This window comes from Streptomyces sp. NPDC090025, assembly GCF_044748125.1.
In the GTDB taxonomy this organism is placed as follows: domain Bacteria; phylum Actinomycetota; class Actinomycetes; order Streptomycetales; family Streptomycetaceae; genus Streptomyces.
Genome location: NZ_JBIVFL010000027.1, coordinates 1 through 40,689, shown reverse-complemented (window position 1 = coordinate 40,689; position 40,689 = coordinate 1). Strand labels below are relative to the sequence as shown.

General features: G+C 72.7%; 37 protein-coding genes, 1 rRNA gene and 1 riboswitch. Of the genes, 26 read left to right on the top strand and 12 right to left on the bottom strand.

Annotated elements, in window-relative coordinates; genetic code table 11:
* The 11 genes from rrf to ACIPXM_RS35310 form a co-directional block, all read left to right on the top strand.
* Positions 1-93 (top strand): 5S ribosomal RNA (gene rrf, locus ACIPXM_RS35360); the annotation flags it as partial.
* Between the two features lie 141 nt (positions 94-234).
* Complete coding sequence (gene pgsA, locus ACIPXM_RS35355; RefSeq protein WP_401664229.1) at positions 235-855, top strand: CDP-diacylglycerol--glycerol-3-phosphate 3-phosphatidyltransferase; 621 nt, start codon at positions 235-237, stop codon at positions 853-855.
* 103 nt (positions 856-958) lie between these two features.
* Entirely contained in the window at positions 959-3,454 is a 2,496-nt protein-coding gene (locus tag ACIPXM_RS35350) for a sugar phosphate nucleotidyltransferase (protein WP_401664226.1), read from the top strand.
* A gap of 122 nt (positions 3,455-3,576) precedes the next feature.
* A complete protein-coding gene (locus ACIPXM_RS35345) occupies positions 3,577-4,515 on the top strand; it encodes a DUF881 domain-containing protein (protein ID WP_401664223.1) in 939 nt (312 codons plus the stop codon).
* On the top strand, positions 4,512-4,844 hold the full coding sequence (locus ACIPXM_RS35340) for a small basic family protein (RefSeq protein WP_015032176.1): 333 nt from the start codon (positions 4,512-4,514) through the stop codon (positions 4,842-4,844). The genes ACIPXM_RS35345 and ACIPXM_RS35340 overlap by 4 nt, the downstream gene beginning before the upstream one ends.
* Before the next feature lie 5 nt (positions 4,845-4,849).
* Positions 4,850-5,824: a DUF881 domain-containing protein gene (locus tag ACIPXM_RS35335; protein WP_401664240.1), complete on the top strand. Its 975-nt coding sequence runs from the start codon at positions 4,850-4,852 to the stop codon at positions 5,822-5,824.
* Positions 5,825-5,884: 60 nt separating this feature from the next.
* Positions 5,885-6,850 (top strand): FHA domain-containing protein, encoded by a 966-nt coding sequence (locus ACIPXM_RS35330; RefSeq protein WP_401664238.1) that lies wholly within the window; start codon positions 5,885-5,887, stop codon positions 6,848-6,850.
* A 28-nt stretch (positions 6,851-6,878) separates the two neighbouring features.
* Entirely contained in the window at positions 6,879-7,637 is a 759-nt protein-coding gene (locus tag ACIPXM_RS35325) for a MerR family transcriptional regulator (protein WP_401664220.1), read from the top strand.
* 64 nt (positions 7,638-7,701) lie between these two features.
* Positions 7,702-8,175 (top strand): bifunctional nuclease family protein, encoded by a 474-nt coding sequence (locus ACIPXM_RS35320; protein WP_128976543.1) that lies wholly within the window; start codon positions 7,702-7,704, stop codon positions 8,173-8,175.
* A 287-nt stretch (positions 8,176-8,462) separates the two neighbouring features.
* Positions 8,463-9,095: a MerR family transcriptional regulator gene (locus tag ACIPXM_RS35315; protein ID WP_401664216.1), complete on the top strand. Its 633-nt coding sequence runs from the start codon at positions 8,463-8,465 to the stop codon at positions 9,093-9,095.
* Positions 9,096-9,185: 90 nt separating this feature from the next.
* Positions 9,186-10,628: a DNA polymerase IV gene (locus ACIPXM_RS35310; protein ID WP_401664213.1), complete on the top strand. Its 1,443-nt coding sequence runs from the start codon at positions 9,186-9,188 to the stop codon at positions 10,626-10,628.
* A gap of 59 nt (positions 10,629-10,687) precedes the next feature.
* Here the strand turns inward: ACIPXM_RS35310 and ACIPXM_RS35305 are convergent, their stop codons facing one another.
* Positions 10,688-11,068 carry a PRC-barrel domain-containing protein gene (locus ACIPXM_RS35305; RefSeq protein WP_401664210.1) on the bottom strand — a complete coding sequence of 127 codons (381 nt, stop codon included), beginning with the start codon at positions 11,066-11,068 and terminating at the stop codon, positions 10,688-10,690.
* Between the two features lie 114 nt (positions 11,069-11,182).
* A riboswitch (glycine riboswitch) is annotated at positions 11,183-11,282 on the top strand.
* Positions 11,283-11,460: 178 nt separating this feature from the next.
* On the opposite strand from ACIPXM_RS35305, the gene gcvP reads away from it, so the two are divergent.
* Positions 11,461-14,346, top strand: coding sequence for an aminomethyl-transferring glycine dehydrogenase (gcvP, locus tag ACIPXM_RS35300; protein ID WP_401664207.1), 2,886 nt, complete (start codon positions 11,461-11,463; stop codon positions 14,344-14,346).
* 94 nt (positions 14,347-14,440) lie between these two features.
* On the opposite strand, the gene ACIPXM_RS35295 is transcribed toward gcvP, so the two are convergent.
* Both ACIPXM_RS35295 and ACIPXM_RS35290 read right to left on the bottom strand, forming a co-directional pair.
* A complete protein-coding gene (locus tag ACIPXM_RS35295) occupies positions 14,441-14,647 on the bottom strand; it encodes a DUF5999 family protein (protein WP_401664203.1) in 207 nt (68 codons plus the stop codon).
* A 309-nt stretch (positions 14,648-14,956) separates the two neighbouring features.
* On the bottom strand, positions 14,957-15,592 hold the full coding sequence (locus ACIPXM_RS35290) for a hypothetical protein (protein WP_401664200.1): 636 nt from the start codon (positions 15,590-15,592) through the stop codon (positions 14,957-14,959).
* A 506-nt stretch (positions 15,593-16,098) separates the two neighbouring features.
* Between ACIPXM_RS35290 and ACIPXM_RS35285 the strand changes: the two genes are divergently transcribed.
* The gene (locus ACIPXM_RS35285) at positions 16,099-17,637 is read left to right on the top strand and encodes a glutamate--cysteine ligase (protein ID WP_401664197.1); all 1,539 of its coding nucleotides are present in this window, start codon (positions 16,099-16,101) and stop codon (positions 17,635-17,637) included.
* Positions 17,638-17,699: 62 nt separating this feature from the next.
* Entirely contained in the window at positions 17,700-18,491 is a 792-nt protein-coding gene (locus ACIPXM_RS35280) for a CPBP family intramembrane glutamic endopeptidase (RefSeq protein WP_401664235.1), read from the top strand.
* A 13-nt stretch (positions 18,492-18,504) separates the two neighbouring features.
* Here ACIPXM_RS35280 and ACIPXM_RS35275 read toward each other — a convergent pair whose 3' ends face one another.
* The 3 genes from ACIPXM_RS35275 to ACIPXM_RS35265 all read right to left on the bottom strand — a co-directional run bounded on the left by ACIPXM_RS35275 (position 18,505) and on the right by ACIPXM_RS35265 (position 22,032).
* Entirely contained in the window at positions 18,505-19,899 is a 1,395-nt protein-coding gene (locus ACIPXM_RS35275; RefSeq protein WP_401664195.1) for a DEAD/DEAH box helicase, read from the bottom strand.
* Between the two features lie 110 nt (positions 19,900-20,009).
* The gene (locus ACIPXM_RS35270; RefSeq protein WP_401664192.1) at positions 20,010-20,819 is read right to left on the bottom strand and encodes a PhzF family phenazine biosynthesis protein; all 810 of its coding nucleotides are present in this window, start codon (positions 20,817-20,819) and stop codon (positions 20,010-20,012) included.
* Between the two features lie 82 nt (positions 20,820-20,901).
* Positions 20,902-22,032: a hypothetical protein gene (locus ACIPXM_RS35265; protein WP_401664189.1), complete on the bottom strand. Its 1,131-nt coding sequence runs from the start codon at positions 22,030-22,032 to the stop codon at positions 20,902-20,904.
* 172 nt (positions 22,033-22,204) lie between these two features.
* On the opposite strand from ACIPXM_RS35265, the gene ACIPXM_RS35260 reads away from it, so the two are divergent.
* Entirely contained in the window at positions 22,205-22,840 is a 636-nt protein-coding gene (locus ACIPXM_RS35260; protein WP_401664187.1) for a PadR family transcriptional regulator, read from the top strand.
* 74 nt (positions 22,841-22,914) lie between these two features.
* Here the strand turns inward: ACIPXM_RS35260 and ACIPXM_RS35255 are convergent, their stop codons facing one another.
* Together ACIPXM_RS35255 and ACIPXM_RS35250 are read right to left on the bottom strand one after the other, a co-directional pair.
* A complete protein-coding gene (locus tag ACIPXM_RS35255; RefSeq protein WP_401664184.1) occupies positions 22,915-23,343 on the bottom strand; it encodes an SRPBCC family protein in 429 nt (142 codons plus the stop codon).
* Positions 23,344-23,427: 84 nt separating this feature from the next.
* Positions 23,428-23,640: a hypothetical protein gene (locus ACIPXM_RS35250; protein WP_401664182.1), complete on the bottom strand. Its 213-nt coding sequence runs from the start codon at positions 23,638-23,640 to the stop codon at positions 23,428-23,430.
* A gap of 196 nt (positions 23,641-23,836) precedes the next feature.
* On the opposite strand from ACIPXM_RS35250, the gene ACIPXM_RS35245 reads away from it, so the two are divergent.
* The 3 genes from ACIPXM_RS35245 (at position 23,837) to ACIPXM_RS35235 (ending at position 26,695) form a co-directional block, all read left to right on the top strand.
* The gene (locus ACIPXM_RS35245; protein ID WP_401664179.1) at positions 23,837-24,427 is read left to right on the top strand and encodes a Clp protease N-terminal domain-containing protein; all 591 of its coding nucleotides are present in this window, start codon (positions 23,837-23,839) and stop codon (positions 24,425-24,427) included.
* 41 nt (positions 24,428-24,468) lie between these two features.
* On the top strand, positions 24,469-25,506 hold the full coding sequence (locus tag ACIPXM_RS35240; protein WP_401664176.1) for an EamA family transporter: 1,038 nt from the start codon (positions 24,469-24,471) through the stop codon (positions 25,504-25,506).
* A 220-nt stretch (positions 25,507-25,726) separates the two neighbouring features.
* Entirely contained in the window at positions 25,727-26,695 is a 969-nt protein-coding gene (locus tag ACIPXM_RS35235; RefSeq protein ID WP_401664232.1) for a DMT family transporter, read from the top strand.
* Positions 26,696-26,721: 26 nt separating this feature from the next.
* Here ACIPXM_RS35235 and ACIPXM_RS35230 read toward each other — a convergent pair whose 3' ends face one another.
* Positions 26,722-27,432 (bottom strand): pyridoxamine 5'-phosphate oxidase family protein, encoded by a 711-nt coding sequence (locus ACIPXM_RS35230; protein ID WP_401664173.1) that lies wholly within the window; start codon positions 27,430-27,432, stop codon positions 26,722-26,724.
* 35 nt (positions 27,433-27,467) lie between these two features.
* Here ACIPXM_RS35230 and ACIPXM_RS35225 point away from each other — a divergent pair, with 35 nt between their 5' ends.
* Positions 27,468-28,799, top strand: coding sequence for an aminotransferase class I/II-fold pyridoxal phosphate-dependent enzyme (locus ACIPXM_RS35225; RefSeq protein ID WP_401664170.1), 1,332 nt, complete (start codon positions 27,468-27,470; stop codon positions 28,797-28,799).
* A gap of 23 nt (positions 28,800-28,822) precedes the next feature.
* Here the strand turns inward: ACIPXM_RS35225 and ACIPXM_RS35220 are convergent, their stop codons facing one another.
* Positions 28,823-29,293: a pyridoxamine 5'-phosphate oxidase family protein gene (locus ACIPXM_RS35220; protein WP_401664167.1), complete on the bottom strand. Its 471-nt coding sequence runs from the start codon at positions 29,291-29,293 to the stop codon at positions 28,823-28,825.
* A gap of 107 nt (positions 29,294-29,400) precedes the next feature.
* Between ACIPXM_RS35220 and ACIPXM_RS35215 the strand changes: the two genes are divergently transcribed.
* Positions 29,401-30,093 carry a cysteine hydrolase gene (locus tag ACIPXM_RS35215; RefSeq protein WP_401664164.1) on the top strand — a complete coding sequence of 231 codons (693 nt, stop codon included), beginning with the start codon at positions 29,401-29,403 and terminating at the stop codon, positions 30,091-30,093.
* Positions 30,094-30,114: 21 nt separating this feature from the next.
* Here the strand turns inward: ACIPXM_RS35215 and ACIPXM_RS35210 are convergent, their stop codons facing one another.
* Entirely contained in the window at positions 30,115-30,552 is a 438-nt protein-coding gene (locus tag ACIPXM_RS35210; RefSeq protein WP_401664162.1) for a Rieske (2Fe-2S) protein, read from the bottom strand.
* A 98-nt stretch (positions 30,553-30,650) separates the two neighbouring features.
* Between ACIPXM_RS35210 and ACIPXM_RS35205 the strand changes: the two genes are divergently transcribed.
* Positions 30,651-32,069 (top strand): cryptochrome/photolyase family protein, encoded by a 1,419-nt coding sequence (locus ACIPXM_RS35205; RefSeq protein ID WP_401664159.1) that lies wholly within the window; start codon positions 30,651-30,653, stop codon positions 32,067-32,069.
* 72 nt (positions 32,070-32,141) lie between these two features.
* On the opposite strand, the gene ACIPXM_RS35200 is transcribed toward ACIPXM_RS35205, so the two are convergent.
* Complete coding sequence (locus ACIPXM_RS35200; RefSeq protein WP_401664157.1) at positions 32,142-33,515, bottom strand: ROK family protein; 1,374 nt, start codon at positions 33,513-33,515, stop codon at positions 32,142-32,144.
* 126 nt (positions 33,516-33,641) lie between these two features.
* Between ACIPXM_RS35200 and ACIPXM_RS35195 the strand changes: the two genes are divergently transcribed.
* From ACIPXM_RS35195 to ACIPXM_RS35175, 5 genes are read left to right on the top strand one after another with little or no spacing between them, the layout of a single operon-like run.
* Entirely contained in the window at positions 33,642-34,961 is a 1,320-nt protein-coding gene (locus ACIPXM_RS35195; RefSeq protein WP_401664154.1) for an extracellular solute-binding protein, read from the top strand.
* A 14-nt stretch (positions 34,962-34,975) separates the two neighbouring features.
* Complete coding sequence (locus ACIPXM_RS35190; RefSeq protein WP_401664151.1) at positions 34,976-36,007, top strand: carbohydrate ABC transporter permease; 1,032 nt, start codon at positions 34,976-34,978, stop codon at positions 36,005-36,007.
* A complete protein-coding gene (locus ACIPXM_RS35185) occupies positions 36,000-36,860 on the top strand; it encodes a carbohydrate ABC transporter permease (RefSeq protein ID WP_401664149.1) in 861 nt (286 codons plus the stop codon). Before ACIPXM_RS35190 ends, ACIPXM_RS35185 begins: the two co-directional genes overlap by 8 nt.
* A gap of 44 nt (positions 36,861-36,904) precedes the next feature.
* Complete coding sequence (locus tag ACIPXM_RS35180; protein ID WP_401664147.1) at positions 36,905-38,332, top strand: GH1 family beta-glucosidase; 1,428 nt, start codon at positions 36,905-36,907, stop codon at positions 38,330-38,332.
* A gap of 35 nt (positions 38,333-38,367) precedes the next feature.
* Positions 38,368-40,557: a discoidin domain-containing protein gene (locus ACIPXM_RS35175; RefSeq protein WP_401664144.1), complete on the top strand. Its 2,190-nt coding sequence runs from the start codon at positions 38,368-38,370 to the stop codon at positions 40,555-40,557.
* Positions 40,558-40,689 lie beyond the last annotated feature (132 nt).

The following is a 40,689-nucleotide window of genomic DNA, read 5'->3' as shown; positions in this document are numbered from 1 at the left end:
ACGCCCGGTTACATTCCGAACCCGGAAGCTAAGCCTTTCAGCGCCGATGGTACTGCAGGGGGGACCCTGTGGGAGAGTAGGACGCCGCCGAACAAATTTTGAGCCTCAACCCCTGGACCACGTCCAGGGGTTGAGGCTTTTTTGCGTTCCGGACACCCCTGTGCGGCCTCCCGGCGGTGCTGAGGGTAAGGTCAGGGGGCACATCGTCAGCTCGTTCCCACAGGAGGCCCCCGGGTGGAGGTCCAGGAGACCCGCGTTCAGACGGACCGGGTACTCACCATCCCCAACATCCTCAGCATGGCTCGCCTCGTCGGCGTCCCCGTGTTCCTGTGGTTGATCCTCCGCCCCGAGTTCGGCGGACCCAAGAGCGACGGCTGGGCACTGCTCGTGCTCCTGTTCAGCGGTGTCAGCGACTACCTCGACGGGAAGCTCGCACGGCGCTGGAATCAGATCAGCAACCTCGGCCGGCTGCTCGATCCGGCCGCCGACCGGCTGTACATCCTTTCCACGCTCGTCGGCCTCACCTGGCGGGAGATCCTGCCGCTGTGGCTGACTCTCGTCCTTCTGGCCCGGGAGCTGATGCTCCTGGTGATGGTGGGTATCCTCCGGCGCCACGGCTATCCGCCGCCGCAGGTGAACTTCCTCGGGAAAGCCGCGACATTCAACTTGATGTACGCCTTCCCGCTGCTGCTCCTCAGTGACGGAAACGGATGGCTGGCGTCACTCGCTGAAGTTTTCGGGTGGGCCTTCGCCGGATGGGGTACAACTCTGTATTGGTGGGCAGGGATCCTCTACGTGGTCCAGGTCCGTCGACTCGTGAAGGCGGATACCGCGGCCGATCGAGCCCGTCCGTGAGTGCCGAGCAACGACGCCGGCAGTGATGAGGACGCCCGGGGGCCATTGCGCGGGCTGGTGAAGTCGGCAGGACCGTCGTCTCTTCAAGGAGGACGCTTCCGACATGAAGGCCGTCGTGATGGCCGGCGGCGAAGGCACACGCCTTCGCCCCATGACCTCGAGCATGCCCAAGCCTCTGCTGCCGGTGGTGAACCGGCCGATCATGGAGCACGTCCTACGACTGCTCAAGAGGCACGGTCTCAACGAGACCGTCGTCACCGTGCAGTTTCTCGCCTCGCTCGTCCGAAATTACTTCGGGGACGGCGAAGAGCTCGGAATGGAGCTCACGTACGCGAACGAGGAGAAGCCGCTCGGCACCGCGGGGAGCGTGAAGAATGCCGAGGAGGCGTTGAAGGACGACGCCTTTCTCGTCATCTCGGGGGATGCGCTCACCGACTTCGACCTCACCGATCTGATCCGCTTCCACAAGGAGAAGGGCGCCCTCGTCACGGTCTGTCTGACCCGGGTGCCCAATCCGCTGGAGTTCGGCATCACGATCGTCGACGAGGAAGGAAAGGTCGAACGATTCCTGGAGAAGCCGACCTGGGGCCAGGTCTTCTCGGACACGGTGAACACCGGCATCTACGTCATGGAACCCGAGGTGTTCGACTATGTCGAGGCCGACGTTCCGGTGGACTGGTCGGGTGATGTCTTCCCCCGTCTGATGAAGGACGGGAAGCCCATCTACGGCTATGTCGCCGAGGGCTACTGGGAGGACGTCGGCACCCACGAGAGCTATGTGAAGGCCCAGGCCGACGTCCTGGAGGGCAAGGTCCAGGTCGACATCGACGGCTTCGAGATCTCCGAGGGCGTCTGGGTCGCCGAGGGCGCCGAGGTCCACCCCGACGCGGTGCTGCGCGGTCCGCTGTACATCGGCGACTACGCCAAGGTGGAAGCCGACGCCGAGGTGCGCGAGCACACCGTCATCGGCTCCAACGTGGTCGTCAAGAGCGGTGCCTTCCTCCACAAGGCCGTCATCCACGACAACGTCTACATCGGGCAGCAGAGCAATCTGCGCGGCTGCGTCATCGGCAAGAACACCGATGTGATGCGATCGGCCCGGATCGAGGACGGGGCCGTCATCGGTGACGAGTGCCTGATCGGTGAAGAATCGATCGTGCAGGGCAATGTGCGGGTCTACCCGTTCAAGACGATCGAGGCCGGCGCCTTCGTCAACACGTCCGTCATCTGGGAGTCCCGCGGCCAGGCCCACCTCTTCGGGGCCCGCGGGGTGTCCGGCATCCTCAACGTGGAGATCACCCCCGAGCTGGCCGTACGGCTCGCCGGGGCGTACGCGACCACCCTGAAGAAGGGCGCGACCGTCACCACGGCGCGTGACCACTCCCGGGGTGCGCGGGCCCTGAAGCGGGCGGTGATCTCGGCGCTGCAGGCCGCCGCCATCGACGTACGGGATCTGGAGAACGTACCGCTGCCGGTGGCCCGGCAGCAGACCGCGCGCGGGTCCGCGGGCGGGATCATGGTGCGGACCTCGCCCGGCGTGCCGGACTCCGTCGACATCATGTTCTTCGACGAGCGGGGCGCCGACCTCTCGCAGGCGGGACAGCGCAAGCTCGACCGGGTCTTCGCACGTCAGGAGTACCGGCGGGCGTTCCCCGGGGAGATCGGCGACCTGTCCTTCCCGGCCAGCGTCTTCGACTCGTACACCGGGTCGCTGCTGCGCAACGTGGACACCTCGGGGATCGCCGAGGCGTCCCTGAAGGTGGTCGTCGACGCCTCCAACGGCAGTGCCGGGCTCGTTCTGCCCAGTCTCCTCGGGCGGCTCCAGGTCGACTCGCTGACGATCAATCCGGGGCTCGACGAGTCCCGGCCGACCGAGTCGGCGGAGAGCAGGAGAGCCGGTCTGGTGCGGCTCGGGGAGATCGTGGCGTCGGCGCGGGCCGCGTTCGGGGTGCGCTTCGACCCGGTGGGCGAGCGGCTCTCGCTCGTCGACGAGCGGGGCCGGATCATCGAGGACGACCGGGCGCTCCTGGTGATGCTGGACCTGGTGGCGGCCGAGCGGCGGTCCGGGCGGGTCGCCCTGCCGGTGACCACCACCCGGATCGCCGAGCAGGTCGCCGCGTACCACGGCACCCAGGTGGAGTGGACGACGACCTCGCCCGACGACCTCACCAGGGTCGGCCGGGAGGAGTCGACGATCTTCGGCGGCGACGGGCGCGGCGGCTTCATCGTGCCCGAGTTCAGCAGCGTCTTCGACGGGGCCGCGGCCTTCGTGCGGCTGATCGGGCTTGTCGCTCGGACACAGCTCACGCTGAGCCAGATCGACGCCCGGATTCCGCGGGCCCATGTGCTGCGGCGGGACATCCCCACGCCGTGGGCGGTCAAGGGCCTGGTGATGCGCCGGGTGGTGGAGGCGGCAGGCGACCGGTCCGTGGACACCACCGACGGCGTGCGGGTGGTGGAGACCGACGGGCGCTGGGTGATGGTGCTGCCTGACCCGGCCGAGGCCGTCACCCATCTGTGGGCCGAGGGCCCCGACGACGCCTCCGCCCAGGCGCTGCTCGACGAGTGGTCGGCCGTGGTCGACAGCGCAGGTCACTGACGGATCCCCGGCGGCCCCGCCGCGCGGTGGGGCGGGCGGGCCGGGAGGTACTCGCGGGTACCTCCCGGCCCGGCGGAGGGGCCATTCGGCGGTAGGGCGTACGACGTGCGACGATGTGCGGCATGTCGCAGCAGCCCCCCGTCCGGAGCACCGGAGCAGGTTCGCCACCGGCGCGTCCGGACGCGTCCATGTCGCTGCTGAACAACGTGATCGACCACGCCCTCGACGACGGCTACGCGGAGGCTTCGGCCCGCCGCGCCGCGGAGGGCGGCGGGCTGCCCCGTACCGTACGGTCCAAGCTCGGTCTCGCGGCCGGTCTGGTGCTCGCGGCGGCCGTGGTGACGCTCGGCGCGGCCGAGGCGCGGGTGTCGGCGCCGGTGGTCGCGAAGGAGCGGCAGGATCTGATCGACCGGATCGAGTCGGAGACGTCCACGGCCGACAAGCTGGCGGAGGACGTCGAGCGGATCCGTGACGAGGTGGGGGAGCGGCAGCGCAAGGCGCTCGAACAACACGGTGGTGACCAGGCCGAACTGGTGGCCCTCCTCTCGGGGGCGACGCCGGTGCACGGTCCCGGCGTGAAGCTGGTCGTCGACGACGCCAAGGGCACCTCCGACACCGGGGGCGGCGGTCCGCGCGAGAGCAGTGGGTTCTCGGACACCGGCCGGGTGCGCGACCGGGACATGCAGCGGGTCGTCAACGGGCTGTGGGAGTCGGGCGCCGAGGCGGTCGCGATCAACGGGCAGCGGCTGACCGCGCTGTCGGCGATCCGGGCGGCGGGCGACGCCATACTCGTCGACAACAAGCCACTGGTGCCGCCGTACACGGTCCTCGCGGTCGGTGACGGGCGGCGGCTGAGCACCGCCTTCCAGGACAGCGCAGACGGGCAGTATCTGCACGCGCTGCAGGAGAACTTCGGGATCCGTACGAGCATCTCGGCCGAGGGCGACGTGCGTCTGCCGGCCGCGCCGAGCCTGATCGTACGTACAGCAGAGCCGAGGGGAGCCGGGGCGGCGAAGGCCACCGGGCGGGCCACGGCCGACACAGGGAAGGGCACATCTTGATCGCCGTACTGGGCCTGATCGTGGGAGTCGTGGTCGGACTGTTGGTCCGGCCCGAGGTTCCGGCGGTGGTCGAGCCCTATCTTCCGATCGCCGTGGTCGCCGCCCTCGACGCGGTGTTCGGCGGCCTGCGGGCCATGCTCGACGGGATCTTCGTCGACAAGGTCTTCGTCGTGTCGTTCCTGTCGAACGTGGTCGTGGCGGCGCTGATCGTCTTCCTCGGCGACAAGCTGGGCGTGGGCGCGCAGTTGTCGACCGGTGTGGTCGTCGTCCTCGGCATCCGGATCTTCTCCAACGCGGCCGCGATCCGGCGCCACGTCTTCCGGGCGTGACACCGATGAACGAGCGCGAGAACGACAGCGAGAACACGCCCGGGAGCAGGCCCGAGGGCACTCCCGCGGACGGGAACGGAAAGCGGCCCGAGGGCGACGGCGGTACACCGCAGCCGCCCCAGGCACCTCAGCCGCCCCGCCCGCCGCACCACCACGCCCTGCCGCCCCGACGGCCCCAGCCGCTGCCCCCGGTCGCCGAACCGGCCCCGCAGACCCCGCCCTCGCCTCAGGCGGCCCCGGCCGCGCCGGGCGGGTCCGGCACCAGCGGCCGGCAGCGGCTCGCCGCGAGCCTGTGGCCGCCGCGGATCACCCGCGCCCAACTCATCGTCGCCGTGCTGCTGTTCGTGCTCGGCCTCGGCCTGGCCATCCAGGTGCGGTCGACCAGCGACAACAGCGCGCTGCGCGGCGCCCGGCAGGAGGACCTGGTCCGGATCCTCGACGAACTCGACGACCGCACGCAGCGCCTCGAGGACGAGAAGACCCGCCTGGAGACCCAGCGCAACGAGCTGGAGTCGAGCTCGGACCAGGCCGAGGAGGCCCGTAAGCAGACCCAGGAGAAGGAGCAGCAGCTCGGCATCCTGGCCGGCACGGTCGCCGCGCAGGGGCCCGGCATCACCCTGACGATCAAGGACCCGACCGGCGCGATCGAGTCGGACATGCTGCTCGACGCCATTCAGGAGCTGCGCGCGGCCGGCGCGGAGGCCATCCAGGTCGACGGTGTGCGGGTGGTCGCGGACAGCTACTTCTCCGGCAGCGGAAGCGACATGAAGATCGATGGAACGCGAGTGGCCGCTCCGTACGTCTTCAAGGTCATCGGCAAGCCGGAGGATCTGGAGCCCGCGCTCAACATCCCCGGTGGCATCGTTCAGACATTGGAGAAGGAGCAGGCCACGGCCACGGTGGAGCGTTCCGGGAAGATCGTGGTCGATGCCTTGCGGCCCGCGAAGCGGCCTGACTACGCTCAGTCGTCCTCGCAGTGAGGCGGGGCTGATGACGGTCACGCGGCAAGGGCATGACCTTGCGGGGGGTCGCCGCACCACATCGGTGGTGCGTGGTGGAAACTGTCGAGAGCGTACGGACGTTGTGAGGATGTCCGGGTCGGCAGGTGTGTTCAGTCAGGGTTCGTCCTGCCCCACGGGCGGGTCTGTTTCGGTCAAGGGGAATCGCCCGTGAAGTTGTTTGCGAAGTTGTTCGGCAAGAGCGGACGCGAGGACGGCGGCAACGCCAGGCATCGCGCGCCGCGTCACGCCCAGGGCGTGGAGGAAGACGGCGGCGAGCGCCCCCTCTTCCGTGACGAGGTCGGTGGCCAGGCCGGTGACATTCCGGGCGGACCGGGCGCGTCGACTGTTGACCCTGCCGGTGCCGCGCGCATAGGTTTCGGAGAACCATCAACCTCAGGTACGGGTGGAGGGTTCACCCCCGACCCGTACGCGACCCAGACCTCCGCGGGGCAGCCGCGGCAGGAGGACGCGTCCATGCCGGTGTGTACGAGGTGCGGTCACCGCAACACGGCGGACAGCCGTTTCTGCTCCCACTGCGGCGCGCCGCTGCGCGGCCAGGCTGTGCCGGAGCGGGCGTCCGAGACGACCTCGACGATCTCCATCTCGGGCCTCGAGGCGTACGAGGCGGAGATCACCGGTCAGACCCAGCTTCCGTCGCTGTCGCCCGAGGCGATCGCCGCGGTGGAGGCGCTGCCGCTCGGCTCGGCGCTGCTCATCGTGCGCCGCGGTCCGAACTCGGGCAGCCGCTTCCTCCTCGACGGTGAGCTGACCACGGCCGGCCGTCACCCGCAGAGCGACATCTTCCTCGACGACGTGACGGTGTCCCGCCGCCACGTCGAGTTCCGTCGGCAGCCCGACGGCACCTTCACGGTGTCGGACGTCGGCAGCCTCAACGGCACCTACGTCAACCGCGAGCCGATCGACTCGGTCGTGCTCACCAACGGTGACGAGGTGCAGATCGGCAAGTACCGGCTCGTGTTCTTCGCGAGCCAGCGGGGCGTGTGACGCCCCGGAGAACCTTCAGGGAAGGTCCATGCTGCGTACACCGACGGGCGGTGCCGGGTTCGGCGCCGCCCCCGCGGGCGAACGGCTGGTCAGCATCGGCACGGTGCTGAGCCAGCTGCGCGACGAGTTTCCCGAAGTGACCATCTCCAAGATCAGGTTCCTGGAGGCCGAAGGGCTCGTCGAGCCCCGCCGCACGGCCTCCGGCTACCGGAAGTTCAGCGCGCAGGACGTGGAGCGGCTCGCGTCGATCCTGCGGATGCAGCGGGACCACTATCTCCCGCTGAAGGTCATCCGCGAGCACCTGGACGCCCTCGCGCGGGGCGAGCAGGTCCGGCTGCCCGCGCCCGCCGGACCCCAGCGCGATCTGCTCGAAGGGGCCCTGGACGGCCCCTGGGACGGGGATCAGGACCGGCCCACGGCGGCCCGGCTCGGCCGGGCCGAGCTGCTGGCCGCCGCCGAGGTGTCCGAGGCCGAGCTGGCCGAATGGGAGTCGTACGGGCTGATCGCCGCCACTGAAGGCGGCGGCTACGACGCGGAGGCCGTCACCGTCGCCAAGCTCGTGGCGGATCTGGGGAGATTCGGTCTCGAACCGCGGCACCTGCGGGCCGTGAAGGCCGCCGCCGACCGGGAGGCCGGGCTCGTCGAGCAGGTCGTCGCACCGCTGCGCCGGCACCGTAACCCGCAGACCAGGGCCCATGCGGAGGCCACCGCGAAGGAACTGGCCGCGCTCTCCGTACGGCTGCACGCGGCACTGGTGCAGACCTCGCTCGGGGTCCGGTTGCAGTGATCTTCGGACGGCCTTCGGGCGGCCCGACTACCCAAACCGGTCGGGCACGTCCTAGGGTTGCTGTGTGAACGAGCTCGACGTTGTGGGTGTCCGGGTGGAAATGCCCTCCAACCAGCCGATCGTGCTCCTGCGTGAAGTGGGAGGCGACCGGTACCTCCCCATCTGGATCGGACCGGGTGAGGCGACCGCGATCGCCTTCGCCCAGCAGGGCATGGCCCCCGCCAGGCCGCTGACGCACGACCTCTTCAAGGACGTCCTGGAGGCCGTGGGGCAGGAGCTCACCGAGGTCCGGATCACGGACCTGCGGGACGGCGTCTTCTACGCCGAGCTGGTCTTCGCCAGCGGTGTCGAGGTCAGTGCCCGGCCGTCCGACGCGATAGCGCTGGCGCTGCGCACCGGGACGCCGATCTACGGCAGCGACGGGGTGCTCGACGACGCCGGGATCGCGATCCCGGACGAGCAGGAGGACGAGGTGGAGAAGTTCCGCGAGTTCCTCGACCAGATCTCGCCCGAGGACTTCGGCACCAGCAACCAGTAGGCCCCGCGAGCGGGCCGCCGGGCACGGCGCCCACCGGGGTCGCCACGCGGTCCGGAAGACGGCCCGGGGCAGGTCGCGGAGGGTGATGTCGCCCGATCGGGCGATCGCCCGGAGGGCCCTTCTCGGCGGGCGCCGCCGGAGCATTCGAGTAGCCTTCCCGGCGAGAGCTTTAGGGAAACCACTCTTCGGGTGATTATCACTCGGCGTGCCGAGTGTGGCGATCGTTGACGCACCCCGAGCGACTGCCTACCTTCGTGTGGGCAGGTCAAGGACGGAGGGTCGGCGTGATGAGCAGCGGCGACGGTACGGCAGGGGGCTTCCTGGGGCGTGCGCCCGGGGAGAAGGGCCCGTATCCGCTTCACGGCAGTGTGGGCGACCTCGGTACGGACCCGGGCGCGGGCGCCACGGCGCCGGACGCGGGGACGGAGACGGTCGGTTACCGCGGGCCCACGGCCTGTGCGGCGGCCGGCATCACCTACCGCCAACTGGACTACTGGGCGCGCACCGGGCTCGTGGAGCCGAGCGTGCGGCCCGCGTACGGGTCGGGGACGCAGCGGCTGTACAGCTTCCGCGACGTCGTCGTCCTGAAGATCGTCAAGCGTTTCCTCGACACCGGGGTCGCGCTGCAGAACATCCGCGCCGCGGTGCAGCACCTGCGGGCCAGGGGCTTTCGGGACCTGGAGCGGATGACGCTGATGAGCGACGGCGCCACCGTCTACGAGTGCTCCTCGCCCGACGAGGTCGTCGGCCTGCTCCAGGGCGGGCAGGGCGTCTTCGGCATCGCGGTGGGTGTCGTGTGGCGGGACGTCGAGGCGGCGCTCTCGCAGCTGCACGGCGAGCGGGTCGACACCGGCGAGACGCTGATCGGGCACAACCCGGCGGACGAGCTGGCGCGGCGGCGGCGCGACCGGGCGGTCTGACCCGCCGGGTCGGTGCCCGCGGGGCGCCGGACGCGCCGTTCGTACGGCCGTGCGGGTCGATTGTCAGTGGCGTAGGGCAGCATCGGAACCGTGAGAGCCGCGCCCACCATCCTGCATCTCGACATGGATGCCTTCTTCGCCGCCGCGGAGCAGGCGTCGAAGCCGAGCCTGCGCGGAAAGCCCGTGGTGGTCGGCGGGCTCGGGCCGCGCGGGGTGGTCGCCACCGCGTCGTACGAGGCACGCCGCTTCGGGGTGCATTCGGCGATGCCGATGGCGCAGGCGCGCAGGCTCGCGCCGAACGCCGCCTATCTGGTGCCGCGCTTCTCCTTCTACCGGGCGATCAGCGGGCAGGTCATGGAGCTGCTCGGTTCGCTGTCGCCGCTGGTGGAGCCGCTGAGCCTGGACGAGGCGTTTGTCGACCTGGAGGCGGGTGGGCTCGCCGACGACAGCGCGAGCGCGCGGGCGACCGGGGAGCGGCTGCGGGCCGACATCCTGGCGACGACCGGGCTGACCGGGTCGGTGGGGCTCGCCGGGACCAAGATGCTCGCGAAGATCGCTTCCGAGGAGGCGAAGCCGGACGGTCTGGTGCTGTTCGAGCCGGGCACCGAGCGGGAGCTGCTCGGGCCGCGGTCGGTCCGGATCATCCCGGGTGTCGGTCCGGCGACCGGTGAGCATCTGCGGCGGGCCGGGATCAGCACGGTCGCCGAGGTGGTGGAGGCGGGCGAGGACGAGCTCGTACGGCTCCTGGGGCGCTCGCACGGGGCCTCGCTGTACCGGATGGCGCTCGGGGACGACGACCGTCCGGTGGTGGCCGAGCGGGACGCGAAGTCGGTGTCGGTGGAGGACACCTTCGCCGTCGACATCCACGACCGGCTGCGGATCCGCCTTGAGGTGGAGCGGCTCGCGGAGCGGTGCGTGGCGCGGCTGCGGGGCTCCGGGCACTCGGGGCGGACGATCGTCCTGAAGGTGCGGCGGTACGACTTCTCGACGCTGACCCGGTCCGAGACGCTGCGCGGGCCGACGGACGATCCGGTGGTCGTGCGGGAGGCGGCGACGCGGCTCCTGGAGCTGGTGGACACCACGGGCGGGGTGCGGCTGCTCGGGGTCGGGGTGAGCGGCCTCGCGGACTACACGCAGGAGGATCTGTTCGCGCAGTTCGCCCAGGCGGCGGCGGACCAGGCGGCGGAGGCCGCGGGAGCGGCGGAGGTGCCCGAGCCTGCGCCGTCAGGGGCCGCCGGGGCGGCCGGGCCGGGTCCGGCCGCGCTCGCCGTCGCCGAGGACCGGTCCGACGTGGCCGCCGCCCCGGAGACGGCGGCCGCGACCGCCGCACGGTGGTGGGCGGCGGGCCATGACGTCCGGCACGTGGTGCACGGCCCCGGCTGGGTGCAGGGCAGCGGCCTCGGCCGGGTCACCGTGCGCTTCGAGGAGCCGGGCTCGGCGCCGGGCCGGGTGCGGACCTTCTCGGTCGACGACCCGGAGCTGACGCCCTCGGACCCGCTGCCGCTGGTGGAGGGCGGGGCGACCGGCGCGTGACGGCGCCGCCCGGGACCGCCCGTACCGTCCGTACCGTCCGCGCTTCCGGCGTCTTCCCGTCAGGTGTCCTCCTGGCCCGCGAGCCTGCCGAAGTCCCGGTCCCGGTGGAAGGCGTCCGGAGGCGGGGGCGGCAGGGACAGGCTGTAGTGGCGGTAGAGCTGGAGTTCCTGCTCGGGGGAGAGGTGGCGGCCGACGCCGAAGTCCGGGGCGTCCTTGATGAGGGCGCGCTCGTAGGGGATGTGGAGGCCGTCGCGGGCGAGCTCGCTGGGCTCCAGGGGGACGAAGGCGTCCCGGCTGAAGAGGCCGGTGCGCAGGGCCGCCCATTCGGGGACGCCCGTCGCGTCGTCCAGGTACACCTCGTCCACGGTGCCGATCTTGTGTCCGTTCCGGTCGAACGCCTTGCGGCCGATCAGGCTGCGCGGATCGATATCGGTCTGCACGGTCCCTCCAACTGGTCGCAACTGCTCTACAAGAACTACAAAAGTGCACATCTGGGATGTCGGCCACTTGAGCGATGGGAGAAGGAACCGCGCTGGTAGGCTGGCTGTGGCTGTTAACCCCGCGCGGGAGAGTCCTCCGGAGAAACCTTTCGGAGGCGCCGAAGGAGCAAATCCTCCCCGGAATCTCTCAGGCACCCGGTACCGCGCGGACGAGGTCACTCTGGAAAGCAGGGCGGGCGTCGACGGCTCCCACCCTCACCGACGGTGAAAGCCGGTCCGCCGCGAGGCACGGCCGGTGAAGCTCTCAGGTTGAGATGACAGAGGGGGAGGCCGTCCGGGCACCCGCGCCGCGGTGCCCCTCGTAGGTCGTGACGACCAGGAGGCCCCCGTACATGACCGCCAACCGCATCCCGCTCTCCGAGCTCGAGCAGGGCATCCCCTTCGAGCAGCGGCACATCGGACCCGACGCCGAGGCGCGGGCCAAGATGCTCGCCCAGGTCGGTTACGGGTCGCTCGACGAGCTGACGGCCGCCGCCGTGCCGGACGTCATCAAGAACGCCGAGGCGCTGGCCCTGCCGGCCGCCCGCACCGAGGCCGAGGTCCTCGCCGAGCTGCGCGTGCTCGCCGACCACAACCAGGTCGTCGCGCCGATGATCGGCCTCGGCTACTACGGCACGTTCACGCCGCCCGTCATCCTGCGCAATGTCATGGAGAACCCGGCCTGGTACACGGCGTACACGCCGTACCAGCCGGAGATCTCGCAGGGCCGCCTGGAAGCGCTGCTCAACTTCCAGACCGTGGTCGCCGACCTCACCGGCCTTCCCACCTCCGGCGCCTCGCTGCTCGACGAGGGCACCGCCGCCGCCGAGGCCATGGCGCTCTCCCGCCGCGTCGGCAAGGTCAAGAACGGTGTCTACCTGATCGACGCCGACGCGCTGCCGCAGACCGTCGCGGTCATCCAGACCCGCGCCGAGCCGACCGGTGTCGAGGTCGTCGTCGCGGACCTGTCCGCCGGCATCCCCGCCGAGATCGCCGAGCGCGGTGTCTTCGGCGTGCTGCTGCAGTACCCGGGCGCCTCCGGCGCCATCCGGGACATCAAGCCGGTCATCGACCAGGCCCACGAGCTCGGCGCCGTCGTCACCGTCGCCGCCGACCTGCTCGCCCTGACCCTGCTGGCCTCGCCCGGCTCGCTCGGCGCCGACATCGCGGTGGGCACCACCCAGCGCTTCGGCGTGCCGATGGGCTTCGGCGGCCCGCACGCCGGTTACATGGCCGTCCAGGACAAGCACGCCCGCTCGCTGCCCGGCCGCCTGGTCGGCGTCTCCGTCGACGCCGACGGCAACAAGGCGTACCGGCTGGCCCTGCAGACCCGCGAGCAGCACATCCGCCGCGAGAAGGCCACCAGCAACATCTGCACCGCCCAGGTGCTGCTCGCCGTCATGGCCGGCATGTACGCCGTCTACCACGGCCCCGACGGCCTCAAGGGCATCGCCCGGCGCACCCACCGGTACGCGGCGATCCTCGCCGCCGGGCTCAGGGCCAGTGGCGTCGAGCTGACCCAGGGCGCCTTCTTCGACACCCTGACCGCCCGCGTCCCCGGCCGCGCCGACGCCGTCGTCGCCGCCGCCCGCGACGGCGGGGTCAACCTCCACCGCGTCGACGCCGACCATGTGTCGATGTCCTGCGACGAGACCACCGGCCGCGCCCAGCTCGCCGCCGTCTGGGAGGCGTTCGGCGCCACCGCCGACGTCGCGGCCCTCGACGAGGTCACCGAGGACGGGCTGCCGGCCGACGCGCTGCGCACCGACGCCTACCTGACCCACCCGGTCTTCCACGCGCACCGCTCCGAGACCTCGATGCTGCGCTACCTGCGCAAGCTCGCGGACCGCGACTACGCGCTCGACCGCGGCATGATCCCGCTCGGCTCCTGCACCATGAAGCTGAACGCGACCACCGAGATGGAGCCGGTGACCTGGCCCGAGTTCGGCCAGATCCACCCCTTCGCGCCGATCGACCAGGCGCGCGGCTACGTCACCCTGATCACCGAGCTGGAGGACCGCCTCGCCGAGGTCACCGGCTACGACAAGGTGTCGATCCAGCCGAACGCCGGTTCCCAGGGCGAGCTGGCCGGTCTGCTCGCGGTCCGCGCGTACCACCGCGCCAACGGCGACCTGCAGCGCACCGTCTGTCTGATCCCGTCCTCCGCGCACGGCACCAACGCCGCCTCCGCGGTGATGGCCGGGATGAAGGTCGTCGTCGTCAAGACCGCCGAGGACGGCGAGGTCGACGTCGAGGACCTGCGCGCCAAGATCGAGCAGTACCGCGACGAGCTCGCCGTGCTCATGATCACCTACCCGTCGACGCACGGCGTCTTCGAGGAGCACGTCTCCGAGATCTGCGGCATGGTGCACGACGCGGGCGGCCAGGTGTACGTCGACGGCGCCAACCTCAACGCGCTGGTCGGCCTCGCCAAGCCGGGCCACTTCGGCGGCGACGTCTCGCACCTCAACCTGCACAAGACCTTCTGCATCCCGCACGGCGGCGGCGGCCCCGGTGTCGGCCCGGTCGCGGTGCGCGCCCACCTGGCCCCGTACCTGCCGAACCACCCGCTCCAGCCCACCGCGGGCCCGGAGACCGGCGTCGGCCCGATCTCGGCGGCCCCGTGGGGCTCGGCGGGCATCCTGCCGATCTCCTGGTCGTACGTGCGCCTGATGGGCGGCGAGGGCCTGAAGCGGGCCACCCAGGTCGCCGTCCTCGCGGCGAACTACATCGCCAAGCGCCTGGAGCCGCACTACCCGGTGCTCTACACCGGCCCGGCCGGGCTCGTCGCGCACGAGTGCATCGTCGACCTGCGCCCGCTGGCCAAGGCCACCGGTGTCACCGTCGACGACATCGCCAAGCGCCTGATCGACTACGGCTTCCACGCGCCGACCATGTCGTTCCCGGTGGCCGGCACGCTGATGATCGAGCCCACCGAGTCCGAGGACCTGGTCGAGATCGACCGGTTCTGCGACACGATGATCGCCATCCGCGGCGAGATCGAGAAGGTCGGCTCCGGCGAGTGGCCCGCCGAGGACAACCCGCTGCGCAACGCCCCGCACACCGCGGCCGCGCTCGGCGGCGAGTGGAACCACGCCTACAGCCGGGACGAGGCCGTCTTCCCGGCCGGTGTGGTGGCCGCGGACAAGTACTGGCCGCCGGTCCGCCGGATCGACGGCGCCTTCGGCGACCGGAACCTGGTCTGCTCCTGCCCGCCGCTGGACGAGTACGACAACTGACCCACGACGGGTACGACATGAGGGCCGGTGCGGAGAACTTCTCCGGGCCGGCCCTCGGCGTTTCCCTCGTACGTGGTGCTCCCCGTCGGCCCGCTCAGGCCGCCGTCGTCACCCCGGCCGCCGTCAGCGGGCGGTGCGGGGCGATGATCTGTCCGTCCGGCAGCAGCTCACCGGTGTCCTCGAACAGCAGGACGCCGTTGCACAGCAGGCTCCAGCCCTGTTCCGGGTGGTGCGCCACGAGGCGGGCGGCCTCCCGGTCGGCTGAGGTCGCGATGGGACAGGCAGGCTGGTGCTGGCACATGGATGGATTCTTTCGCTGCGTCGTGGTGGATGTGCTGCGGCTCTTCGTCGGCATGGCCGCCCCCGTCGGTCGGTTCGGTTCCGGTCCACAGTCTTGCCCCACGGACGGCGTTCCGCAGGGATTTCGCGGCAGCTCGTCCTCTCCTGTGAAGACGCATCACCCGCAGGGGCGGTTCAGGCCAACCGCACCGTCCCTTCGGGGGGTTCGGGGTGGTCATAGTGGGCTAGTCCGAACGGGAGCAGCGTCGGACAGCAGTGCGCCCCGGGGGCCCAGCGGCCCCGGGGCGGGTCGGCGGCCGGTCCGGACCGCTCAGGCCGTCGCCGTGGCGGCCGAGCCGAGCAGCGGCGGCGGCGTCCGGCGGGTCCTGATCACCGGCAGCAGATCGGCCATCCGGTACGGGCGGTCGGCGGCGATCCCGGGCGGCGCGGGGGCCAGCGGGACCAGCAGATCGGCCGCGCCCGGCTCGGTCGAGGCGCCGTCCGCCGCGGTGTCGGCGTGCAGCCACAGCGTCAGCATGTACAGCTCCGGCACCGAGAGCAGCCGCGGCTGGTACGGCGTGGCCAGCGCCTCGGCGCGCATCAACGCCCGTTCGGTGGCGAGTACATAGGGACCCTCGAAGAAGTGCGAGAAGGCCCAGCCGTCCGGGGTGAGCATGGTGTCGGCGGCGGCGATCGCCCGTTCACCGTCGCGGACCAGGAAGCGCCAGCCGGTCAGCCGGGTGTGCGAGGGCAGCGGCCCGGCGGGCGGCGCGGGGCGCTGCCCGGGGCGGGCCCCGGTGTGCTCGGCGGACGCGAGCACATGGACGGGCAGCGGCAGTTCGGGGCTCAGCGGTCCCTGCGCGGTCCGCAGGGCCGGTGTGCGCGCCTCGCGGACCGCCGAGGGCGAGCCGAGGGCCGCGAGGACACTGCGGAGGGCCGGCGCGGGGGCCGGGGAGGGTCGGAGCATGATGGGTCGCCTCTCACTCAGGAGACACGGTGGCGCGTGGGCGGGTACGACGACGCTGTCAGCGACGGGCCAGAGCGGGGGGCCCCGCGTGCGGGGGCGTGCGCAACACTCTGCCTCGTTCGCGGAGTTTATACGACATGTGTTCACACAGTGTTTCCGCTAGGCGTCGCCGATATTCCTGACAAGGCGTCATTCGGTCGTATTACCAGGCCGATTCGCCGGAACGCGCCCCTCCGCCGGAACGCCCGCCTGCACTTTCACCGCTGGAGCGGGTCGGCCGAATCATGACCCCGGTGCGCCAGTACAGCCCCGAGAATATGACCGCGGAATATGTCGGACCCGAATTGCCTGAGGTCACTGCCAGCTGCCGAAGCCGCACCAGACTATCCCGTCACACCTCGCCCGCACAGGCGTTGTCGATCAGCCGATTGGGCATCATGGTCCGAGACGCGCGCGGCCGTCGCGGCGGCCGCCCACTCACGACGTGCTCGGGGAGGGACGCTTCGATGGGGGAGAAGGTCGTGGCCGACGGGTTCGGCCCGTCCGACCGGCAACGCTATCGCCGAAAGCTCCAGCAATGCCTGGCGGCGCTCGCGCGGTTGCTCGCGGAGAAGCGGTTCGACCGCCCCCGCAATCTGATGGGCGTGGAGATCGAACTCAATCTCGCGGGCGACGACGGGCTGCCCCGGATGCTCAACGCGCCGGTCCTCGACCTGATCGCGAGCCCCGATTTCCAGACCGAACTCGGAATGTTCAATCTGGAAGTGAACATCGCGCCGCACCGGCTCGACGGGCACGTATTCGACCGGCTCGCGGAGGAACTGCGCACCGGACTCGGATATGCCGACCGCAAGGCCAGGGAAGCCGGCGCGGGCGTGGTGATGATCGGCATTCTGCCGACCCTCACCCAGGACGACGCGGTGCTCTCCAACCTCTCGGTCGCCGACCGCTACACGCTGCTCAACAACCAGATCCTGGCCGCCCGCGGCGAGGACTTCACGCTCGACATCCACGGCGTCGAACGGCTCCTGTGCACCGCCGCCTCGATCGTGCCCGAGGCCGCCTGCACCTCGGTCCAGCTGCACCTGCAGGTGACCCCGCCACGGTTCGCCAACCTGTGGAACGCGGCCCAGGCCATCGCCGGGGTGCAGATCGCCGTCGGCGCCAACGCGCCCTTCCTGTTCGGGCACGAACTGTGGCGCGAGTCCCGCCCGCCGCTGTTCACCCAGGCCACCGACACCCGGCCGCCCGAACTCCAGGCCCAGGGGGTGCGCCCGCGCACCTGGTTCGGCGAGCGCTGGGTCGACTCGGTGTACGACCTCTTCGAGGAGAACCTGCGCTACTTCCCCGCGCTGCTGCCGATCTGCGAGGACGAGGACCCGCTGCGGGTGCTCGACGAGGGCGGGGTCCCCAAGCTCCAGGAACTGGTGCTGCACAACGGCACCGTCTACCGCTGGAACCGGCCGGTGTACGGCTGGGTCGACGGCGTCCCGCACCTCAGGGTGGAGAACCGGGTGCTGCCCGCCGGACCGACCGTCACCGACGTCGTCGCCAACGCCGCCTTCTACTACGGACTGGTCCGGGCGCTCGCCGAGGAGTCCCGGCCGGTCTGGAAGCGGATGGACTTCGCCGACGCCGACCACAACTTCGACACCGCCTGCCGCCACGGCATCGACGCCGAACTGCGCTGGCCGCGCCCCGGCCGCTCCGGCGGCGTCGGCACGGTCCCGGCCGTGAAACTGGTCCTGGACGAGCTGTTGCCGCTGGCCGCGGCCGGGCTCGACGCCTGGCACATCGAGCCGCGCGACCGCGACTTCTATCTGGGCGTGATCGAGGAGCGCTGCCGCCGCCGGGTGAACGGCGCCTCCTGGCAGGTCGACACCTTCCACGAGGCACTGCGCGCCGGCCTCGACCGCCCGGCCGCACTCGCCGCGACCACCCGCCGCTACCGGGAACTGATGCTGACCGGCGAACCCGTGCACACCTGGCCGGTCGGGACCGACGCGACCGTGCCGGGGCTCGAAGGCGGGGTGCCCGCGACCTAGGTAGGGTTCCCGTACCCGTAAGCGCTGGGGAATGGGAGACAGGTGTGGTGTCTGAGCAACGAGTGGTGGACGCTTCGCTGCCTCCCGACGGGCCCTCGCGGACCGTCCTGCGCAACGAGACGCTCATCGTGCTCGCCCTGTCGCTCGGCGCCAGCGGCGTCTCCGCGCTCATCAGCTTCATCGGCTCGCTGACCAAGCCGGGCGCGCTGAAGGAGCAGGCCGCCACGCTGAACGGCTCGTACGCGCCCGGACGGCCCTGGCTCGACCTGTCCTGGCAGCTGTTCGGCATCGCCACCGCGCTCGTCCCGGTCGTCCTCGTCGCGCACCTGCTGCTGCGCGAGGGCGCCGGGACGCGCGGACTGCGCGCGATCGGCTTCGACCGCACCCGGCCCTGGCCCGACCTCGGGCGCGGCACCCTGGTCGCCGCCGGGATCGGCAGCGCCGGGCTCGCCTTCTACCTGGCGGCGCGTGCCAGCGGCTTCAACCTGACCGTGGTGCCGGAGTCGCTGCCCGAGGTGTGGTGGAAGTTCCCGGTCCTGATCCTGTCCGCGATCCAGAACTCCGTCCTGGAGGAAGTGATCGTCGTCGGCTATCTGCTGCGCAGACTGGACCAGTTGGGCTGGTCCCGGAACGCCTCGATGGCCACCAGTTCGCTGCTCCGCGGCTCGTACCACCTCTACCAGGGCATCGGCGGCTTCATCGGCAACGCCGTGATGGGCGTGGTGTTCGTGTGGCTGTACCGGCGCTGGGGCCGGGTGGGGCCGCTGGTGGTCGCGCACGCGCTGCTCGACATCGTGGCGTTCGTCGGGTACGCGCTGCTCGCGGGCAAGGTGGGCTGGCTGCCGACCGCTTAGGGCCCGGCGTGCGCTACGCGCCGCCGCGCCGCACGCGGGCGGCCTTGCGGGCCTCGGCCGCGCGCCGGGCGTCGGCGGTCTTGCGGGACTCGTTCTTGGTGCGGCCGGGCCGCCCGGGGAGGGTGCCCATGCCCCGGAAGGCGGCGCCGCGCCGGTCCCGCTCGCCGCCGGGGGCGCCCGCCGCGGCCTTGGCACCGGTGAGGTGGCGCAGCTCGTCGGCCCCGGGGCGGACGTCGGCGGTGCGGGCCCGGACGCCCGCCTCGGCGAGCAGCTTGGCGAGGTCGCGGCGCTGGTCGGGCAGGGCGAGGGTGACGACGCTGCCGGAGGCGCCGGCGCGGGCGGTGCGGCCGGCCCGGTGCAGGTAGTCCTTGGGGTCGGTGGGCGGGTCGACGTTGACGACCAGGTCGAGGTCGTCGACGTGCAGGCCGCGGGCGGCGACGTTGGTCGCGACCAGGACGGTGACGGCGCCGGTCCGGAACTTCTCCAGGGTGGCCGTGCGCTGCGGCTGGGACTTGTCGCCGTGCAGCGCGGCGGCCCGCACCCCGGCGGCGACGAGCTGCCGGGTGAAGCGGTCGACGGATGCCTTGGTGTGCAGGAACATCAGGACGCGGCCGTCGCGGGTGGCGATCTCGCCCGCGACGGCGAACTTGTCGCCGCCGTGGACGCGCAGCACGTGGTGCTCGGCGGTGGGCACGGGGGCGGCGGCCGCGTCGGCGGCGTGCACCACGGGGTCCTGGAGGTAGCGGTGGACCAGGGTCTCGACGTCCTGGTCCAGGGTGGCCGAGAAGAGCATCCGCTGCCCGCCGGCCGGCACCCGGTCGAGGAGTTCCGTCACCTGCGGAAGGAATCCCAGGTCGGCCATCTGGTCGGCCTCGTCGAGGACGGTGACGGCGACGTCGTCGAGCCGGCAGTCCCGGCGCTCCACGAGGTCCTTGAGGCGTCCGGGGGTGGCGATCAGGACCTCGGCCCCGGCACGCAGCTCCCCGGCCTGGCGGCCGGCCTGGAGACCGCCGACGACGGTCGCGAGCCGCAGGTCCAGGGCGCGCGCGTAGGGCGTGAGCGCCTCGGCGACCTGCTGGGCCAGTTCGCGGGTCGGTACGAGGACCAGGGCGAGCGGCTTCTTGGCGGCGGCGCGGCGGCCGGCGGTGCGGGTGAGGAGCGCCAGGCCGAAGGCGAGCGTCTTGCCGGAGCCGGTGCGACCCCGGCCGAGGACGTCGCGGCCGGCGAGGGCGCTGGGCAGGGCGGCCGCCTGGATGGGGAAGGGCGTGGTGACGCCCTGCGCGGCGAGCGCCGTGCGGACCGCCTCGGGCAGCTCCATGGCGTCGAAGCTCTCCGCCGCCGGGAGCGGCGGGGTGCCGGTGAGGTCGGCGAGGCCGGTGGGATCTCCCGTGGGGGCCGAGCTGTTCATGGGTGCGTTGCCTTTTCGGTCGGTGTCCGTCAAGGAAAGCACGGCGGGGAGGAGGCGGCCGAATCCGTGAACGGGAGCCGGATCCGGGGGCGGCCCCGGCCGGACACGACCTAGGCGAGCAGCTCGCCGTCGATCACGGTCACCGCGTGGCCCGTCAGCAGAGTACGGTCGCCGCGCAGCCGGGTGCGGACCAGGCCGGTGCGGGTGCCGCCCTGGAAGCCGGTCAGTTCGTCGCGGCCGAAGCGGGCGGACCAGTACGGCGCGAGCGCGGTGTGGGCGCTGCCGGTGACCGGGTCCTCCTCGATGCCGACCGCCGGGAAGAAGCCGCGCGAGACGAACTGGTAGGCGCCCGACGGGTCGTCGGCCGCGGCGGTCGCGATGATGCCCCGGCACGGGAGCGCGGCCAGCGCCTTGAAGTCGGGCGAGAGGCCGCGTACCGCCTTCTCGTCGGTCAGCTCGACCACCAGGTCGCCGACGTGGGCGGCCGTGTCGCGGACGGCTACCGGCTCCGCGCCGAGCGCCTCGGCGAGGCCCGCCGGGGCCGGGACCGCGGTGAGCGAGGAGGTCGGGAAGTCGAGGGTGATCGTGCCGTCCGGTTCGGCGGTGGCGGACAGGATCCCGCAGCGGGCCGCGAACCGGACGGTGCCGGTGGCGGCTCCGGTGGTGTGCAGGACGTGCGCGGTGGCCAGCGTGGCGTGGCCGCACATGTCGACCTCGGTGGTCGGGGTGAACCAGCGCAGCGCCCAGTCGGCGGGGCCGCCGGGCGGCAGGGGATGGGCGAAGGCCGTCTCGGAGAGATTGACCTCGGCGGCCACCCGCCGGAGCCAGTCGTCCGCCGGGAACGAGTCCAGGAGCAGGACTCCGGCGGGGTTGCCCGAGAAGGGCCGGTCGGTGAAGGCGTCGACGATTCGGATCCGCATGCCCAGGAACGTAACGCAGGTGGGAAAGGGCGGGCCAAGGCCAATTCGGCATGTCTGGACCGATTCGGCGGGCCGGGGGTGGTCAGCCGGTGGCGGTGCCCGGCCGGGCGGCGGGACGGGTGCGCAGCCAGTACGAGCGGGCCGCGACGGTCAGGGCGATGCCGTAGATCCCGAAGGCGGCCATGCCGATCCAGCCGACCAGCAGGGCGTCGCCCGCGGTGGGAAGGTCGCCGCGGCGGATCGTGACGACGTCGGCCGTGGCCAGGGCCAGGTATCCGGCTCCCACCACGCCGTACGGGGCCAGCGTGGCCGCGCCGAGCAGCGCCGGGGCGAGCGGGAGCCAGCGCGGCACCCGTCGGCCGCGCAGGAACGGTGTCCAGCGCGGGAAGACCTGCCCCCAGGGGCGGACCAGGCCCCGGAGCAGGACGACACCGAGCACGGCGAGCAGCGCGGTGGGGTCCAGGCCCCAGGACTCCAGGGTGAGGAAGATCCCCGAGGCGCCGTTCCGCTCCGAGACCGCGAGCACCTGCGCACCGGTGATCCCCGCGAACGTGCCGCCCCAGGCCCACACCAGCTTCATCGCCGCGTACGGGACGAAGGCCAGCGTCCCGGCCCAGGCGGCGCGCCGGACGAACCGCGGGGCGGCGGACGGCGCGCGTGCGGCGGTGCCGTCGGTCCGGTGAGCGGGCCGGTGGTCGGGTCGGTGGCCGGGCCGGTCGGCGGACCGGTCGCCGGAGCGGTCGCCGGAGCGGGCCGTGGTCGCGAGCAGCGCCGCCCCGATGGCCGCAAGGGCCTTGTTCGCGGCGGCGGCCGGGTGGTCCACGCCCTGGCCGAGCAGCAGTGTGACCACGTCCATCAGCAGGCTGAACGCGATGATCCCGGTCAGCCCGCAGGTGATCCAGAGCAGTACCCGCAGCGCCGGGCGGAGCCCGTACCGCACCACCGCGCCGCCGACGAGCGCCGCGAGGACACCCACCGCCATGACCGCCCAGCCGAGCCCGGCCGCCCAGGAGCCGCCGGCGTGGTCGAGCACGGAGGTCCCGCGCAGCGCGCAGACCAGACCGAACCCGGCGTAGAGCACCGCCCACAGCACCGTCGCCGTGGCCGCCCGGTCGGGCCATCGCCGCCATCGCCGCCACCAGGCGCTCACGCGCGCCTTCGCCGTCCGCTGCGCACCGGTCAGGCCGGCCCGGGGCCTGTCGTCACTGGTCATGCTCCGAACGTCGCAGCGGCCGTGGCGGGGCGGCGTCGGCCGCCCGAACGATCTTCCTCCCCCGGCCGGGGGAGCGCGGGTATCGCCCGGGTGTTGCCTAACGAACTGTTCCGATATATCGTTGAGGCATCGCGACAGTTCAGCGATCAATCCCGATGGAAGGAGCATTGCGATGCGTACACATGGACACGAGAACGAGCACCAGCACGGACACGGCCGTGGCTTCTGCGGTCCCGGCCCTCGCGGTGAGTTCGAGGGACGGCGTGCCGCCTTCGGCAACTTCGGACCCGGCCCGGGTTCCTGGGGCGGAGGTCCGTGGGGTGGGGGCCCGTGGGGCGGCCGCGGCGGACGCGGTCCCGGGCGCGGGCGGGCGCGGCGCGGCGATGTCCGCGCCTCGATCCTGGCCCTGCTGAAGGACCGGCCGATGCACGGCTACGAGATGATCCAGGAGATCGGCGAGCGCAGTGGCGGGGCCTGGAAGCCCAGCCCCGGCTCCGTCTATCCGACCCTCCAGATGCTGGAGGACGAGGGCCTCATCGCCAGCGAGAGCGAGGGCGGCAAGAAGCTGTTCACGCTCACCGACGCAGGGCGCACGGAGTCCGAGGCGGGGCCGGACGCCCCGTGGGAGGAAGCCGGGCGCGGGGTCGACTGGGAGGCCGTCAACGAGATCCGGCAGGCCGGGTTCGGGCTGATGGAGGCGTTCGGTCAGGTCTGGAAGACCGGCGACGCCCAGCAGCGGCAGAAGGCGGTCGACGTCATCAACGAGGCCCGCAAGAAGCTGTACCTGATCCTGGCCGACGAGCACTGACCCGGTGGCCCGGACCCGGGAAGGGGCCCCGCGGCACATCGCCGCGGGGCCCCTTCCCGTACGGAACGCGCCGGTCAGGCCACCAGACCCGCGAGCTTGCGCAGCGACTCCGTGAGCGCCGCCGTCGCCGAGTCCTTCAGCTTGCCGGCCATCAGGGAGACGGCCGCACCCGTGAACTCCCCGTCGATCCGTACGGTGGTGGCCTCGCCGTCCGGTGTGAGGGAGTAGCGGGTGCCGACGTTGACGCCCATCGGGCCCTTGCCGCGGATCGCGAAGACCCGGCCCGGCTCCAGTTCCTCCACGGTCCAGGTCACCTCGGCCGGGAAGCCCATCAGCTTCATGTTCTCGGCGAAGGAGGCCCCGGCCTCCAGCTTCTCCGGGCCGCCGTTGGGGTAGTTGGTGTGGGTGGCGTTCCACTCCCCGTGCGTGCCGAAGTCGGTGAGCTTCGCCCACACCTTCTCGGCCGGTGCCTCGATGCGTGCCTCCGCGCTGACTTCGGCCATGGGACCACCCCTTCACGCGTTCCAGTCGGCAGTTGTGGTGCGGCAGTTCGGTGTCGCGGAACGTAGCCGTAGCGGCGTGAACATTCAATACTGATGAACCGTCAGTTCTGCGGTCTCGCCGCCGATCCACCAGATCTGCGCCGAGTCGAACCAGTCCGAGGCGCGCGGGCCCTCGCTCTCCTCGTGGCAGTGGAAGGCCGCCCAGAACAGATCGCCCGGCAGCGCCGCGCGCGGCGCGTACACCCGATAGACGTACTGCCGCCCGTCGTGTGCGAGAAGGGCCACCATCCAGAACATGCCTGGAGGACGATACGGGACGGTCCTGTGGTTGCGTGGACGGCGCATGGCAAGGCGGCGCGCGCCCCTGGGGGAGAAGTCGCGCGATCTCATCCGTAAGGAGGAGGAACCGTGCACCCGTACCCAACCCCGGTGGGACGCGCACATGCTTCTCGGCGGGGATGACCCGGGGCCCCGGGGCTGATGAGGTGGAAGGGTGCACGCTCCCGTCCCTCCTGTTCCGTCGTCGCCCGGCCGCGCACCCGTCTCCCGGGTGCCCCGGACGCTGCCCGCCGCGCGCCGCGCCGAACTCCAGGACCGGCTCACCGTCGAACTGATGACGGCGCTCAGCGCCGCCCGCCGCCGTGCCCTGCGGGACGGCGACCGCCAGATCGACACCGCCCATCTGCTGCACTCCCTCGTCGAGTCCGACCCGGCGGCCGGGGCCGCCGTCGGCGACCCCGAACGGCGCGCCCGGGTGCTCGGCTACCTGGTGCAGCGCGCCATCGGCTACGGGATGCGCTGGCAGCGGTCCGTCGAGGACACCGGCGCCTCGCTGCCGGTGCTGCGCGGCAGCGAGCACGGCGGCGGTGGCTGGTCGCCCGCCGCCGCCACCGCCCTCGCGGGCGCCTTCGAACGGGCCGCCCGGCGCGGTGAGCACGGCGGCGACCGGCGGGTGCACGGCCTCGATCTGCTGAGCGCGCTCGCCGCCGACCCGGGCAGCCGGGCCGCCGAGGTGCTGCGCCGCGCCGGGGTCGACCCGGCCGCGCTCACCGGTCACGGTGAGGAGCCGTCTCAACAGGTGTGACGGGGGTTACGGGCCTGACCGGGTCCTGTCATGATGGCCCGATGCACGCGTCTCAGGGGAGAAGCGCCGGCCTGGGACTCGCCCTGGCCTCGGCCTTCGCATTCGGTGGTTCGGGAGTGGCGGCCAAGCCGCTGATCGAAGCGGGACTCGACCCGCTCCATGTGGTGTGGCTCAGGGTGGCCGGCGCCGCCCTCGTCATGCTGCCGGTGGCCTGGCGCCACCGCGACCTGGTGCGCCGCAAGCCCGCGCTGCTCGCCGGGTTCGGACTGCTCGCCGTCGCCGGTGTCCAGGCGTGCTACTTCGCCGCCATCTCCCGGATCCCGGTGGGCGTCGCCCTGCTGATCGAGTACCTGGCGCCCGCGCTGGTGCTCGGCTGGGTGCGGTTCGTCCAGCGGCGGCCGGTGACCCGCGCCGCCGCCGTCGGCGTGGTGCTCGCGGCCGGCGGCCTGGCCTGCGTGGTCCAGGTCTGGTCGGGGCTCCGCTTCGACGTGCTCGGGCTGGTCCTCGCGCTCGCCGCGGCCTGCTGCCAGGTCGGCTACTTCGTCCTGTCCGACCAGGGCAGCGACGAGGCCGAGCCCGCCGACCCGCTCGGCGTCATCGCGTACGGGCTCCTCGTCGGCGCCGTGGTGCTCACGGCGGTGGCCCGGCCCTGGGGCATGGACTGGTCGGTCCTCGGCGGCACCGCCGACATGAACGGGACGGGCGTGCCCGCGTGGCTGCTGCTCGGCTGGATCGTGCTGATCGCGACCGTCCTCGCGTACGTCACCGGTGTCATCTCGGTCCGGCGGCTCTCGCCGCAGGTGGCCGGGGTGGTGGCCTGCCTGGAGGCGGTCGTCGCGACCGTCCTCGCCTGGGTGCTGCTCGGTGAGCACCTGGCCGCGCCGCAGATCGTGGGGGGCGCGGTGGTCCTGGTCGGCGCGTTCATCGCGCAGTCGTCGACGCCGAAGGCACCGGGGGCGGAGCCGGTGGCGTCCTCGGTGGGATCCGTGGCGGCCGGGGCCGGTCCGGAGGCCGGGGCTGGAACTGGGGCTGAGCCCGGGGCCGGGGCCGGGGTGACGAGCGGGCGGACCGCCCCGTAGGGTGCCGCTCATGCGTTTGACCGTGCTTCCGCCTCCCGCCGCCTAGCGCGGGCGGCGTTTCTCACTGACGAGGACCGGGCCCGGGGCGGGCCGTTCCAGGCCCCCCGGGTGGTTCGTCGCTGCCTGCCCGCGCGTACGGCCGTGACCACCCCACCCTTCCTCGCCCTCGTGGGCATCTCGTCACCCGGAGAAGCACGTGTCGAACACCTCTGGCTCCCCCCTGCCCAGCCCGGCCGGCTTGTCCAGCTTGTCCACCGGGCGGAGTCTGCTCTTCCTCGTCGTCGCCGGAATCGCCTGGGGCACGGCGGGGGCCGCCGCCTCGCTGGTCTTCCGGATCAGTGACATGGGGCCGCTCGCCCTGTCGTTCTGGCGCTGTGTGGGCGGACTCGGGCTGCTGCTCGGCGCCCTCGCGCTGCGCCGCCGGTCGCGGATCCGGACCGGCTCGGCCCGGGTGCGGGCAGTCGAGCCGCGCGGGCGCAAGGCGCTGCGGATCCTCGGCACCGGCATCGGTCTGACCGTCTTCCAGAGCGCCTACTTCGCCGCCGTGCAGGCCACCGGCCTGGCGGTCGGCACCGTCGTCACGCTCGGCGCCGGGCCCGTGCTCATCGCGGTCGGCGCCCGGCTGCTGCTCGGCGAGCGGATCGGGGCCGGGGGCGCGGCCGCCGTCGGCGGGGCGCTCGCCGGGCTCGCGGTGCTGGTCCTCGGCGGCGGCGGCGCCGAGGTGCGGCCGCTCGGGGTGGCCATCGCCGTCCTCTCGGCCGCCGGGTACGCGGCGATCACCCTGCTCACCCGGCTGCTCGGCAGGACCGGCGGCAGCGGCGACGCCCTGGCGACCACCACCTGGGCCTTCGCGGTCGGCGCGGTCGGCCTGCTGCCGCTCGCCCTGGCGGAGGGGCTCCTGCCGGACACCGTCGCCCCGCTGCGGCTGCTCGCGCTGCTGCTGTACGTGGCGGCCGTGCCGACCGCCCTCGCCTACGCCCTGTACTTCGCGGGCGCGGCCGTGGTCCGGGCCGCGACCGTCTCCGTGATCATGCTCCTGGAACCGGTGAGCGCCGCCCTGATCGCGGTCACCCTGCTCGACGAGCACCTCACGGCGGCGACGGTCGCCGGGACCACGCTGCTGCTCGCGGCGGTGACGGGCCTCGCGCTCGCGGAGGCCCGGTCGGCCCGGCGGCCGGTGACCGTGTAGGGCGGCTCTCCAGGGCGTGTGCCGCTCTAGCGCTCGGCGAGGTAGCCGGGCAGCGGGAGCGGGGCGGCGTCGGCGGCCGGGATCGGGGTGCCGTAGCCGCGCTGGACCGGGACCACGCCGGACCAGTGCGGGAGGTCCATGTCCTCGGGCTCGTCGTTCGGGCCACCGGTGCGGACCTTCGCGGAGACCTCGGTGAGGTCGATGCGGAGCACCGCGGTGGCGGCCAGTTCCTTGGCGTCGGCCGGGCGGGAGTCGGCGGCCCGGCCGGGGACCACGTGGTCGACGAGGGCGTCGAGCGCGGTGCGCAGCTCCGCCTCGTCGGTCACCGGGTGGGCGGTGCCGTGCACCACGACCGAGCGGTAGTTGATGGAGTGGTGGAACGCCGACTTGGCGAGCACCAGGCCGTCCACGTGGGTCACGGTCAGACAGACCGGCAGGCCGGGCGCCTGCTCGCCGCGGCCGGCCATCCGCAGCGGGCGGGAGCCGGTGGAGCCGTGCACGTACAGGACGTCGCCGACCCGCCCGTACAGCGTCGGCAGCACGACCGGCGCGCCGTCGCGGACGAAGCCGAGGTGGCAGAGGTAGGTCTCGTCGAGGATGGCGTGCACGAAGGCGCGGTCGTACGAGGCGCGGTCACGGGAGCGGGTGGGGACGGTCCGCTCGGTGGGCTCGTAGGACCCCTGCGGCGTGGCGTCCGTCCGCTCCTCGGCCTGCGGCTGCGTCGTCGTGTCCGACATTGCGTACTCCATTGCACTAGTGCATAATCTGGTTTGTGCTAGGAGAGTATCGGATCGAAGGGCGCCGCGCATCGGAGATCTCCGCGAGCGTCGAGCGCGGGGTCGCCGACGGGCAGCTGGAGCCCGGACAAGTCCTCCCGCCCATGCGGGAGTTGGCCGGACTGCTCGGGGTGAACCCGAACACCGTGGCCGCCGCCTACCGGACCCTGCGCGAGCGCGGGGTGATCGAGACCGACGGGCGGCGCGGCAGCCGGGTGCGGGCCGCGCCCGCCACCACCGCGCGCGGGTCGATCCGGGTCGACGCCCCCGCGGGCGTCCGTGACGTGAGCAACGGCAGCCCGGACCCGGCGCTGCTGCCGCCGCTCGGCGAGGTGCTCGCGGCGGTCGCCCGCGAGTACGCCGAACGGCCGCCGATGTACGGGGAGGCGCCCGTCGACGAGGAGTTCGCCCGGCTCGCCCGCGCCTCCTTCGACGCGGGCGGGGTGCCGCCGGGCCCGGTCGGTGTCGCGTCCGGTTCGCTCGACGCCATCGAGCGGGTGCTCGCCGTCCACCTGCGCCCCGGCGACGCCGTCGCCGTCGAGGACCCCGGCTGGGGCAGTCTGCTCGACCTCGTCCCGGCGCTCGGGCTGCGTCCCGTGCCGGTCGCCGTCGACGACGAGGGGCCGCTGCCGGACGCGGTGGCCCGGGCGCTGCGCGGCGGCGCGCGGGCGCTGATCGTCACCGACCGGGCGCAGAACCCCACCGGCGCCTGCGTCACGCCCGAACGGGCCGCCGCGCTCCGGGCCGTGCTCGACGCCCACCCCGATGTGCTGCTGGTCGAGGACGACCACGGGCACGGCATCGTCGCCCGGCCGCTCACCCCGCTCGCCGACGGCGCGGGCCGCTGGGTCTTCGTCCGCTCGGTCGCCAAGGCGTGGGGGCCCGATCTGCGGATCGCCGCCTTCACCGGCGACGCGGAGACCGTCGACCGGGTGCTCGGACGCCAGCGCTTCGGGCCCGGCTGGGTGAGCAAGCTGCTCCAGCGGGCCGTGGTGCACCTGTGGCGCGACGGCGCCGTCGACCCGGCGGTCGTCGCCGCCTCCTACGGGGCCCGCCGGGACGGCCTGGTCCGGGCCCTCGCCCGGCGCGGGGTGCGGGCGCACGGGCGCAGCGGGATGAACGTGTGGGTGCCGGTCGCCGACGAGACCGGCGCCGTCGCCCGGCTGCTCGGCGCGGGCTGGGCGGTCGCGCCCGGCGCCCGGTTCCGGATGGACGCGGGCCCGGCGGTCCGGCTCACCGTCTCCGGACTCACCCGCGCCGACCTGGAACCGCTGGCCGACGCCGTCGCGTACGCGGCCGGGCCCGCGCCCGCCCGCAGTTACGGCTGACGGGGCTCACCGGGGGCCGGGGCCTAGCCGAGGGTCGCCAGTTTGCGGAAGTCCCAGGACGCCACGGCGTCCGGGGTCAGCCGCATCCAGGCGTGCCGCCCGTCGTGCGGCATGCTGTCGAGCCCGAAGTTCTTCCGCGCGAACAGTGCTTCCGGGGCGTCGAGTTCGGGGCAGGGTTCGCCGGTACGGGGTGCCTCGCCGACGAACTCGACGGCGCCCGAGAGCTCCACGCCGCGCAGCTCCCCGTACTCGACCCCGTCGTCCACCACCACCGCGATCCGGGGGGACTTGCGCAGCTCGGCCCAACGGCGGCTGCGGGTGATCGAGTAGAGCCAGAGCGAGGTGCCGTCCCAGGCGAACCAGAGCGCGCTGACGTGCGGGCGGCCGTCCGCCGACACCGTGGCCACCCGGCAGGTGCGCTGTTCGCTGAGGAAGGTGTCGAGCTCTTCCGGGGTCATCATGATCCGGCGTCCACGGCGCTGTGCGACGGTCATCGTCCGCACCCTTCTGGATTTCTGATGGAGTGTCAGAAAGCATGGGCGCTCCGCCGCCGAGGTGCAAGGGCGGCGGGTCGGCGGAGCCGTGACCCGTGGGAGGAACCATGACGCGCGAGGACGGACAGCAGGACCGGCAGGGGCCGGCGGCGCGGGACCGGGGCCCGGACCGCCGACTGGCCCGGCTCGGCGAGCAGCTCACCCCCGACGGCACCGTGCTGCTCACCGTCGAATGCCAGCAGGGCGTCGTCGGCGCCGACAGCTCGCTGCCCGAACTCGCCGCTTCCGCCCGTGAGTCGGGCGCCCTGGAGAACGTGGCCAGGCTCGTCGCCGCCGCCCACGCCACCGGCGTCCAGGTGCTGCACGCCGTCGCCGAACGGCGCCCCGACGGACGCGGCGCCAACCGCAACGCCCGGCTGTTCCGGGCCGCCGCCCGGCTCCCCGTGCAGCAGCACCCCGGCAGCGCCGCCGTGCGGATCGCCCCGCCCATCGAGGTGACCGAGGCGGACCTGGTGGTCCGGCGGCTGCACGGCCTGTCCCCGATCGCCGGGACCGACGTGGACGCGCTCCTTCGCAACCTGGGCTGCCGGACCCTGGTGGTCACCGGCGTCTCCGCCAACGTGGCCGTGCCCAACGCCGTGTTCGACGCCGTCAACCTCGGCTACGAGGTGGTCGTGCCGAGCGACGCCGTCGCCGGGGTGCCGGCCGACTACACCCCGCTGCTCATCCGCCACTCGCTCGCGCTGGTCGCCACCGTCGCCACCACCGACGAGGTGCTGGCCTGCTGGCAGAAGCCCTGAAACGCTCCTGCGGCGGTCCGGTCAGCCGAGGCGGATCTCCTCGCCCGTCACCTCGATCGGCGTCGGCTCCAGCGGCTGCGTCGCCGGGCCCTGCTTGACGCTGCCGTCCGAGGCGTCGAAACGGCTGTGGTGGCAGGGGCAGGCGATGATGCCCTGGGTCACGGTGCTCACGGTGCAGCCCTGGTGGGTGCAGCGGGCCGAGAACGCCTTGAACTCGCCCTGCTTCGGCTGGGTGATCACGATGCCCTGGTCGGCGAGCACCTTGCCGCCGCCGACCGGGATGTCCCCGGTCCGGGCAAGGGCCGCGCCCTGCTGACCGCCGCTGCCGTCACCACCGCCCGTACCGCCGTCACCGCCGCCCGGCGTCTTCTCGTCGGCCGCGCCACAGGCGGTGAGGGCGACCGTCAACCCCGCTCCGCCCGCCGCCGCGACGACCGTCCTGCGCGCCACACCGCTCATCCCGCACCGCTCCTTCGTTCCCGTCCGTGTCCCCGTCCGTGTCCGCGCCATCGTGTCGGATCGCACGGCACGGCGCTACGGCGCTACGGTCACGGACCATGCACGCCTCGCACGCCTCTCCCGCGGATCGTCCCGAACCGGTCGCGGTCGTCCTGTTCACCTCCGACCTCCGGCTGCACGACCATCCGCCGCTGCGCGCGGCGACGGCCGAAGGACGGGCGGTCGTGCCGCTGTTCGTCCGCGACCCGGCCGTGGACCGCGCCGGGTTCGCCGCCCCCAACCGGCTCGCGTTCCTCGCCGACTGCCTCACCGATCTCGACGAGGGGTTGCGCGAGCGCGGCGGCGCCCTGGTGGTACGCGCCGGGGACACCGTCGCCGAAGTGTGCGCCGTGGTCCGGGCGACCGGCGCCGACGAGGTGCATCTGGCCGCCGGATGCTCGGCGTTCGCCCGGGCCAGGGAGGAGCGGCTGCGGCGGGCGCTGGCGGCGGAAGGGTGCGCGCTGCGCGTCCATGACGCCGTGATCACCGCCGTACCGCCCGGCGAGGTCACCCCGCAGGGCTCCGACCACTTCGCCGTCTTCACCCCCTACCTGCGGCGCTGGGCCGCCGAACCGCTGCGCGCGCCGCTCGCCGCGCCCCGCGCCGTACGGCTGCCCGAGGGCCTCGGGGAGTCGGTGCCCTCGGCCGGGCTGCCGCGCCGCGCCGAGGTCGCCGGGGTGTCCGAGGGACTCGCGACCGGTGGTGAGCGGGCCGGGCGGGAGCGGCTGCGCAGGTGGCTGGCCGGGCACTGCGACACGTACGAGGAGGGGCACGACGACCTGGCGGGTGACGTCACCTCGCGGCTGTCGCCGTATCTGCACTTCGGCGCGGTCTCCGCGACCGAGGCCGTGCACCGGGCGCGCGGGCGCGGCGGGGCCGGGGCGGAGGCGTTCGTCCGGCAGCTGTGCTGGCGCGACTTCCACCACCAGGTGCTCGCCGCCCGGCCGGACGCGAGTGGCGCGGACTACCGGCCCCGGTACCGGCGGTGGCGGCACGGCCCCGCCGCGGCGGCCGACCTGCGGGCCTGGCAGGCGGGCCGCACCGGCTATCCGCTGGTCGACGCGGCCATGCGGCAGCTCGCCCACGAGGGCTGGATGCACAACCGGGGCCGGATGGTCGTCGCCTCCTTCCTCACCAAGACGCTGTACATCGACTGGCGCGAGGGCGCCCGGCACTTCCTGTCGCTGCTCGTCGACGGCGACATCGCCAACAACCAGCTCAACTGGCAGTGGACGGCGGGCACCGGCACGGACACCCGGCCGAACCGGGTGCTCAACCCGGTCCGGCAGGGGCTCCGGTACGACCCGGACGGGGCGTACGTACGCCGCTGGGTGCCCGAACTCGCCGGGCTCGGGCGTCCGTTCGTGCACGAGCCCTGGCGGCTCGTCGGTCTGGAGCGGGCGGCGTACGCCGACTACCCGGAGCCGATCGTGGACCTCGCCGAGGGCCTCGCCCGGTTCCGGGCCGAGCAGGACTGAGCGGGGCCCGGTGCCGTACGGGGCGGCGGCGCCCGGTAGGCCGGGGCCCATGTCCCGTACCGCCCGGGGGAGTTACGGGTGCGCCGCCCGCTCCCGTACCGTCGTCGTCCACACCGGCTCCGGCTCCGGCTCGCCCGCGCCCGGCGACTCGGCGGCGCGGCGGCCGCCCCGGGCGAAGAAGTCGGCCAGCGGGAGGATCGCGGCGCCGATGGTGACGGCCTCCGGGCCGAGGGTGCCGAGGCCGATGGTGACCCGGGCGGCCGGGTAGCGCAGCGCGTACGCGCGGGCGTGCTCGCGGACCGCGTCCAGGAAGCGCTCGCCGAGCTGGAGCCCGGCCCAGCCGCCGACCAGGATGCGCTCCGGCTGGAACAGGTTGATCAGGTCGGCGAAGCCCGCGCCCAGATACTCGGCGGTCTCCTCCAGGACGGCCAGCGCGGTCGCGTCCGCCGGTCCGGCGTCCGCCCCGGCCCCGGATCCGGCCGCCCCGGCCGCTGTCCCGGCCGCCGGGTAGGCGGCGGCCAGCATCGCGGTCAGCGCCGTCTCCTCGTCGGCGCCCGCCGGGGGACGCCCGCCCGCCTCGCGCCAGCGGTCGAGCAGCGCCTCGGCCCCCGCGTACGCCTCCAGACAGCCGCGCGCGCCGCACCGGCAGCGCCGCCCCCTGACCCGTACCGTCAGATGCCCCCACTCCAGGGCGCGGCCGGGACCCATCGGATCGGTGGCGACACAGGCGCCCACGCCCGAGCCGAAGAGCACGAAGACGGCGCTGTGCGCGCCGCGCCCGGCGCCGAACCACAGCTCGGCCTGGCCGAGGGTGCGGGCGCCGTTGTCGATCCAGTACGGGACGGCCGCGGGCAGCGCGACCGTGCGGCGCAGCAGCCGCTCCAGCGGGACCGCGTCCCAGCCGATGGTCTGGCCGTGCACCACCGCGCCGTCCGGGCCGCCGTGCGCGACGATGCCCGGGACGCCGACCCCGACGCCGAGCAGCCGGTCCGGGTCCATCGCGGCGGCCCGCAGCACTTCGGCGATGCCGTCGCGGATGTGGCCGACCACCACGCCGACCTCGTACCGCTCGTGCCGCTCGTGGCGCTCCGGTCCCTCGACCGCCAACGCCCGCTCGGTGCGGGCAAGTTCGGTGAGCGCCAGGTCGAACAGCTCGACTCTGACCCGGGTCTCGCCGACGTCGACGCCGATCATGCAGCCGCTGCCGGGGCTGACCCGGAGCAGGGTGCGCGGGCGTCCGCCTGCCGAGTCGACGCTGCCGGCCTCCTCGACCAGGCCGTCGGCGGCGAGTTCGGCGACGACGTTGCTGACCGAGCCCGAGCTGAGCCCGGTCGCCGGGCCGAGCGCGAAGCGGCTCATCGGGCCGTCGAAATAGAGCCGCCGCAGCACCGCCGTGCGGTTCTCCCTGCGCAGGTCACGCACCGTGCGGCCACTGGTCGCTCGCACCCCAACCCCCCGTTCTCCCAAGGATGTTCCGCAAGATACACCCGGCGCGAAGCCTTGACGCGCCTTTCCCTTGCAGTTTAACTCACGTCCTAAATTAAGCCTCACTCGAAAGGGTCCCGAGGAGTCATGCGCAGAATCAGAGCCGCGGTCACCGGCGCCGTCGCCCTCTCCCTCGCCCTCACCGCGACCGCCTGCGGCGGTGGTTCGGCAGACGGCTCGGGCGGTTCGGACTCGCAGCCGAAGACGCTCACCTACTGGGCCTCCAACCAGGGCCCCAACGTCGAGGCGGACAAGAAGATCCTCCAGCCCGAACTCGACAGGTTCGAGAAGGAGACCGGCATCAAGGTCAAGCTGGAGGTGGTGCCCTGGTCCGATCTGCTCAACCGGATCCTCACCGCCACCACCTCGGGCCAGGGTCCCGACGTCCTCAACATCGGCAACACCTGGAGCGCCTCCCTCCAGGCCAGCGGCGCCCTGCTGCCCTGGGACGGGCAGAACTTCGGCGCCATCGGCGGCAAGGAGCGGTTCGTCGACTCCGCGCTCGGCTCCACCGGCGCTCCCGGCAAGGACCCGGCCGCCGTGCCGCTCTACTCCATGGCGTACGCGCTCTACTACAACAAGAAGATGTTCGCCGACGCCGGGATCACCAAGCCCCCGGCCACCTGGGCCGAGTTGGAGGCGGCCGGGAAGAAGATCGCCAAGGACGGGAAGTCCGCGATCGGCGTCGAGGGCGGCAACCTCGCCAACAACATCCACCAGGTCTTCGTGCTCGGCAAGCAGCACGGCGCCGACTTCTTCACCCCCGAGGGCAAGGCCGACTTCACCTCCGACGGCGCCGTCGCCGCCGTCAAGCAGTACGTCGACCTGATGGCCGCCCAGAAGATCGTCCAGCCCGGCAACGCCGAGTACGCGCAGAACCAGTCGCTCGCCGACTTCGCCAACGACCGTACGGCGATGGTGCTGTGGCAGACCGCCGCGCAGACCTTCGCCGCCCAGGGCATGAAGCCCGACGAGTGGGGCGTCGCCCCCGCGCCCGTACCGTCCGGCACGCCCGGGCAGGGCGCCCAGGTCAACTCCATGGTCGCCGGGATCAACATCGCCGTCTTCAAGAACACCAAGAACCGCCAAGGCGCCCTGAAGTTCGTGAAGTTCATGACCGGCGACACCGAGCAGAAGACCCTCAACGCGGCCTACGGCTCCGTCCCGCCGGTCAAGGCCGCACAGTCGGACCCCGCCTTCGCCGGGCCCGCGCTCGCCGTCATCCGCGACACCCTCGCCACGAGCGCCAGCGCGCTGCCGCAGGTGCCCGAGGAGTCCCAGTTCGAGACCGTCGTCGGCACCGCCGTGAAGGAGCTCTTCGCCGACGCCGCCGCCGGCCGCCCGGTCACCACCGAGTCCGTGAAGGCCAAGCTCGACAAGGCCCAGCAGCAGATGCCCAAGAGCTAGGTGCGACCGCAGACATGACCGTCACCGCCACCCCCGGTACGGGACCGGGACCGGGCACGGGTCCGGGGGCCGCCATCGGCGCGGCTCCCGCGCCGCCCGGGACCACCGGAGCCCGCAAGGCGCCCACCGGCCCCGCCCGGCGCGGTCGCACCGCGCTCCCGTACCTGCTCCTGCTGCCCGCCCTGCTCCTCGAACTCCTCGTCCATCTGGTGCCGATGGTCATCGGCGCCGTCATGAGCTTCAAGGAACTCACCCAGTTCTACATCCGCGACTGGGGCACCGCCCCCTGGGCCGGGTTCGACAACTTCTCCGTCGCGGTCGACTTCGACGCCCCCGTCGGCGCCGCCCTCCTCAAGTCCTTCGGCACCACCTGCCTGTTCACCCTGGCGTCCGTCGGCCTGTGCTGGCTGCTCGGCACCACCGCCGCCCTCTACCTCCAGGACAGCTTCCGCGGCCGGGGTCTGCTGCGCACCCTGTTCCTCGTCCCGTACGCGCTGCCCGTCTACGCCGCCGTCATCACCTGGGCGTTCATGTTCCAGCGCGACAACGGCCTGATCAACCACGTCCTGCACGACCAGCTCGGCATCGGCGAAAGCCCCGCCTTCTGGCTGATCGGCGACAACAGCTTCTGGGCGCTGCTCACCGTCTCCGTCTGGAAGGGCTGGCCGTTCGCCTTCCTCACCGTGATGGCCGGACTCCAGAACATCCCCCGCGACCTCTACGAGGCCGCCGCCCTCGACGGCGCCGGAATGTGGCGGCAACTGCGGCACATCACCCTGCCGTCGCTGCGCCCCGTCAACCAGGTCCTGGTCCTCGTGCTCTTCCTGTGGACCTTCAACGACTTCAACACGCCCTTCGTACTGTTCGGGAAGGCCGCACCCGAGGCCGCCGACCTGATCTCCCTGCACATCTACCAGTCCTCGTTCCAGACCTGGAACTTCGGCACCGGATCGGCCATGTCCGTGCTCCTGCTGCTCTTCCTGCTCGTCGTCACCGGGGTCTACCTCGCCGTCACCTCACGCGGACGGAGGGCCGGACGTGCCTAGCCACCGCTCACCCACCGCCCCGCCCCGCTCCTTCCTGTGGAGCCGCCGGATCGTCCTCACCCTGCTCACCGGCTTCGTGCTGCTCCCGGTGTACGTGATGGTGTCCAGCTCCCTGAAACCGCTGGCGGACGTGTCGGGGAAGTTCCGCTGGTGGCCCAGCGGCCTCACCCTGCGTCCCTACGCCGACATCTGGCGCACCGTCCCGCTCGCCGACTACTTCGTGAACTCGGTGGTCGTCGCGGGCGCCGCCACCGTCTGCTCGGTCACCGTCGCCGTATTCGCCGCCTACGCGGTCAGCCGCTACGACTTCCGCGGCCGCCGGGTCTTCACCGTCACCGTGCTCTCCACCCAGATGTTCCCCGGCATCCTCTTCCTGCTGCCGCTGTTCCTCATCTACGTCAACATCGGCAACGCCACCGGCATCGCCCTGTTCGGCTCCCGCGGCGGCCTGATCCTCACCTACCTCACCTTCTCGCTGCCCTTCTCCATCTGGATGCTGGTCGGCTACCTCGACTCGATCCCGCGCGACCTCGACGAGGCCGCCAAGGTCGACGGCTGCGGACCGGTCGGCGCCCTCTTCCGGGTGATCATCCCGGCCGCGCTGCCCGGCATCGTCGCGGTCGCCATCTACGCCTTCATGACCGCCTGGGGCGAGGTCCTCTTCGCCTCCGTCATGACGAACGACACGACCCGCACCCTCGCCGTCGGCCTGCAGGGCTACGCCACCCAGAACGACGTCTACTGGAACCAGGTGATGGCCGCGTCCCTGGTGGTCAGCGCCCCGGTCGTGGCCGGCTTCCTGCTCCTCCAGCGCTACCTCGTCGCCGGTCTCACCGCGGGCGCGGTCAAGTGACGCCGGTGACCACTCCCCAACCACCCACCGAGGAAAGGCCCTTCGTGTCCGACGACCGCACCGACCGCACCGACCGCACCCAGCACACCGAGAGCACCGCACCCCTCGACCTCGGCGCCTTCCCGGCCGGCTTCTCCTGGGGCACGGCCACCTCCGCGTACCAGATCGAGGGCGCCGTCGCCGAGGACGGCCGCGCCCCCTCCATCTGGGACACCTACACCCGGGTCCCCGGCGCCATCGACAACGGCGACGACGGCGACACCGCCTGCGACCACTACCACCGCTGGCCCGAGGACGTCGCCCTGATGAGGGAGCTCGGCACCGACGCGTACCGGCTCTCGATCTCCTGGCCCCGGGTGCTCCCCGAGGGCGACGGCCCGGTCAACACCGCCGGGCTCGACTTCTACGACCGGCTGGTCGACGGACTGCTCGCCGCCGGCATCGACCCCAGCGTCACCCTCTACCACTGGGACCTGCCGCAGGCCCTGCAGGACCGGACCGCCGACAGCCGCGGCGGCTGGACCGAGCGCGCCACCGCCGAACACTTCGCCCGGTACGCCTCCGTCGTCGGCGCCCGGCTCGGCGACCGCGTCACCCGGTGGGCCACCCTCAACGAGCCGCTCTGCTCCGCCTGGATCGGCCACCTCGAAGGCCGGATGGCCCCCGGCTGGACCGACCTCACCGCCGCCGTCCGCGCCTCCTACCACCTGCTCCTCGCCCACGGCCTCGGCGCGTCGGCCCTGCGCGCCGCCGCCCCGGGCGCCCAGGTCGGCCTGGTCACCAACCACTCCACCTTCGAACCCGCGAGCAGCAGGCCCGAGGACCTCGCCGCCGCCGTCCGCGCCGACGGCCACGGCAACCGCTGGTGGCTCGACCCGGTGTACGGCCGCGGCTTCCCCTCCGACCTGCGCGAACTGTACGAGCGGCACGGCGCCGCACTGCCCGAGCGCCCCGGCGACGCCGGGACCGTCGCGGCCCCGCTCGACTGGCACGGACTCAACTACTACTTCCCGGTCACCGTCGCCGACGACCCCACCGGACCCGTCCCGCACGCCCGCGAGGTCCGGCTGCCCGACGTGCCGCGCACCGGCATGGACTGGCAGATCGACGCCGGGGGCCTGGAATCGCTGCTGCTGCGGCTCACCGAGGACTACGGGGCCCAAAGGCTGTACGTCACCGAGAACGGCTCCGCCTTCCCCGACACCGTCGGCCCGGACGGACGGATCGACGACCCGGAGCGCGCCCGCTACCTGGAAGCCCACCTCGCGGCCTGCGCCCGCGCCCTGCGCAAGGGCGCGCCGCTGGCCGGGTACTACGCCTGGTCCCTGCTCGACAACTTCGAGTGGGCCTACGGCTACGACAAGCGGTTCGGCCTGGTGCACGTGGACTACGCGACCCAGCGCCGGACGGTCAAGGCGAGCGGCCGGCGCTACGCGGAGCTCATCCGCGCCCACCGGGCGCAGGCCGGCTGACCCGCACCAGCACCCCCACCCCACAAGGAGCCGCCATGTTCCGTCATGCGACACGCACGGCCCCGCCCCGACCCCGAACCCGCCCCCGCACCCGGCAGCGGACCCGGGTGCTCGGGCTCGTCACCGCCCTCATCGGCGGACTGCTCGCGCTCGCCCCGGCGACCGCCGCCCAGGCCGCGCCGACCCTGCTCTCGCAGGGCCGGCCGGCCACCGCCTCCAGCCAGGAGAACGCCGGCACGCCCGCCGCCGCGGCCGTCGACGGCGACCCCGGCACCCGCTGGTCCAGCGCCTTTGCCGACCCCCAGTGGATCCAGGTCGACCTCGGCGCCCCCGCCACGCTCAGCCGGGTCGACCTGCGCTGGGAGACCGCCTACGGCCGGGCCTACCGGATCGAGACCTCCCTCGACGGCACCGCCTGGAGCACCGCGTACAGCACCACGAACGGACCGGGCGGGACCGAGTCGCTCCCGGTCTCCGGCACCGCCCGCTTCGTCCGTGTGCACGGCCTGACCCGGGCCACCGCCTGGGGCTATTCGCTGTGGGAGTTCCAGGTGTACGGGACCACCGGCGGCGGCACCCAGCTGCCCGGCGGCGGTGACCTCGGCCCCAATGTGCACATCGTCGACCCGTCGACCCCGAACATCCAGGCGCAGCTCGACGACGTGTTCCGGCAGCAGGAGTCGGCCCAGTTCGGCACCGGCCGCCACGCGTTCCTGTTCAAGCCCGGCACCTACAACGGGCTCAACGCCCAGCTCGGCTTCTACACCCAGATCGCCGGACTCGGCCTGCGCCCCGACGACACCACCATCAACGGTGACGTGACCGTCGACGCGGGCTGGTTCAACGGCAACGCCACCCAGAACTTCTGGCGTTCGGCGGAGAACCTGGCGCTCGCCCCGGTCAGCGGCACCGACCGGTGGGCCGTCGCCCAGGCGTCCTCGTTCCGCCGGATGCACGTCAAGGGCGGCCTCAACCTCGCGCCCAACGGCTACGGCTGGGCCAGCGGCGGCTACATCGCCGACAGCCGGATCGACGGCCAGATCGGCAACTACTCGCAGCAGCAGTGGTACACCCGCGACAGTGCCATCGGCGGCTGGTCCAACTCGGTCTGGAACCAGGTGTTCTCGGGCGTCGAAGGCGCCCCCGCCACCAGTTTCCCCGAGCCCCGCTACACGACCCTCGACACCACCCCGATCTCCCGCGAGAAGCCGTTCCTCATCTACGAGGGCGGCGCGTTCAAGGTGTTCGTCCCGGCCAAGCGCACCGGCGCCCGCGGCGTCAGCTGGGCCGGCACCCCGCAGGGCCAGACCCTGCCGCTCAGCTCCTTCTACGTGGTCAAGCCCGGCACCACCGCCGCCACCATGAACCAGGCCGTGGCACAGGGCCTGCACCTGCTGTTCACCCCCGGCGTCTACCACGTCGACCGCACGGTGGAGATCAACCGGCCGGGCACCGTCGTGCTCGGTCTCGGCCTCGCCACCCTGATCCCGGACAACGGGGTCACCGCGATGCGGGTCGGCGACGTCGACGGCGTCCGGCTCGCCGGACTGCTCATCGACGCGGGCCCGGTGAACTCGCCGAGCCTCCTGGAGATCGGTCCGCAGGGCGCGTCCGCCGACCACGCGGCCGACCCCACCACCGTCCAGGACGTCTATCTGCGGATCGGCGGCGCGGGCCCCGGCCTGGCCACCAGCGCCATGGTGATCAACAACGACGACACCATCGTCGACCACACCTGGGTGTGGCGCGCCGACCACGGCGACGGCGTCGGCTGGGAGACCAACCGCTCCGACTACGGCGTCCGGGTGTACGGCGACGACGTCCTCGCCACCGGCCTGTTCGTCGAGCACTTCAACAAGTACGACGTGGAGTGGTACGGCGAGCGGGGCCGCACCATCTTCTTCCAGAACGAGAAGGCGTACGACGCCCCCAACCAGGCCGCCATCCAGAACGGCCCGGTCCAGGGCTACGCCGCGTACCGGGTCGACGACTCCGTCACCACCCACGAGGGCTGGGGACTCGGCAGCTACTGCTTCTACAACGTCGACCCGACGATCCGTCAGGAACACGGCTTCCGGGCGCCGGTGCGGCCGGGCGTCAGGTTCCACAGCCTGCTGGTGATCTCGCTCGGCGGGAAGGGGCAGTACAACCACGTGATCAACGACGTCGGCGCCCCGACCTCGGGCACCGACACCGTCCCTTCGATGGTGGTGAACTATCCGTGACCAGCTGTGATCACTCCCGACTAGCCGTGAGTTGCCTCTAGGTTCTGTCGTCAAATGTCAGGCCCACATCAGGAGTGATGCGAGGGTGACGGCTGCTTCGTAGGACTGTGCGGTCTTGTCGTAGCGGGTGGC

Coding starts and splice junctions, on each gene's coding strand:
- ACIPXM_RS35290 (WP_401664200.1), bottom strand. CDS start 15,592: ATGCTCCGACCCTCCCCGGCCCCCGCGCCGGCCCTCCGCAGTGTCCTC.
- ACIPXM_RS35350 (WP_401664226.1), top strand. CDS start 959: ATGAAGGCCGTCGTGATGGCCGGCGGCGAAGGCACACGCCTTCGCCCC.
- ACIPXM_RS35230 (WP_401664173.1), bottom strand. CDS start 27,432: ATGTCGGACACGACGACGCAGCCGCAGGCCGAGGAGCGGACGGACGCC.
- ACIPXM_RS35240 (WP_401664176.1), top strand. CDS start 24,469: ATGCACGCGTCTCAGGGGAGAAGCGCCGGCCTGGGACTCGCCCTGGCC.
- ACIPXM_RS35270 (WP_401664192.1), bottom strand. CDS start 20,819: ATGCGGATCCGAATCGTCGACGCCTTCACCGACCGGCCCTTCTCGGGC.
- ACIPXM_RS35190 (WP_401664151.1), top strand. CDS start 34,976: ATGACCGTCACCGCCACCCCCGGTACGGGACCGGGACCGGGCACGGGT.
- ACIPXM_RS35275 (WP_401664195.1), bottom strand. CDS start 19,899: ATGAACAGCTCGGCCCCCACGGGAGATCCCACCGGCCTCGCCGACCTC.
- ACIPXM_RS35175 (WP_401664144.1), top strand. CDS start 38,368: ATGTTCCGTCATGCGACACGCACGGCCCCGCCCCGACCCCGAACCCGC.
- ACIPXM_RS35335 (WP_401664240.1), top strand. CDS start 4,850: ATGAACGAGCGCGAGAACGACAGCGAGAACACGCCCGGGAGCAGGCCC.
- ACIPXM_RS35265 (WP_401664189.1), bottom strand. CDS start 22,032: ATGACCAGTGACGACAGGCCCCGGGCCGGCCTGACCGGTGCGCAGCGG.
- ACIPXM_RS35345 (WP_401664223.1), top strand. CDS start 3,577: ATGTCGCAGCAGCCCCCCGTCCGGAGCACCGGAGCAGGTTCGCCACCG.
- ACIPXM_RS35260 (WP_401664187.1), top strand. CDS start 22,205: ATGCGTACACATGGACACGAGAACGAGCACCAGCACGGACACGGCCGT.
- ACIPXM_RS35205 (WP_401664159.1), top strand. CDS start 30,651: ATGCACGCCTCGCACGCCTCTCCCGCGGATCGTCCCGAACCGGTCGCG.
- ACIPXM_RS35315 (WP_401664216.1), top strand. CDS start 8,463: ATGAGCAGCGGCGACGGTACGGCAGGGGGCTTCCTGGGGCGTGCGCCC.
- ACIPXM_RS35285 (WP_401664197.1), top strand. CDS start 16,099: ATGGGGGAGAAGGTCGTGGCCGACGGGTTCGGCCCGTCCGACCGGCAA.
- ACIPXM_RS35255 (WP_401664184.1), bottom strand. CDS start 23,343: ATGGCCGAAGTCAGCGCGGAGGCACGCATCGAGGCACCGGCCGAGAAG.
- ACIPXM_RS35210 (WP_401664162.1), bottom strand. CDS start 30,552: ATGAGCGGTGTGGCGCGCAGGACGGTCGTCGCGGCGGCGGGCGGAGCG.
- gcvP (WP_401664207.1), top strand. CDS start 11,461: ATGACCGCCAACCGCATCCCGCTCTCCGAGCTCGAGCAGGGCATCCCC.
- ACIPXM_RS35325 (WP_401664220.1), top strand. CDS start 6,879: ATGCTGCGTACACCGACGGGCGGTGCCGGGTTCGGCGCCGCCCCCGCG.
- ACIPXM_RS35250 (WP_401664182.1), bottom strand. CDS start 23,640: ATGTTCTGGATGGTGGCCCTTCTCGCACACGACGGGCGGCAGTACGTC.
- ACIPXM_RS35215 (WP_401664164.1), top strand. CDS start 29,401: ATGACGCGCGAGGACGGACAGCAGGACCGGCAGGGGCCGGCGGCGCGG.
- ACIPXM_RS35195 (WP_401664154.1), top strand. CDS start 33,642: ATGCGCAGAATCAGAGCCGCGGTCACCGGCGCCGTCGCCCTCTCCCTC.
- ACIPXM_RS35220 (WP_401664167.1), bottom strand. CDS start 29,293: ATGACCGTCGCACAGCGCCGTGGACGCCGGATCATGATGACCCCGGAA.
- ACIPXM_RS35295 (WP_401664203.1), bottom strand. CDS start 14,647: ATGTGCCAGCACCAGCCTGCCTGTCCCATCGCGACCTCAGCCGACCGG.